Origin of the sequence: Dasania sp. GY-MA-18 (assembly GCF_024734385.1) — a bacterium.
Taxonomy (GTDB): domain Bacteria; phylum Pseudomonadota; class Gammaproteobacteria; order Pseudomonadales; family Dasaniaceae; genus Dasania; species Dasania phycosphaerae.
In genome coordinates, this window is record NZ_JANHAP010000010.1 from 115344 (window position 1) to 173014 (window position 57671).

Annotated in this window: 51 protein-coding genes and 1 other RNA gene (2 of these 52 cut by a window edge); 22 read left to right on the forward strand and 30 right to left on the reverse strand. The window is 50.2% G+C overall.

All coding sequences use genetic code 11. The features are described 5' to 3' along the window. From ftsZ to mraZ, 15 genes are all read right to left on the reverse strand, one after another. On the reverse strand, positions 1 to 888 hold the 5' portion of the coding sequence (gene ftsZ / locus NO559_RS12950) for a cell division protein FtsZ (protein WP_258332269.1). The gene continues 273 nt to the left of window position 1, outside the view; the window shows 888 of its 1161 coding nt (coding positions 1-888); it begins with the start codon at positions 886 to 888; the stop codon falls past the left edge of the window. Positions 889 to 964: 76 nt separating this feature from the next. Beyond that, positions 965 to 2206: a cell division protein FtsA gene (gene ftsA / locus NO559_RS12955; protein WP_258332270.1), complete on the reverse strand. Its 1242-nt coding sequence runs from the start codon at positions 2204 to 2206 to the stop codon at positions 965 to 967. A 48-nt stretch (positions 2207 to 2254) separates the two neighbouring features. Then, entirely contained in the window at positions 2255 to 3022 is a 768-nt protein-coding gene (locus NO559_RS12960) for a cell division protein FtsQ/DivIB (protein ID WP_258332271.1), read from the reverse strand. Continuing rightward, the gene (locus tag NO559_RS12965) at positions 3022 to 3939 is read right to left on the reverse strand and encodes a D-alanine--D-alanine ligase (RefSeq protein ID WP_258332272.1); all 918 of its coding nucleotides are present in this window, start codon (positions 3937 to 3939) and stop codon (positions 3022 to 3024) included. The genes NO559_RS12960 and NO559_RS12965 overlap by 1 nt, the downstream gene beginning before the upstream one ends. Beyond that, complete coding sequence (gene murC, locus NO559_RS12970; protein ID WP_258332274.1) at positions 3929 to 5371, reverse strand: UDP-N-acetylmuramate--L-alanine ligase; 1443 nt, start codon at positions 5369 to 5371, stop codon at positions 3929 to 3931. The genes NO559_RS12965 and murC overlap by 11 nt, the downstream gene beginning before the upstream one ends. Further along, entirely contained in the window at positions 5361 to 6446 is a 1086-nt protein-coding gene (gene murG / locus NO559_RS12975) for an undecaprenyldiphospho-muramoylpentapeptide beta-N-acetylglucosaminyltransferase (RefSeq protein ID WP_258332275.1), read from the reverse strand. Before murG ends, murC begins: the two co-directional genes overlap by 11 nt. Beyond that, positions 6443 to 7684, reverse strand: coding sequence for a putative lipid II flippase FtsW (gene ftsW, locus NO559_RS12980; protein WP_258332276.1), 1242 nt, complete (start codon positions 7682 to 7684; stop codon positions 6443 to 6445). Before ftsW ends, murG begins: the two co-directional genes overlap by 4 nt. Continuing rightward, positions 7684 to 9045, reverse strand: coding sequence for a UDP-N-acetylmuramoyl-L-alanine--D-glutamate ligase (gene murD, locus NO559_RS12985; protein WP_258332277.1), 1362 nt, complete (start codon positions 9043 to 9045; stop codon positions 7684 to 7686). Before murD ends, ftsW begins: the two co-directional genes overlap by 1 nt. Before the next feature lie 15 nt (positions 9046 to 9060). Further along, on the reverse strand, positions 9061 to 10143 hold the full coding sequence (mraY, locus tag NO559_RS12990; protein WP_258332278.1) for a phospho-N-acetylmuramoyl-pentapeptide-transferase: 1083 nt from the start codon (positions 10141 to 10143) through the stop codon (positions 9061 to 9063). Beyond that, positions 10143 to 11507: a UDP-N-acetylmuramoyl-tripeptide--D-alanyl-D-alanine ligase gene (gene murF, locus NO559_RS12995; RefSeq protein WP_258332279.1), complete on the reverse strand. Its 1365-nt coding sequence runs from the start codon at positions 11505 to 11507 to the stop codon at positions 10143 to 10145. The genes mraY and murF overlap by 1 nt, the downstream gene beginning before the upstream one ends. Next, a complete protein-coding gene (locus NO559_RS13000) occupies positions 11504 to 12988 on the reverse strand; it encodes a UDP-N-acetylmuramoyl-L-alanyl-D-glutamate--2,6-diaminopimelate ligase (RefSeq protein ID WP_258332280.1) in 1485 nt (494 codons plus the stop codon). The genes murF and NO559_RS13000 overlap by 4 nt, the downstream gene beginning before the upstream one ends. Before the next feature lie 14 nt (positions 12989 to 13002). Then, a complete protein-coding gene (locus NO559_RS13005; protein WP_258332338.1) occupies positions 13003 to 14712 on the reverse strand; it encodes a penicillin-binding protein 2 in 1710 nt (569 codons plus the stop codon). A gap of 74 nt (positions 14713 to 14786) precedes the next feature. Beyond that, on the reverse strand, positions 14787 to 15092 hold the full coding sequence (gene ftsL / locus NO559_RS13010; RefSeq protein WP_258332281.1) for a cell division protein FtsL: 306 nt from the start codon (positions 15090 to 15092) through the stop codon (positions 14787 to 14789). 57 nt (positions 15093 to 15149) lie between these two features. After that, a complete protein-coding gene (rsmH, locus tag NO559_RS13015; RefSeq protein ID WP_258332282.1) occupies positions 15150 to 16079 on the reverse strand; it encodes a 16S rRNA (cytosine(1402)-N(4))-methyltransferase RsmH in 930 nt (309 codons plus the stop codon). Between the two features lie 8 nt (positions 16080 to 16087). Continuing rightward, a complete protein-coding gene (gene mraZ / locus NO559_RS13020; RefSeq protein ID WP_258332283.1) occupies positions 16088 to 16534 on the reverse strand; it encodes a division/cell wall cluster transcriptional repressor MraZ in 447 nt (148 codons plus the stop codon). Positions 16535 to 17033: 499 nt separating this feature from the next. On the opposite strand from mraZ, the gene NO559_RS13025 reads away from it, so the two are divergent. Beyond that, complete coding sequence (locus NO559_RS13025; RefSeq protein ID WP_375542741.1) at positions 17034 to 18335, forward strand: MFS transporter; 1302 nt, start codon at positions 17034 to 17036, stop codon at positions 18333 to 18335. Positions 18336 to 18358: 23 nt separating this feature from the next. Here NO559_RS13025 and NO559_RS13030 read toward each other — a convergent pair whose 3' ends face one another. The 3 genes from NO559_RS13030 to rsmI form a co-directional block, all read right to left on the reverse strand. Further along, the gene (locus NO559_RS13030; RefSeq protein ID WP_258332285.1) at positions 18359 to 18841 is read right to left on the reverse strand and encodes a YajQ family cyclic di-GMP-binding protein; all 483 of its coding nucleotides are present in this window, start codon (positions 18839 to 18841) and stop codon (positions 18359 to 18361) included. Between the two features lie 120 nt (positions 18842 to 18961). Beyond that, an RNA gene (gene rnpB / locus NO559_RS13035) (RNase P RNA component class A) lies at positions 18962 to 19333 on the reverse strand. A gap of 37 nt (positions 19334 to 19370) precedes the next feature. Further along, entirely contained in the window at positions 19371 to 20213 is an 843-nt protein-coding gene (gene rsmI / locus NO559_RS13040; protein WP_258332339.1) for a 16S rRNA (cytidine(1402)-2'-O)-methyltransferase, read from the reverse strand. A 47-nt stretch (positions 20214 to 20260) separates the two neighbouring features. Here rsmI and NO559_RS13045 point away from each other — a divergent pair, with 47 nt between their 5' ends. The 4 genes from NO559_RS13045 to NO559_RS13060 are packed head-to-tail and all read left to right on the forward strand — an operon-like array spanning position 20261 to position 23826. Next, positions 20261 to 22207 (forward strand): penicillin-binding protein activator, encoded by a 1947-nt coding sequence (locus NO559_RS13045; protein WP_258332286.1) that lies wholly within the window; start codon positions 20261 to 20263, stop codon positions 22205 to 22207. 21 nt (positions 22208 to 22228) lie between these two features. Beyond that, positions 22229 to 22636, forward strand: coding sequence for a YraN family protein (locus NO559_RS13050; protein WP_258332287.1), 408 nt, complete (start codon positions 22229 to 22231; stop codon positions 22634 to 22636). 16 nt (positions 22637 to 22652) lie between these two features. Beyond that, positions 22653 to 23243 carry an SIS domain-containing protein gene (locus NO559_RS13055; protein ID WP_258332288.1) on the forward strand — a complete coding sequence of 197 codons (591 nt, stop codon included), beginning with the start codon at positions 22653 to 22655 and terminating at the stop codon, positions 23241 to 23243. Between the two features lie 7 nt (positions 23244 to 23250). Further along, positions 23251 to 23826, forward strand: a complete 576-nt coding sequence (locus tag NO559_RS13060; protein WP_258332289.1) for a BON domain-containing protein — start codon at positions 23251 to 23253, stop codon at positions 23824 to 23826. Between the two features lie 239 nt (positions 23827 to 24065). Here the strand turns inward: NO559_RS13060 and NO559_RS13065 are convergent, their stop codons facing one another. The 7 genes from NO559_RS13065 to zapE form a co-directional block, all read right to left on the reverse strand. Then, on the reverse strand, positions 24066 to 24509 hold the full coding sequence (locus NO559_RS13065; protein ID WP_258332290.1) for a ClpXP protease specificity-enhancing factor: 444 nt from the start codon (positions 24507 to 24509) through the stop codon (positions 24066 to 24068). Positions 24510 to 24821: 312 nt separating this feature from the next. Continuing rightward, a complete protein-coding gene (locus NO559_RS13070) occupies positions 24822 to 25469 on the reverse strand; it encodes a glutathione S-transferase N-terminal domain-containing protein (protein WP_258332293.1) in 648 nt (215 codons plus the stop codon). Between the two features lie 66 nt (positions 25470 to 25535). Next, positions 25536 to 27776 (reverse strand): ubiquinol-cytochrome c reductase, encoded by a 2241-nt coding sequence (locus NO559_RS13075; protein WP_258332294.1) that lies wholly within the window; start codon positions 27774 to 27776, stop codon positions 25536 to 25538. After that, a complete protein-coding gene (gene petA / locus NO559_RS13080) occupies positions 27776 to 28375 on the reverse strand; it encodes a ubiquinol-cytochrome c reductase iron-sulfur subunit (RefSeq protein ID WP_258332295.1) in 600 nt (199 codons plus the stop codon). The genes NO559_RS13075 and petA overlap by 1 nt, the downstream gene beginning before the upstream one ends. Before the next feature lie 259 nt (positions 28376 to 28634). Beyond that, a complete protein-coding gene (gene rpsI, locus NO559_RS13085; RefSeq protein ID WP_258332296.1) occupies positions 28635 to 29027 on the reverse strand; it encodes a 30S ribosomal protein S9 in 393 nt (130 codons plus the stop codon). A 13-nt stretch (positions 29028 to 29040) separates the two neighbouring features. Beyond that, on the reverse strand, positions 29041 to 29469 hold the full coding sequence (gene rplM / locus NO559_RS13090; RefSeq protein ID WP_258332297.1) for a 50S ribosomal protein L13: 429 nt from the start codon (positions 29467 to 29469) through the stop codon (positions 29041 to 29043). Positions 29470 to 29587: 118 nt separating this feature from the next. Then, entirely contained in the window at positions 29588 to 30712 is a 1125-nt protein-coding gene (gene zapE, locus NO559_RS13095; protein ID WP_258332298.1) for a cell division protein ZapE, read from the reverse strand. Positions 30713 to 30885: 173 nt separating this feature from the next. Between zapE and NO559_RS13100 the strand changes: the two genes are divergently transcribed. Beyond that, complete coding sequence (locus NO559_RS13100; protein ID WP_258332299.1) at positions 30886 to 31359, forward strand: YhcB family protein; 474 nt, start codon at positions 30886 to 30888, stop codon at positions 31357 to 31359. Positions 31360 to 31409: 50 nt separating this feature from the next. Here the strand turns inward: NO559_RS13100 and rnr are convergent, their stop codons facing one another. Beyond that, on the reverse strand, positions 31410 to 33998 hold the full coding sequence (gene rnr, locus NO559_RS13105; protein ID WP_258332300.1) for a ribonuclease R: 2589 nt from the start codon (positions 33996 to 33998) through the stop codon (positions 31410 to 31412). 324 nt (positions 33999 to 34322) lie between these two features. Here rnr and NO559_RS13110 point away from each other — a divergent pair, with 324 nt between their 5' ends. After that, positions 34323 to 36101 carry a diguanylate cyclase gene (locus tag NO559_RS13110; protein WP_258332302.1) on the forward strand — a complete coding sequence of 593 codons (1779 nt, stop codon included), beginning with the start codon at positions 34323 to 34325 and terminating at the stop codon, positions 36099 to 36101. A 1-nt stretch (position 36102) separates the two neighbouring features. On the opposite strand, the gene NO559_RS13115 is transcribed toward NO559_RS13110, so the two are convergent. Further along, the gene (locus NO559_RS13115) at positions 36103 to 36381 is read right to left on the reverse strand and encodes an acylphosphatase (RefSeq protein ID WP_258332303.1); all 279 of its coding nucleotides are present in this window, start codon (positions 36379 to 36381) and stop codon (positions 36103 to 36105) included. A gap of 21 nt (positions 36382 to 36402) precedes the next feature. Beyond that, positions 36403 to 37566 (reverse strand): DUF819 family protein, encoded by a 1164-nt coding sequence (locus NO559_RS13120; protein ID WP_258332304.1) that lies wholly within the window; start codon positions 37564 to 37566, stop codon positions 36403 to 36405. A gap of 445 nt (positions 37567 to 38011) precedes the next feature. Between NO559_RS13120 and NO559_RS13125 the strand changes: the two genes are divergently transcribed. From NO559_RS13125 to NO559_RS13190, 14 genes are all read left to right on the forward strand, one after another. Beyond that, positions 38012 to 38416, forward strand: coding sequence for an NADH-quinone oxidoreductase subunit A (locus tag NO559_RS13125; protein ID WP_258332305.1), 405 nt, complete (start codon positions 38012 to 38014; stop codon positions 38414 to 38416). After that, positions 38416 to 39084 (forward strand): NADH-quinone oxidoreductase subunit B family protein, encoded by a 669-nt coding sequence (locus NO559_RS13130; RefSeq protein ID WP_258332306.1) that lies wholly within the window; start codon positions 38416 to 38418, stop codon positions 39082 to 39084. The genes NO559_RS13125 and NO559_RS13130 overlap by 1 nt, the downstream gene beginning before the upstream one ends. A gap of 85 nt (positions 39085 to 39169) precedes the next feature. Next, a complete protein-coding gene (gene nuoC / locus NO559_RS13135; protein WP_258332307.1) occupies positions 39170 to 40918 on the forward strand; it encodes an NADH-quinone oxidoreductase subunit C/D in 1749 nt (582 codons plus the stop codon). 9 nt (positions 40919 to 40927) lie between these two features. Then, positions 40928 to 41425 (forward strand): NADH-quinone oxidoreductase subunit NuoE, encoded by a 498-nt coding sequence (gene nuoE, locus NO559_RS13140; protein WP_258332308.1) that lies wholly within the window; start codon positions 40928 to 40930, stop codon positions 41423 to 41425. Further along, positions 41422 to 42795 (forward strand): NADH-quinone oxidoreductase subunit NuoF, encoded by a 1374-nt coding sequence (gene nuoF, locus NO559_RS13145; protein ID WP_258332309.1) that lies wholly within the window; start codon positions 41422 to 41424, stop codon positions 42793 to 42795. Before nuoE ends, nuoF begins: the two co-directional genes overlap by 4 nt. Continuing rightward, on the forward strand, positions 42795 to 45584 hold the full coding sequence (gene nuoG / locus NO559_RS13150; RefSeq protein ID WP_258332310.1) for an NADH-quinone oxidoreductase subunit NuoG: 2790 nt from the start codon (positions 42795 to 42797) through the stop codon (positions 45582 to 45584). Before nuoF ends, nuoG begins: the two co-directional genes overlap by 1 nt. Next, a complete protein-coding gene (nuoH, locus tag NO559_RS13155; RefSeq protein ID WP_258332311.1) occupies positions 45577 to 46530 on the forward strand; it encodes an NADH-quinone oxidoreductase subunit NuoH in 954 nt (317 codons plus the stop codon). Before nuoG ends, nuoH begins: the two co-directional genes overlap by 8 nt. A 3-nt stretch (positions 46531 to 46533) precedes the next feature. Beyond that, complete coding sequence (gene nuoI / locus NO559_RS13160; RefSeq protein ID WP_258332312.1) at positions 46534 to 47061, forward strand: NADH-quinone oxidoreductase subunit NuoI; 528 nt, start codon at positions 46534 to 46536, stop codon at positions 47059 to 47061. Beyond that, positions 47061 to 47618, forward strand: coding sequence for an NADH-quinone oxidoreductase subunit J (nuoJ, locus tag NO559_RS13165; RefSeq protein WP_258332340.1), 558 nt, complete (start codon positions 47061 to 47063; stop codon positions 47616 to 47618). The genes nuoI and nuoJ overlap by 1 nt, the downstream gene beginning before the upstream one ends. Continuing rightward, a complete protein-coding gene (nuoK, locus tag NO559_RS13170) occupies positions 47615 to 47929 on the forward strand; it encodes an NADH-quinone oxidoreductase subunit NuoK (protein WP_258332313.1) in 315 nt (104 codons plus the stop codon). Before nuoJ ends, nuoK begins: the two co-directional genes overlap by 4 nt. 2 nt (positions 47930 to 47931) lie before the next feature. Continuing rightward, a complete protein-coding gene (gene nuoL / locus NO559_RS13175; RefSeq protein WP_258332314.1) occupies positions 47932 to 49776 on the forward strand; it encodes an NADH-quinone oxidoreductase subunit L in 1845 nt (614 codons plus the stop codon). After that, positions 49773 to 51308: an NADH-quinone oxidoreductase subunit M gene (gene nuoM, locus NO559_RS13180; protein ID WP_258332315.1), complete on the forward strand. Its 1536-nt coding sequence runs from the start codon at positions 49773 to 49775 to the stop codon at positions 51306 to 51308. Before nuoL ends, nuoM begins: the two co-directional genes overlap by 4 nt. After that, positions 51305 to 52750, forward strand: coding sequence for an NADH-quinone oxidoreductase subunit N (locus NO559_RS13185; protein ID WP_258332316.1), 1446 nt, complete (start codon positions 51305 to 51307; stop codon positions 52748 to 52750). The genes nuoM and NO559_RS13185 overlap by 4 nt, the downstream gene beginning before the upstream one ends. Before the next feature lie 45 nt (positions 52751 to 52795). After that, positions 52796 to 53197: a CBS domain-containing protein gene (locus NO559_RS13190; RefSeq protein WP_258332317.1), complete on the forward strand. Its 402-nt coding sequence runs from the start codon at positions 52796 to 52798 to the stop codon at positions 53195 to 53197. Positions 53198 to 53316: 119 nt separating this feature from the next. Here the strand turns inward: NO559_RS13190 and NO559_RS13195 are convergent, their stop codons facing one another. Beyond that, entirely contained in the window at positions 53317 to 53997 is a 681-nt protein-coding gene (locus NO559_RS13195) for a ParA family protein (RefSeq protein WP_258332318.1), read from the reverse strand. A 139-nt stretch (positions 53998 to 54136) separates the two neighbouring features. Here NO559_RS13195 and NO559_RS13200 point away from each other — a divergent pair, with 139 nt between their 5' ends. Beyond that, entirely contained in the window at positions 54137 to 56098 is a 1962-nt protein-coding gene (locus NO559_RS13200; protein ID WP_258332319.1) for a DNA topoisomerase III, read from the forward strand. 51 nt (positions 56099 to 56149) lie between these two features. Here the strand turns inward: NO559_RS13200 and NO559_RS13205 are convergent, their stop codons facing one another. Continuing rightward, positions 56150 to 57671, reverse strand: partial view of an ABC transporter ATP-binding protein gene (locus tag NO559_RS13205; RefSeq protein WP_309149077.1) — the 3' portion only. It continues 80 nt past the right edge of the window; the window shows 1522 of its 1602 coding nt (coding positions 81-1602); its start codon lies beyond the right edge, outside the window — the gene reads right to left on this strand; it ends in the stop codon at positions 56150 to 56152.

Genomic DNA, 57671 nt, shown 5'->3' on the forward strand with positions numbered 1-57671 from the left:
ACCGGTAACTATAGTCGCATTATCAGAGGCTAGCTCTTCGATAATGTCACCTACCTCAGCAAATTCGCCCAAGGACATATCGGGGCCAGCGGTAATATTAACCAAGATACCGCGCGCACCTTCCAGATTAATATCATCCAACAAGGGGCTGCGTATGGCCATTTCGGCGGCTTCGCGAGCACGGTTTTCACCGCGAGCGGAGCCAGCACCCATCATCGCCATGCCCATTTCTGACATTACCGTGCGCACGTCAGCAAAGTCGACGTTGATTTGACCGGGGTTAATAATCAAATCGGCAATACCTTGCACCGCACCCAATAAAACATTATTAACGGTTTTAAAGGCTTCAATTAACGGCGTATTTTTACCCAACACTTCTAACAGCTTTTCGTTGGGGATAGTAATTAACGAATCCACATGCTGCTGTAATTCCAGCATACCTTCGTCGGCAATTTTCATACGCTTTTTGCCTTCAAAGCGGAAAGGTCTAGTTACTACCGCTACCGTCAAAATACCCATTTCTTTAGCAACTTCGGCCACTACTGGCGCAGCACCTGTACCGGTACCACCGCCCATGCCGGCAGTAATAAATACCATATCGGCACCGTGTATGGCTTCAGCTATGCGCTCTCTATCTTCTAAGGCCGCATGCCTGCCCACTTCTGGATTGGCACCTGCACCCAAGCCTTTAGTGATGTTGCCACCCAACTGTAATACGGTTGAAGAAGCTAAATCCGTCAAAGCCTGAGCATCGGTATTGGCGCAAATAAAATCTACGCCATCGACACCAGAATCGATCATGTGACGCACAGCATTACCGCCGCCACCGCCTACACCAACTACTTTAATGACTGCGCTTTGGGGCACATTATCAACGAGTTCAAACATTTTCCTTCTCCCTTTTTTGTTTTTACTGATTCCAACCCACGTTGGTATGAGTAACTGCTTTAAACTAATTAAAAAATTAAAAATTGTTTTTAAACCATTCTTTAATACGGCCAACTTTACCCGTATTGTTTACTGTATTGGCCGAGCGACCTTTAATGGCACCTGGCTCTTGTTGTTTTAAACCGTACTGCAACAAACCCACGCCAGTAGAGTAAATAGGGTTGCGCACAATATCGGTAAGACCGCTAATATGTTGCGGCACACCTATACGCACCGGCGTATTAAAAATCTCTTCAGCCAGTTCAACCACGCCTTCCATTTTGGAAGTACCACCGGTTAATACTATGCCGGCAGCAATTAAGTCTTCATACCCGCTGCGGCGCAACTCTGCCTGCACTAAGGTAAATAATTCGTCATAACGCGGCTCTACCACTTCGGCCAACGCTTGGCGTGATAATTCACGGGGCGGCCTATCACCCACACTGGGCACCTTGATAGATTCATCAGCACCGGCCAATTGTGTTAACGCACAGGCGTATTTAATTTTAATATCGTCGGCGTGCTGGGTAGGTGTGCGCAGCGCCATAGCAATATCATTAGTCACCTGATCACCGGCTATAGGAATTACACCGGTGTGACGTATAGAGCCTTCCGTAAATATAGCGATATCGGTGGTGCCGCCACCTATGTCCACTAAGCAAACACCCAAATCTTTTTCATCATCGGTTAATACCGCATAGCTGGAAGCTAGCTGCTCTAAAATAATATCTTCAACTTCCAGGCCGCAGCGGCGTATGCACTTTTCTATGTTTTGCGCGGCGTTGACTGCACAAGTTACTAAATGCACCTTGGCTTCCAGACGCACGCCCGACATACCCAAGGGCTCTTTAATACCCTCCTGGGTATCGATTACATATTCCTGCGGTAATATGTGCAGCACTTTTTGGTCGGCGGGGATAGCCACCGCCTGCGCCGCATCTATTACGCGCTCTAAGTCCAAGGGGTACACTTCACGGTCGCGTATGGCGACTATGCCGTGGGAGTTTAAGCTGCGTATATGGCTGCCAGCTATGCCCGCATAAACCGAGTGTATTTGGCAGCCCGCCATTAACTCCGCTTCTTCTATAGCGCGCTGTATAGACTGCACGGTGGATTCTATGTTCACCACCACACCCTTTTTCAAACCTCTAGAGGGGTGCGAGCCTATGCCGACGATTTCTAATTCGCCTTCGCTAGTCACCGCGCCTACTATGGCCACCACTTTTGAGGTACCTATATCTAGGCCGACTATCATTTTGCTATTTGATGAGCTGCTCATCAGTGCACACTCCCCTTTATCATTTTTTTAGCCATACTCATAGCTCTCTTATGTTTGCTGACGCCAGCTAACCGCCAAGCCATTGCTATAGCGCATATCTATACTTTTAATGGCCGCCAAATTACCGGCTAAGGTTTTTTGGTAGACATACACAAAGCGCTGCATTTTTTCCATTAATTGATCGCGCCCTATACTCAAACTGACACCCTCTTTTAAAATCGCCAGCCAACTACCCCTAGCGCTTAGCTGAAAACTACTCAGCTCTAAACCTTGGCTGCGCAGCAACTCGCCAACCGCGCGATAATTTGCCATTACTGTTTTGCTGCTTTCATCGGGGCCCGCCAACAAAGGCAAGCCCGGCACTTTAACCATGGGCTTAGGTTTAAATAACTCACCGCGGTGATTTAAAAAACCTCGCTGCCCCCATTGCGCAATAGCCTGCTGCTCCACAATGGTAATGGCCACTTCATTGGGCCATTGCCGCCGCACTCTCACCTCATACACCCAAGGTAATTGCTGCAACTGCTTGCGTATAGCGGCCATATCTATGCGCACAAAACCCTGCTGTAAAAAAGGACTAACCTCAGCAATCACCGCCTCTTTATTGACGTATCGCAACTCGCCAGCAACCGCCACTTTGTCTATGGGCTGGTTGAGAACATGCACGCCACCCTGGTATAAACCGCCCAGCGACAACAACAGTAACACCACAAAAACCAGCGGCTGCAAACGCCGCCAGGGGAAACTAGCCCTGGAAGGTTTGGGGGCACCTTTAATAACGGCGCCGCGCTGTTTTTTAGGTTTTAATATTTGCATTAGGCCTCTAAGCTCAAAGCTAAAATATTTTCTACCAAATCATCAAAACTCATACCCACGGCCTTGGCTGCCATAGGCACCAAGCTGTGGCTGGTCATACCCGGCACGGTATTGACCTCTAATAAATAAAATTCACCCTGCTCATCCTGCATAAAATCGACTCGCCCCCAGCCGCTGCAACCTATGCTGGCAAAGGCTTGTTCTGCCAACTGCTTTAACTGCTGTTCTTGCTCGGGCGCTAAACCACAGGGGCAAATATATTTTGTATCGTTAGATATATATTTAGCTTCGTAATCGTAAAAACTATTTTCAGTTTCTAAGCGTATGGGCGGCAATGCGGCACCCGCTAACACCGCTACGGTAAACTCGGCACCATTAATCCAGCGCTCGGCTATCACTACGTCGTCGTATTGCTCGGCAAAGTGATAGGCTTTTTCCAACTGCTCAGCGCTGTCGACTTTGGCCATGCCTAAGCTAGAGCCTTCATGGGCAGGCTTGACCATAGCCTCACCCCACTGCGCCATTAAACCGGCCCAGTCGCTATCGGCCTGTAAGTGGGCAAACTCCGGCGTAGGCAAACCCACACCAGCCCACAATTGCTTGCAGCGCATTTTATCCATGGCCAAAGCCGAAGCCATTACGCCGCTGCCGGTATAGCTTATCCCTAACATTTCTAATAAGCCTTGCACGGTGCCGTCTTCGCCCTTAATACCATGCAGCGCAATAAACACATGTTGATAATCGGCGATTAACGCTTGCACCCAGCCCGGCTCGGCAGTGTCTATAGCTACCGCCTCTATGCCTTTATTGTGTAAAGCTTTCAATACCGCATTACCGCTTTGCAGGGAAATATCCCGCTCGGCAGAGGTGCCGCCCAATAACACGGCAACGGGGCTAGTTAAACGCTCAGCTAACATCTATAGGCCCCTTTAATTGCGTAGCTGCCAACGCAGCACTTAATACCCCTACATTGCCAGCACCCTGGGTAAGCAGTACGTCGCCATCTTTTAATAAGCGCTGTAACTCGTCGGTAATCTCAGAGATATTGGCCACAAATACGGGGTCCACTTTACCGCGATTGCGTATGGTGCCCGACAAACTGCGACCATCGGCACCAGCCACCGGCGTTTCTCCGGCAGAATAAACTTCCAGTAACACCAGACAGTCAACCTCTGACAACACACGCACAAAGTCTTCATATAAATCTTTGGTGCGGCTATAGCGGTGAGGCTGGTATACCATGACCAAACGCCTATCTGGCCAGGCCTGCCTAGCGGCAGAGATTGTCGCCGCCACTTCGGTGGGGTGATGGCCATAATCATCTACCAAAGTGACGCTGCCCTTGGCAATGGGGTAGTCACCGTAAACTTGAAAACGCCTACCCACACCTTGAAATTTTTCTACCCCGCGGCAAATCGCGGCATCATCTATACCTTCGTCACAAGCTACAGCTACCGCAGCGGTGGCATTTAAAACATTGTGATCACCGGGCATATTGATGGTTAGTGACAAAGCACCCTTGCCATTTTTTCTTAACACATCAAATTCGGTGGCCATATTGTGCTTGCGCACATTAGTAATTTGATAATCCGCATCGTCACTAAAACCGTAGGTTAAAATCGCGCGGCTAATTTGCGGCACTAAACCGCGTACCACATCGTCATCTATACACAATACCGCCATGCCATAAAAAGGCAGGTTATGTAAAAACTCTACGAAGGTTTTTTTCAGCTTTTCAAAGTCACCGCCGTAGGTCGCCATATGATCGGCTTCTATATTGGTAATCACCGAGATCATGGGCTGCAAGTGTAAAAACGAAGCGTCGCTTTCGTCAGCCTCGGCTACTAAGTAGCGGCTTTCACCCAGCTGCGCATTCGTACCGGCACTGTTAACCAAACCACCAATCACAAAAGTGGGATCTAGTTTGGCCTCGGCAAAAATAGAAGTAATTAAGCTAGTGGTAGTGGTTTTACCATGGGTGCCCGCCACCGCTATACCGTGCCTATAGCGCATTAACTCCGCCAGCATTTCAGCCCGCGGTACTACCGGGGTACGCGCAGCTCTGGCGGCGATCACCTCGGGGTTTTGCTCATTCACGGCACTGGAACACACCACCACATCAGCGCCAGCTACATTGCTTTCCTGATGGCCGATAAAAATATCAGCGCTCATAGCTTGCAACCTAGCGGTGTTTTTTGAGATACGTATATCAGAGCCAGAAATGCTATAACCCATATTTAATAACACTTCGGCTATGCCGCACATACCGGCGCCGCCTATGCCAACAAAGTGTATGCGTTTAATACGACGCATTTCGGGTACCACAAAGGCAGCTTCATTACCCAGCATCTGCAAACTCCATACAGGTGGCGGCCACATCAGCGGCGGCATTATTTTTAGCTAGCGCACGTGCAGCCTTAGCCATATTCAGTAACTGCTCTTTGTTAAGCATCCAGTGATTAATTTTTTCACTTAGCAATTCCGCGTTTAATTCGCTTTGCGGCAATAACAGGCCCGCGCCATTGTTTGCCAGCCAGCGAGCATTTTCAGTTTGGTGATCATCTATGGCATGGGGCAAGGGAATTAATAAACTACCCACTCCCGCCGCCGTTAACTCGGCAACGGTTAAAGCCCCGGCTCTACAAATCACCACATCGGCCCAGCTATAAGCTGCGGCCATATCTTCTATAAAAGGCTCGGCCTTAACGCTGAGCTTGGCCTGGTTATACGCCTGTTTTACCGACTCTATATGAGCACTGCCGGTTTGATGCCATAGCTCTACCCCGGACTTATCGTCCAGCTGCAGTAAAGCCTGCGGCAGGGCATCGTTAAGCGCCTTAGCACCCAGACTGCCGCCCAATACCAATACATGTAGCGGCTGGTTTTTTCTAGCCTGCCAACGCAACTCTGGCGCAACAATTTGAGCGATGTCTTCACGCACAGGATTACCTATACAACGATTTTTACTGCCGCCCAAATTAATGGGATAAGCTGTTAACACCACCTTGGCAAAACGTGCCAGCAAACGGTTGGTGGTACCGGCCACGGCATTTTGTTCATGTATTACCAAGGGCCTACCCGTTAACCAAGCAGCTAAGCCACCTGGACCTGCCACAAAGCCGCCCATGCCTAATACACACACAGGGTCTAAGCGGCGCAGCACTTTTAATGCCTGTATCAAGGCCTGCAATAATTGCCAGGGTGCTTTTAATAAGCTCACTAAGCCTTTACCGCGCAAACCCGATACCGTTAATAAATTTAATTTAATATCAGCCTCAGGCACCAAGCGCGACTCTATACCCTTAGCCGTACCGAGCCACTCCACATGTACACCCTGGGCACGCAGGCATTCGACTGCAGCCAATGCCGGAAACACGTGGCCGCCGGTACCACCGGCCATAATTAACACCGCTGGCGCAGTCATGATTTAGCCCCGCCATTGCTTTTTTTACTGACCGTAGCTGCACCCTGGTGCAACTCGCTATAGATACGAAACGCCATGGCCATTAATGCGCAGCACACAATTAAACTGCTGCCGCCATAGCTCAAAAAGGGCAGCGTTAAGCCCTTGGTGGGCAACATGCCGGTGTTAACCCCTATATTGATAAACACTTGGCCACTTATCATTAACGCTATGCCGTAGGCCACATAGGCATGAAACGGCTTAAGCATTTGCTCGGCCAAGCGGCCCAGTTTTAAAATTTGCATAATCAAGCATGCAAACAAGGCCAATAATATTAACGAACCCACTGCGCCAAACTCTTCTGCATAAATGGCAAACACAAAGTCGGTATGCGACTCAGGCAAGAAAAATAATTTTTGTATGCTATTGCCCAAACCCACGCCAAACCACTCGCCGCGACCAAAAGCAATTAATGACTGTGTTAACTGATAGCCACTGCCAAATTTAAACTCATCTGCCCAAGGGTCAGAGAAGGCCAGCCAGCGTTGCAGGCGATAAGGTGAGGTCGCTATCAGTAATACCAAGGCCATCACTGAACTTAAAATCACCAATAAAAACTGCCCCAGTTTCACCCCGGCTAAAAACAACATACCAAAGGCTGTGCCTACGGTTACTACGGTGGCACCAAAATCTGGTTCCAACATCAATAACAAGGTAATTAAAAACAACACCACCATGGGTTTAACAAAACCCGCCCAGCTGGCACGCAACTCTTGCTGTCTGCGCACTAGATAGCCAGCTAAATATAAAATCACACAAACCTTAGCTAGCTCGGAAGCCTGCAGGGTTAACACCCCCAGGCTTAACCAGCGACGGCTGCCGTTCACTTCGCGACCTACACCGGGTATTAATACCATCATCAATAAAATAAAGGCGGCAAATAACAATAGCGGGCTGCAACGCTCCCAAACATTCATAGGCACTTTATACACCAACAGCGCCCCCACCAAGGCCACCGCTAAATGAAAGCCGTAGCGCGTAATATGAAAAAACGGGTTGCCGTATTGATAAGCGGCAAACTCTATAGAGGCTGAGCTCATCGCTACAAAGCCAATTAAAATAAGCGCCACTATGCAGCCTGCCATTAATGGCGCTGACACTTGCAGCTCACCGGGAGCCGCTACCGCCAAGGCACCCCGGCTAGCTTCTTGTTTGGCCGCCGTTTTTTGTGGGCGTGTATTTTTAGCGAGCGTGATCATCAGTGCACACTCTTATTTTTTAAAGCATTCACCGCTGCGCAAAAATCGTCACCGCGCTGCTGGTAATTGCTATACATATCAAAACTGGCACAGGCCGGTGCCAATAACACCGCATCGCCTTCTTTAGCTAAAGCCTTAGCGGCAGCCACCGCCTCAACCATGCTGCCGGCCTTGCTTACTTTTACTACCGGTGACAATAAATCTGCCAACACCTGGGCCTCAGTGCCAATTAACACTGCCGCGCTACAGGCACGCTGCACCGGTACTAATAAATCATCAAAGCTAGCGCCTTTGCCTTCGCCACCGGCGATTAAGACGATTTTTTCTACGCTGGCTGCTAAGCCTTCTATGGCTGCCAGCGCTGCCCCCACATTGGTAGCCTTGGAATCGTTGTAATATTTAACCCCCGCTATGCTGGCAACAAACTGGCAGCGATGTGGCAGGCCAGCAAAATTGCGCAGGGCCTTGAGCATGGCTGCAAAGGGCAAGCCCGCAGCATGGCCTAGCGCTAAGGCGGCCAAGGCGTTTTCTATATTGTGGCGGCCTACAATTTTCAGCTCTGATACAGGCATTAGCTTTTCAAACTGAAAGGCTAAAAATTCTTGCTCGCCCTCTTTAATTAAGCCAAAGCCTTTAAAGTCGGGCTGCCCTAAACCAAAATGCCACTGCTTTACTTCATCTGGCACTAAGGGCTTAGATAAAGTGTCAGAGCAATTCACTACCACCTGCTTACAGCCAAAAAAGATGCGGTGCTTGGCGCGGTGATAGGCGGCTATATCGCTGTATCTATCCATGTGATCGGGGCTGATATTAAGCACCGTGGCCACTTCCGCATTGAGCGGCTGCGCGCGCTCTAATTGAAAACTGGATAATTCCAACACATATAAATCGGGTTCAGGCTCGGCCAATAAGGCCAGCGCGGGCACACCTATATTGCCGCCCACAGCAACGCGTTTACCTGCTGCTGCGGCCATCTCACCCACTAGTGCTGTCACCGTGCTTTTACCGTTAGAGCCGGTAATGGCGATAATAGGGGCTTTAGCTTCGCGTCTGAATAAATCTATATCGCCACAGTAAGCCGTGCCCGCCGCTATGGCGCGCTGTATCGCTGGCTGCTCTAGCGATACGCCGGGGCTAATAATTAATTCATTGGCATTGGCTAGTGCTTCATCAGTAATCGCGCCCAAGCTCACCGCCACATCAGGTAATTCTTGCTGTAATTCTTTTAAACCCGGTGGTTGTTCGCGGCTATCAACGACAGAGAAAGGAATATTTTTACTGGCCAAATAACGCGCACAGGATAGCCCCGTCAGGCCTAGGCCTACGACTACACAGTGATTGTCTTTAGCGATAATTTGCACCAGTAATATTTCCTATTAACGCAGTTTTAAAGTTGCCAAACCAAATAGCACCAGCATGACGGTAATAATCCAAAAACGAACTATCACTCGTGGCTCTGGCCAACCTTTTAATTCAAAGTGGTGATGTATGGGCGCCATTTTAAAAATGCGACGGCCGGTAAGCTTATAAGAGGCCACCTGCAAAATAACGGAGACTGTCTCCATCACAAACACGCCACCCATAATAAAAAATACAATTTCATGGCGGGTAATAACCGCCACGGTGCCTAGGGCAGCCCCCAGCGCTAAGGCACCTACGTCACCCATAAAAATTTGCGCGGGGTAGGTGTTAAACCATAAAAAGCCCAAACCGGCACCGGCCATAGCGCCGCAAAACACCACTAACTCACCGGAGCCCGGCACATAAGGGATAAATAAATATTGCGAAAACTCGGAGTGCCCCACCAAATAGGCAATCACCCCCAACGCCGAACCCACCATTACCGTGGGCATAATGGCAAGGCCATCTAAACCATCAGTGAGGTTCACCGCATTGCTGGAGCCGACGATGACAAAGTAAGTCAGCACAATAAAAAACGGCCCCAGATTCCAGGCGTAATTTTTTAGGAAGGGGAAAAACAGCTGTGTCTCTGCCGGTGTCACGGCGATATCGTATAAAAAGATCGCCGCCCCCAAGCCCGCCACCGACTGCCAAAAATATTTCCAGCGTGCGGGTAAGCCTTTGGAGTTTTTCTCTATCACTTTGCGGTAGTCGTCCACCCAGCCCACAGCACCAAAAATGGAGGTCACCAGTAACACCGTCCACACATAGGGGTTGGTTAAATCGGACCACAACAAGGTACTGGCAATAATCGCCACCAAAATTAATGCTCCACCCATGGTCGGCGTACCAGCCTTGCTGAGGTGAGACTCGGGGCCATCGTCGCGCACAGACTGGCCTATTTGGTGGTAGTTAAGCTTGCGTATCATCCACGGACCTAACAGCAGAGAAATAAGCAGCGCTGTCATTACCCCTAAAATACCGCGCACAGTAAGGTATTGAAAAACCTGAAAAGCGGTAAAATGTTGCGACAGTAATTCTGACAACCAAAGCAGCATTAGTCTGTCTCCCCTTGAGTAAAAGTTGTTGTTATTATTTCGACAACACGCTCCATGTGAGAACTACGCGAGCCTTTCACCAACACGGTTCCCTGCTGGCAATAAGGCAAACCTGCTTGTTGCAACGCTTCTATACTGGCAAAAGCGACAGCGCCCTCGCCAAAACCTGCCGCCACATCATTGGCCCAAGGCCCTACTGCAACAACATGATCAATATTTTTACTACGGCAATAGCTGCCCATTTGCCGGTGCAGGGCTTGCTCATGCTCACCCAGCTCGGCCATAGCGCCCAACACTAAACAGCGCGGCTGCTCACTTTGCGCCAGCACATCTATGGCGGCTTGCACGGCATCGGGGTTGGCGTTGTAGCTATCGTCTATTAACGTTAAGCCATCGTTAACGGCGATGACATTTAAACGTCCGGCCACCGCGTGCATATTTTGCAGGCCAGTTTTTATCTCTGCCAAACTGGCTCCGGCTGCCAAGGCGGCGGCCGCCGCAGCCAAGGCATTGGCGACATTATGTTTACCTAATAAGGGCAAGCGTATAGCGCAGTGCTGGCCGCAGGCATGTAAATTAAATTCCGTATACTGCGCAGCGGTTTTTATTGCGCTGGCAAAAACATCGGCCTGGCTATTGTGCAGACTAAAACTGATACGCTGTGCTTTCGCTGCCTGCTGCTGCCATAACTCGGCATACTCGCTATCGATATTAATTACTGCTGTGTCTTGCTCGGCAAGGCCTAGGTAAATTTCACCTTTGGTTTGCGCCACCACATCCGTGCTACCAAAACCAGCCAAGTGCGCCTGCAATGCGTTAGTGACTATGGCTATGGTGGGTTGAGCAAATTGACATAAATAAGCGATATCTGCTTTTTTAGCGGCGCCCATTTCTATCACCGCGCAATCGTGCTGGGGCTGTAATTGCAGCAAGGTTAAAGGCACACCGATTTCATTGTTTAAGTTGCCCTGGGTCGCCAATACCGCACCGCGCTGAGCCATAATGCTGGCTAACATTTCTTTGGTGGTGGTTTTACCGGCACTGCCGGTTAGCGCGATTACCGGCTTATTAAAAGCCTGTCTTTGCATGGCGGCGATTTGCCCCAAGGCTAAGCGCGTATCGGCAACCACTAGCTGCGGAATATCGACAGGCTGGCGCTGGCTAACTATGGCCGCTACAGCCTGCTGCTGCGCCGCGCTGGCGACAAATTGGTTGGCGTCAAAATGCTCGCCGCTTAAGGCCACAAAACAATCCCCGGCTTTTAGGGCACGACTATCGGTGCAAATAGTATGTACTTCCGCATCAGCGGTTAGCTCGCCCGCTAAGACGGTATTGAGCTGACTAAGTTTCATGGCCTGCATCATAAAGCCGCCCTCTTAGCCAAAGCCAAGCGTGCTTGCACGGCATCGTTAAAAGGCAGCCGCTGCATACCAATTTGCTGATAGTCCTCGTGGCCTTTGCCTGCGATTAATAACACATCATCGTCGCTGGCCGATAACACCGCCTGCGCTATCGCCTGCGCCCTATCGGCGACAATTGTTAAAGCATCAGTGTTGGCAGCGCCAGCGACTATCTGCTGAATAATTACATCAGCATTTTCGGTGCGCGGGTTATCACTGGTAATCCAGACTTGATCCGCCAGCCGCGCGGCCACTTCACCCATTAAGGGGCGTTTGCCCTGATCTCTATCGCCGCCGCAGCCAAATACACAGACTAATTTTTGCTGGGCGTGTAAACGCAATGCGGTTAAGGCCTGTTCTAAAGCATCGGGGGTATGAGCGTAATCAATAACCACGGCCGGTTTTTGCCCGCCGCTGTTAATTAATTCCATACGGCCCGCAACCGGCTGCAAGTTACTCGCCGCCGCAACTAGGCTTTTAAAATCAAAACCCTGCGCGGCCAAGCTGGCGATAGCGGCCAATATATTACTTAAATTAAAATGCCCTAGCAGCGAGCTATTTAAGCTCGCGCTACCCCAGGGCGATTGCAGCTGCGCGCTAATGCCCGCTGCATGAAACTGTATATCCGTGGCATAAACATCTGCCTGGCTGCTGCTAACGCTATAAGTGACTAGCTGCACGGCAGGTGCCAAGCTGGCGATCAACTGCTCCGCAAAAGCATCGTCGCGATTAATCACTGCGGTTTTTAAACCCGGCTGTTTAAACAGTTTTGCCTTGGCAGCACCGTAGCTGGCCATATCGCCGTGATAATCCAAATGATCACGGGTTAAATTGGTAAATACCGCCACATCAAATGTAATGGCTGCGACACGGCCTTGTTCTAAGCCGTGGGAAGAAACCTCCATGGCGACCATATCCACCTTAGTGCGCCAATCGGCCAAGGTTTTTTGTAAACTAATCGCATCCGGGGTGGTGTTTAAACCCGCTGTTAAATGCCCGTCTATGCCCGAACCCAAGGTGCCTATCACGCCGCAATGTTTGTGCATGTGCTGCAACAATTGCATCACAAATTGGCTGCAGCTGGTTTTACCATTGGTACCGGTTACACCAATAATATTGTGTTGCTGCGAAGGCTGACCATAAAAATTGCCCGCTATCGCACTAATGCGCTGGTTTAAATTAGCCACCGCGACTACCGGTACCGCACAAGCACTTAGCTCGCTACTGACATCTACCAACACCGCTACCGCACCTTGCTGTATCGCCTGCGCAATAAAGTCTTCGCCATTCACAGTCGCGCCTACGCAGGCAATAAAAACATCGCCGGTGCGTACCGCGCGGCTATCGAGCTGCAAGCCGCTAATTTCAAGATTAGCAACAGCCTTATCCAGCGCAGGCGCAATATCAGCCAATAGCTGTTGTAAGGTCATCGCTTGTGGGGGCATAGGTTTGGCCATCATTAAGCTGACTTGCGCCCCCCTGCAATAAGCTCGGGCTGGGCGACTACCGCCTCTTTTAATTCCGAGAGTTTATCGGGAGTTACATCTAATAAACGCAATGCATCTGACATTACTTTTGAAAACAGTGGTGCCGCAGCCTCACCGCCGTGATACATATCTATACTGGGCTCATCTATCATCACCACTGCCACTAAGCGTGGATTATTGGCTGGCGCCATACCGGCAAAAATGGCGCGATATCTATCGTCGGCATAGCCATTGTTTCCCACTTTATGCACGGTGCCGGTTTTGCCCGCCACAGTGTAAGTCGCGATTTGCGCACCGGTGCCTGTACCGCCTTTTTCGGTAACGGTTTTTAGCATCTCTACCACTTGTTTGGCCTGGCGAGTATTTACCACCCGTGTAGCTTCTTGAGGGCTATCTTTGCGCAGCAAGCTTATAGGCTGCATCAAACCACCATTGGCTAAAACGGCGTAAGCCTGTGCAAGTTGCACAGGCGTTACCGACAAACCATAACCAAAAGCAAAATTGACAATTTCTATGGGCCGCCAATTAGCCCGACTGGGCATTTGCCCGGAGCTTTCGCCGGGGAAGCCCGAACCCACATCGCGCCCTAAACCAAAGCGGCCAAATAATTCCCAAATGGATTGTTCATCTAAATCCAGTGCAATTTTGCTAATACCTACCTGGCTGGACTTAGTTAAGATTTTAGTAACATCCATCACCCCGTAATTGACTGGGTCCAACAAAGGTTTTTTGCCTACCCGTATATAACCGGGATTGGTATCCACTAGGGTTTTGGGTGTGTACTTACCACTTTCTAAGGCCGCTAACACCGTTAAGGGTTTGACTGTTGAACCGGGCTCAAACACATCAGTCATGGCGCGGTTGCGCATATGAGCAGGGTTTAAACGGCTGCGGTTATTAGGATTATAGGAAGGCTGATTGACCATGGCTAAAACTTCACCGGTCTCACTATCCACTACCACTACCGAGCCCGCTTTTGCTTTGGCGTTTTGCAACATGGCTTTTAATTCGCGGTAGGCCATGTACTGCAGGCGCATATCTATGCTTAAGGTAAGCTCCTTACCCGATACCGCCTCTTGAGGCTGATCAATATCGCGTATTACGCTGCCGTGTAAATCTTTCAACACCCGCTTGCGGCCGTCGCTACCGCGCAACCACTGATCATAGGCCAACTCTAAACCCTCTTGGCCTTGATCATCTATATTGGTAAAGCCTACTAAGTGCGCTGCCACTTCGGCGGCAGGGTAGTAACGCTTATATTCTTGCTGCCGGTTGACACCTTTTATTTTTAACGCCATCACTGCTTTGGCTTGCTCGGGTGATATATGCCTGCGCAAATAAATAAAACCGCGCTCGCGGTTGTCGTTTATTTTTTGTTTGATCACTGATACCGGCAAGTCCAGCAACTGCGCCAAAGGCTTGAGATCCTGATCCAGACCCTGCATATGCTTAGGGTTAATCCAGATAGAGGCCACCGGCGTACTAACCGCTAACGGCTCACCATTGCGATCGGTAATCACACCGCGATAGGCGGGAATTTTTTCCGTGCGTATGGTTCTGGCATCACCTTGATTTTGTAAAAATTGCGTATCCAGTAATTGCAAAGAAACCACTCGCCAAATTAAAAGCGCAGCCAAGCTCGCCAGTAGAAATACTACTAGCGAAAAACGCCATACTGGCATTGCTTGTTGTGGCTTAGTTTTCAATTACTAACCTTTTTAAGTGATTTTCGATACCAATTTTTGTTATCTAGCTTTTATCTAACAATTCTAATAGCCGTTGGATCGGGTACTTTCATCGCTAACTTTTTTTTTGCAACTTCTTCTATACGCACTGGCGAGGCCCAAGTGCTTTGCTCTAATAGCAAGCGCCCCCACTGCTCTTCCAACTCTATTTCATGCCTATACTCACGCTGCAAAGCACTAAATAGCTGCCGGCTTTTATAGGTGCTGTATATCACCGCTAATGCCGAGGCCACCACCAGTGCTATTAACAGCGCACAGGCAATGCTTTTTTCAATATTGCTGGTCAACCCGTTAAGGGAATATCCCTGCTGGCTCATTGGCACCCTTTACTTAACATTATTGTCAGTCTTAGCTCGCCAAAACTTCTGTTGTTATTAAGCAATTTTTTCAGCCACACGCATAATGGCACTGCGTGAGCGTACATTGCCCTGCACCTCATCACTGCCTGCGCGCACGGCCTTGCCGATTTGCTTCATGCGTTTATTTAATTGTGAATCCATAATGGGCACACCAGCAGGTAGTACGTCGCCGCGCACCTGCTGCTTAATAAAACGCTTTACCATGCGATCTTCTAACGAGTGAAAACTAATCACTACCAAACGACCACCCACAGCCAAAAGATCCAAGGCCTGATTTAATAGCTCTTCTAAATCACCCAGCTCGTTATTAATAAAAATACGTATGCCCTGAAAGGCTTTGGTCGCCGGGTTTTTACCGCGCTCCCATGCCGGGTGCGCAGCCGCCACCACTTTTTGCAAATGCAAAGTGGTGCTTATAGGATTTTGTTCACGCTCTTTGACTATGGCTTCGGCTATGCGCAGGGCGTAGCGTTCTTCACCATAGTCTTTAAGCACTTGCCTAATTTCGGCTACAGAGGCTTCCGCCAGCCACTCAGCGGCGCTTTGGCCAGCATCGGGATTCATGCGCATATCTAAATAACCATCGCGCATAAAACTAAAGCCGCGCTCGGCTTGATCCAGCTGCGGTGACGACACCCCTAAGTCCAATAAAATACCGTCTAACTTATCTATGCCCTGAGCGGCAATAAAATGATCCAGCTCAGCAAAAGAGCCCTGCACTATGCGAAAACGTGAGTCTTGCTGCTCTAACTCCTTGCCTGTAGCTATGGCCTGCGGGTCTTTATCGGTGGCAATTAAACGGCCCCCCGCTGACAGGCGCTTTAAAATTTCACCGCTGTGGCCGCCGCGGCCAAAAGTGCCGTCGGCATAGCTGCCCTGCAGGCGTTGGTCGCCATCACCTAATAAGGCATCGACAGCCTCATGTAATAAAACGGTTTCGTGCATACGCTCGCCTAAAATGAAAATTCGCTGAGTGAAGCGGGCATCTCTTCATCGTCATCCTCTTCATTGAGGTAAGACTGCCAGTTTTCTTCGCTCCATAACTCCAAGTAATCAACTTGGCCTACCAATACGATTTTTTTCTCTAAACCTGCATATTCACGCAGCGTGGGCGGTATCAACACACGACCATTACCCTCATCAACCTCTAAGGCGGTGGCGTAACCTAATACCACGCGCTTAATGCGCGCCGCTTTTTTGTTGGTGCTGGATAGGTTTTTAATTTCGGGCAGCTTTTGCTGCCAGCGTGGCTCTGGGTATACCAATAGGCATTTTTCAGTGGTATTTGCCGTTACAACAATGCTACCGCCGCAGTCAGACTGCAGCGTTTCCCGCACTTTCGTGGGGATAGCGAGACGCCCTTTGGCGTCCATGTTGATAGCAAAATTGCCTTGGTACACTTTTTTCCACTCAATTAGACTTTTTATGAGGATAAAAAAGCACCAAAAACCACTTAATGACACTTTTCTCCACTTTTGCACACTATAGGGAGGCAAGCGCAATATTGTCAAGAAACAAAACCAGCTAAAAGCCACGAATTTCGGGGTTTGTGAAGGGATCGTGCTGCCATTTGCAGCGAACAGGGCAAGCCAAAAACAGACAAATCCAGCCAAATCAAAACGATACAGAGCAAACTTAATGTATTACTTTAAGTTTGTAACAGGAGTTTACAGGGGATTTATTTGCTGAGCTTAAGCTTACGAGTAAACAGGCCTTGCGCCTTGCAACCCAGCAGGCAAAAACATAGCACAGGCCACCCCCCAATGACAAACCGCCAACAAAATAAAACCCAGCACTGGATGTATGAAAGCGACTGTGACAGCATTCAGCAGCGGCACTACAACAGCCGCGACCACCAGCGCTCCATAATAAAACGCCTTGATAAAGGATATGCCCCACTTGCAGGTCAACTCAGCCCCACAGTTTTCTTGGCGACAAGCTTTTTCGGTGTACTGCCAGCGCCCAGTAATCGCCCTGTTTTTTTTAGGCTTTGCCGCAGGCCTCCCTTTCCTGCTGGTATTCTCAACCCTCAGCGCCTGGCTAAACGATTACGGTATAGGAAAAACCACCATAGGCTTTTTTGGTTGGGTGGGCATCACTTATTCGATCAAGGTGCTGTGGTCGCCCATAGTCGATCAACTCAGCATCCCCTACCTCAGCACTAAATTAGGCCAGCGCCGCAGCTGGATGCTAGCCGGCCAACTAGGCATAGCGCTGGGCTTACTGATACTGGCCCTGCTTAACCCACAGCAACATATAGTACTAATCGCCCTAGCGGCCTTATTGGTAGCCTTTTCCTCATCCACCCAAGACATTGCCATCGACGCCTTTAGAATCGAATCAGCAAGGCAGGAATTTCAAGGTGCCATGTCGGCCAGCTACATTTTCGGTTATCGCCTAGCACTGTTAGCCGCTGGTGCTGGCAGCCTGTATTTAGCTGAGTTTTTTTCCTGGTCCGCCAGCTACCTGTGCATGGCGGCTTTAATGTTGGTGGGCATTATCACCAGCCTAGTCGTGCAAGAACCTAACGGCAGTAATAACCAGCACAGCCCGCGCAGCGAACACGACAGCCTGTTGCAATGGTTTAAACACGCCGTCATCGCCCCCTTTAGCGACTTCTTTCAACGCCAAGGCAGTTTTGCTTTATTGATACTTGGCTTTATTGCCGTGTTTCGCCTAAGTGACATTACCATGGGCATTATGGCCAACCCGTTTTATTTAGATTTGGGCTTTAGCAAAACCGACATAGCCGAGATAGGAAAAGTGTTTGGCTTTTTTATGACTATAGCCGGCTCATTTTTTGGCGGCCTGCTGGTGATACGCTATGGCGTACACAAACCCTTAATTACAGGCGCAATAATGGTGGCCAGTACCAATTTATTATTTGTCGCCCTAGCCAACATAGGCCCCGATATATATTGGTTAATGGCCACTATTAGCGCCGATAATTTAAGCGCAGGCTTGGCTAACGCGGCATTTATTGCCTATTTATCAGGCCTAACTAATAGAGCCTACACCGCCACTCAGTACGCATTGTTCAGTTCGCTAATGACATTACCGGGCAAATCGTTGAGTGGTTTTTCGGGAGTGATTGTTGATGCCAGCAGCTACCAAGTCTTTTTTACTTATGCTGCCGTGATGGGGATACCAGCTATTTTACTAGCGGTTTGGGTAATGAGGCATGATAAAAGGGTAGCGTAATAGCTACCCTTTTATCATTAAAATTAATCGCGAAAATTATTAAACTGCAAAGGCTGACCCAGTTCTTGCTCACGCAATAGCGCCATGGCCTGCTGTAAATCATCGCGCTTTTTACCAGTAACGCGCACTTTGTCGCCCTGTATCTGGCTTTGCACTTTCATTTTGCTGTCTTTAATAATTTTGACAATTTTTTTGCAGACGTCGCTCTCCAAGCCATTTTGCAAGGTCACTAATTTTTTAACCTGCTTGCCTGCAGTTTCGACTTTACCCAAATTCATAGCCTGTGGATCGATTTTGCATTTCACCAAGGCGGTGCGCAGCATATCTTCCATCTGCCGAATTTGATAATCGGATTCGGCAAAAATAGTTACGGTAAAGTCTTTGCGCTCAAAACTGGCGTCTATACCTTTAAAGTCAAAACGAGTACCGATAATACGATTAGCTTGATCAATCGCATTGGTAAATTCATGAACATCTACTTCAGAGACAATATCAAAAGTGGGCATAAATAAGTTCTCATTGCATTCGAAGCGGCAAGTTTTAAGCTACAAGCCTCAAGAAAACAAGCTGCACTACTTGCAGCTTGCCGCTTGAAACTTATAGCTCTGCCCCCTTAGGGGCGGAAAAAGTCGAGTCAGCAATAAGCCGGGTTCTGTATACGACAATCATTCATCTACGCCTTACGTCACCGCAAGGCTTTAGCAACCTACCCGCCCTCAGTGCGGGTCACACCTATAGAGGGCCTATTTGGTCTTGCTCCGAACGGGGTTTACCATGCCACGAACGGTTACCCGTCGCGCGGTGCGCTCTTACCGCACCCTTTCAGCCTTACCTGTGCATTCCTAAGAATGCCATCGGCGGTCTACTCTCTGCTGCACTTTCCGTAGGCTCGCGCCCCCCAGGCGTTACCTGGCGTTCTACCCTATGGAGCCCGGACTTTCCTCCCTCCCAAATACGCCAAAAGGCATAAAAGAGACGGCGACTGCCTAGCCAACTCGGGCGTGACTCTACCATCACCGCCCCACAAAGCAAGAGCTAATCGGCCTTTTGCGCTAAACCGTATTGGTATAAAGGCTTCTTTTTAAGGCCAGTGATTTTAGCGGCCAGGGCTGAGGCCTGCTTTACCGATAACTCTTCTAACAACACATCCATAATGCGGCTAGCCTCCGCGTCCAGCTCAGTGCTGGCTACTACTGCGCCGCGTAATAGCAACACACACTCGCCGCGCTGCTGGTTGCTGTCGGCCGCCACCCAAGCCACCATTTCGGCCAAGGGCGCGCGCTTAATAGTTTCATAGGTTTTGGTGAGCTCGCGGGCCATTACCACCTCACGCTCGTCGCCCATCACCGCCTGCATATCTTGCAGGCTGGCAAGCAAGCGGTGGGGAGCCTCGTAAAAAATCAGCGTGCGGGGCTCTTCCTGCAAAGCTTGCAGATGCTTGATGCGGCCCTGCTGCTTGGCCGGTAAAAAGCCTTCAAAAATAAACCGGTCTGAGGGCAGGCCTGCAGCACTCAGCGCTGCGATTGCGGCGCTGGCACCAGGCACCGGCACCACTTTCACACCGGCACTAATGGCGGCATCGACTATGCGATAGCCGGGGTCGGAAATTAGCGGGGTACCCGCATCGGAGATCAAGGCTATGGACTGGCCAGCCTGTATTTTGCCTATCAAATAATCCACGGTGTCGCTGCCACTGTGGTCGTGATAGGCTCGCAAGGGGGTTTCTATGCCAAAATGCTGCATCAACCTCACACTATGGCGAGTATCTTCGGCTGCAATCAAGTCTACTGATTGTAGTACCTCCACCGCTCGGGGTACCATATCCCCTAAATTACCTATAGGTGTTGCAACAATATAAAGCGCAGCTGTATGGTCCAACAATAATACTCCCAGCGAATCGATGTGGGCGCTAGACTATCAACGCAATGACATTCAGAACAGCCTTTTTTTCCACTGCCAAGCCAGCCTTATGCGCACTAGCCTTAGCAATGAGCTTGATCGCCTGCTCCCCACAACCCAGTGGCGAGCAAGACGCTGTTAACCTACAGGCACATAACAAGGCACAGCAAATACAAAGCTTGCTGCAACAACTACAAAAAAGTGCAGGCAATAAGCGGCTAAACCTGCAGCTCACCTTGGTAGAGCTGTTACTAGAAGAGCAGCAGCGCGACCTAGCCAGCCAAACCCTAGAAGAGCTGCAAACCCAGCAATTAAACAATCAGCAATACATACGTTATAGCGAGCTACTGTGCCAACTCTACCTGCAACGCGGCCTCTATGAACAAGCGCTCACCGCCTTGGACAGAGAGCGCCTAGTCACTCTCAGCGATCAATTTAGCATAGAGCAACAACTCAGCTTTACCCATTTGCGTGCCAAGGTCCTGGCCCTACTAGGCAGCCATCTGGCCAGCGCGCAACAGCGTATTTATATAGACCCACTACTAGACAGCAGTACCCAAATCAGCAACCGCAAAAGCATTTGGCGCTCGCTGATGTATGTACCCACCGATGAACTGATACGCTATGAAAGCACTGCCTTTGGTGAAGAGTACAAGGGCTGGCTATCACTGGCGCTGATAGTAAAAACCGCACAGGGTGATTTAGACGAGCAAGTCAGGCGCCTAGATCAATGGCAACAGCACTGGCCCAACCACCCCGCCAACCAACCACTGCCCGAAGACTTAGCCTTAATACGCGAACTAGCTGCCAACCAGGCCAAACAAATCGCCCTGTTACTGCCGCTATCCGGCTCACTGGCAGCCTATGGCCAAGCTATACGCGATGGTTTTATGGCCGCCCACTACCAAGCTATGCAGCAGCGCAGTAGCGCTCCTGTTATTAAAATTTACGATAGTGCCAGCAGTAATAATTTTGCCGAGCTATACCAACAAACCGTCAATGCTGGCGCCGAGGTAGTCATAGGCCCACTAGACAAGGCGCATGTGCGGCAACTCTTTGATGAAGCCATTAACACCCCCACACTGGCGCTTAACCGCATTGACGATTACGGCCAGCCGCCAGAGCAACTGTTTCAATTTGGCCTGGCCCCCGAAGACGAAGCCTTGCAAATTGCCGAGCTGGCCTTTTTAGAAAACCGCCGCAACGCCCTGATTATTAGCCCGCGCAGCAGCTGGGGCGAAAAAGTCAGCGCCGCCTTTGAACAACACTGGCAACAACTGGGCGCCCAAACTCTAGGCAATAGCCAGTTCAGCGGCCAGCAAGATTTATCCGGCTCGATCAAAGACGCACTCTACCTGCAGCACAGCGAAAGCCGCGCCCGTCGCATACAACAGCTAGTGGGCCAACACATAGAGTTTGAGCCCAGGCGTCGCCAAGATATAGATATGATTTTTTTACTGGCCCACCCCGAACAGGCCCGCTCCATCAAACCGCTGCTCAACTACCACTATGCAGGTGACCTGCCTATTTATGCCACCTCACGTATTTACAGCGGCTACCAGGACAGGAAAAAAGACAGCGATATTAACGGCATTAAATTCACCGATATCCCTTGGGTACTCAATCCCGACACGCCGCTAAAACATATCATTAACAGCGAGCTGGAAAACAGCAAGCTATACCAGCGTATGTATGCCTTAGGGGTAGACAGTTACCAACTCTACCCCCGCCTGAAACAATTGCAGCACATACCCGATAGCCGCGTTTACGGCCAAACCGGCACCCTAAAATTAAACGCAAGCAATCAAATAGAACGTACGGTATTATTGGCCAAATTTACTGGCGGGCGCGCTAAAATTATTGCCGCCGCCGATCAATCATTAAACCAAGCCGCAACCGCGCCCAGCAACAAATCCGAACAGCGGCGCGGCGCCATAGATACACGAAGTATCGGCGATTACACGGCGCAGTAAACACAAAACTAGGAGCCACGGATGGCATTACAAAAGGTTGTTAATCGTTTAAAACGCTCGTATCTAGCCCGCAAAAGCCAGTACAGTGGCCAGCAAGTAGAGCAATTAGCTGCTAAATATTTAACCCGACAGCAATTGCGCGTTTTAGAGTTTAACTACCGCTGCCGCCGCGGTGAAATAGACTTAATTATGCTAGAGGGTGAAACTATCGTCTTTGTAGAGGTACGCTACCGCCGCAGCAGCAGCCACGGCACACCGCTAGAAACCGTTGATTTTCGCAAACAGCAAAAGCTATTAACAACCGCTGAGCACTATCTACAGCAACATTTTCAAAACGCGCCCTGCCGTTTTGATGTAATTTCTGCCCAGCGCGCCCCTGCCAGTGCAGAGCTACATTTTGAGTGGGTTAAAAACGCGTTTAGTTATTAAAGTAAAAAGTGAATAAATGATGGATTTGTACGAATACGTTACAGAACTTTTCCACAGCCACATAGATACCAGCATGCGCAGCATGGAAGAGCTACCCATGGTGCTGGCCGAATGTGGCGAGCTGATGGCGCAATGTTTACTAAGCGACAAAAAAATACTCTGCTGCGGCGAGGGCCAAAGCGGCGCCATAGCGCAAATATTTGCCAGCCACTTACTCAATCGTTTTAACCACGAGCGCCCAGGCCTGGCAGCCATCGCCCTTAATGACAGCACCACCGTTACCGCTATTACCGGCGAAGGCAACTTTGCCGAAGTCTTTGCCAAACAAATACGTGCACTGGGGCAATCGGGCGATATTTTATTGGTGCTCTCTAGCGGCAGCAATGTCACCTCTAGCTCACAAGCTATACAGGCCGCACACGATAGAGACATGCTAGTTATCACTATTAATAGCAACGAGCACGACAGCACTGCGCTGCTACTGCCTGAAGATATAGAGCTATGCATACCCTCTAATAACCGTGCCCGGGTAGGTGAAACACAGCTATTGATCGTCAATTGCCTGTGTGAAATTATTGAGCAACAACTTTTTGGCAGCGAGGAATAAACCCAGCATGTTTCGCACTATCAGCCTCTTTATACTCATTCTTTTAACACTAAACCTACAAGGCTGTAGCAAAATCATCTCTATGACCACCGACGGGCCATTGGATCAAGATGAGGGTGAACGCACCACTGGCAGCGTTATTGAAGACGAAATTATAGAAACAAAAATTCTAGTCAATTTAGATAAAACCGACCCTCAGCTAGCGCAATCCAATATCAGCGTAACCTGCTACAACGGCGTTGTATTACTGACCGGCCAAGTGCGCGATGAATCCTTGCGGCAAATGGCTGCCAATGTTGCCAACGACATCCGCAAGGTGCGCAAAGTACACAACGAAATCAGCGTGTCCGGCGCCATCTCTATGGTAGCTCGTTCTAACGACACCTGGATTACCACCAAACTGAAAAGCAAAATGTTAATACAGCCCAAGATTCAAGGCGGCCGTATTAAAGTGGTTACCGAAAACGGCACCGTTTATTTGATGGGCTTATTGACCCGCGAAGAAGGTGCCCGCGTCGCCGATTTAGCAAGGCAAACCGGCGGCGTGCAAAAAGTGGTGATCTTGTTTGAGTATATTTCATAACAGTCGATAGTCGATAGTCGATAGTCGATAGTCGATAGTCGATAGTCGATAGTCGATAGTCGATAGTCGATAGTCGATAGTCGATAGTCGATAAATTCTTCTCGCAAGCCACCTACTGTCAACTAATTCCTGTTTTCCTAGAGAGACTATAAGCTAGCCACTCTCAACCAACAAAAAAGGCCAGTCCCCCCCTAAGGGACCTGGCCTTTCACTAGCGACTGTAGACTAGAAACTAGAAACTATTTAACAACCTTCAAACTCGGCCTTTCCGCCTTCTCGGCCTTAGCAGCTGGCTTGGAGCTTTGTACCGTTTTAAAGCGTTTGTCTTTGGGCGGCTCTGGCTCGGGGTCCAAGTCTTCCATTTCAAAGATCATCCCTTGGCCATTTTCTCTGGCGTAAATACCTAATACCGCCGACATGGGTGCATAGATATCCATAGGCACACCGCCAAAGCGGCCGTTAAACATCATCGCCTCATTACTTAGCTCTAAGTCGCGCACCGCATTAGGTGAGACATTTAAAACAATTTGGCCATTTTTAATATGCTCGGTGGGTACCATGACATTATCGGCCAAGGCATTAACTAAGATATAGGGCGTGCAGTCGTTTTCGAGTATCCATTCGTATAAGGCCCTAACCATATAAGGGCGGCTACTGCTCATTGTGGTGGGCTGTTTACTCATAATGAATTTCTAGTGTGTATTGATGAATTAATGACGCCAGAGCTGACTACGCCTCCGCCCTTACCCCGCGCAAAGTTTTGGGCAGAGCCTGCCCCGCGTAGCGTTTTGGGCATACGACCGCCATGGAGGGCGGAAGTGCAGATTTTGCAGGAGCAAAAATCTGCCCGCACTTCCTGTGTATCGCCGCTCTTGCGCAAAGCTGGCCCCGCGAGCATCGCGAGCGCTCTGGGTCTCCATGCGCCCGCGGCATACAGCACTTCCTGTGCATAAAAAAAGGGATGAGCTAGCATCCCTTTTCAGCAACAGTCGCGCTTAAGAGCTAGCCTTGCCGCTGCGCATTTCATGCTCAGCCTCTGACAGACTCTCTTGAAAAGACTCACGCTCAAACAAGGTATCCATATAGTTTAACAAGGGCTTAGTTTGCTTAGTATTGGGGATTTCTATACCCAGCACCGGTAAACGCCACAGTATGGGCGCCATACAGCAATCAACCAAGGTAAACTCATCGCTCATGAAAAACGGCTTTTCAGCGAATATAGGTGCGATAGCAATTAAGCTCTCACGCAACTCTTTGCGCGCTTTTTCTACTGCTTTTTGGTTAGTACCCTGAGTGATGGTATCAACCAGCACACACCAGTCACGCTCTATACGATAAATATATTGGCGGCTAGAACCGCGCGCCACCGGGTATACAGGCAGTAAAGGCGGATGCGGAAAACGCTCATCCAAATACTCCATCATGACCTTGTTTTCATAAAGCACTAGGTCTCTATCCAACATGGTCGGCAGGCTGTTGTAAGGATTTAAATCCGCTAGCTCGGCAGGCATATGCTCACCGCCCGCATCGACGATATCTACTGTCACACCTTTCTCGGCCAATACTATACGTACGCGGTGGCTGTAATGGCATTCGCCATCTGAGTAAAAGGTCATTGACGAACGTTTGGCAACAACACCCATTTTAATTCCTTAAGTTCTATCGACTATCAAAGCAGCAGCTACTAGAGCTGCTGCGCTTCACTACAATTAGTGAATATCTTTCCAGTATTCGCGGTTCAACATATAAGTAAATATGAAGAATAAAGCGATAAAGACCAACACGAATATACCTATGCGCTTACGGTCTTCAACCATGGGCTCTGCGGTATAGGCTAAAAAGTTAACCAAGTCGTACATGGCAGTATCAAACTCTTCCGGCGTCATGCTGCCTTCAGAAACCAGCTTCAAACGTCCACAAGGGTTAAGCGCCTCACCGGTATGCTCATCAAATAATACTTCTTCACCTGTTAAAGGGTCACGCTTCACACCACCATTGGCAGCCAATGCTGGGCCAGGCGCACACTCTTGCATACCCTGTAGCTCTAACAATACATGTGGCATACCTACGTCTTTAAATACTTTATTGTTTACCCCCCAAGGACGGCTAGGGTCAGCATAAAAGTTACGCAAGTAGGTATACAACCATTCGGGGCTACGCGTACGAGCCACCATGGTTAAGTCCGGGGGAGCCGCACCAAACCACTTTTTTGCCAGCGCCTCCGGTGCTGAGTTAAACATTAACTCACCGATTTTAGCCTGGTTATCAAACTTTAGGTTTTCTTCAAAAATATCTACCGGTACACCTATGTCCTCGGCAGTACGCTGATAGCGTGCATACTTTAGCGAGTGACAGCTCATGCAGTTATTCATGTAGTGCTTAGCACCACTTTGCAAAGAGGCCTTATTAGTGGGATCCACCTCAATCTCATCACAAGCCATGGTGCCGCATTTAAAAGCTGACTCCGCACCCGCTGCCTTTAATGGCAATACTGTTAGCAAGGCCACCACAATGATGCCACCTATAGTACCCCAAGCACCCATACCACCGTTCATGGTAACGCGCTCTGGCACTGGCAACATTTTATCTCTAGCTAACAAGGCAGGCAGGATAAAGAAGAAAGCTGCATTTAATGCTGCGTAAAAACGCACCGCGTAAATATGCGATTCAGGCTTGCCTGCCGCGTAACCAGCGAAGGTTAAGAACAGCATTATTGCACCGATTGCCCAGAATGCCGCTGTGCGGATAATTGCAGGCCATGCATCTTTATTGGTCCATATAGGCATAGTAATAAAGAAGGCAAAGTAGAATACCGTAGTTACCTGTGCCAACAGAGTTCTGCCGTCATTAGGTGCCTTAACACCTAATACACCCAAGATTAAGAAGGTAGCAACAAAAGTCACCAGCATCAGCTTATTAACCAAACCGCGGTAACGCACCGACTTAACCGGGCTGCGATCTACCCAAGGCAGAATAAACAGAATAGCAACCGAAGCACCAAAGGCGATAAAACCTAGCAACTTATCGGGCACCGCACGTAGTACTGAGTAGAACGGGGTGAAGTACCATACTGGCGCTATATGCTCAGGGGTTTTTAAACCGTTGGCAATCTCAAAGTTTGCATGCTCTAGGAAATAACCGCCCATTTCTGGAGCGAAGAAAATCACCACCGCAAAGGCAAAACAAAATACCGCTATCGCTGGCAAGTCGTGCACAGTGTAGTAAGGGTGGAAAGGGATACCGTCTTTAGGTATGCCGTTCTCATCTTTATTCTTTTTGATCTCTACACCATCGGGGTTATTAGAACCCACTTCGTGTAAGGCCAATAAGTGCAATACCACCAAACCCAATAACACGATGGGCAGCGCCACTACGTGTAAAGCAAAGAAGCGGTTTAGGGTAATACCTGAGATCAAGAAGTCACCACGTATCCACTGTACGATGTCTTCACCCACTACAGGGATAGCACCAAATAAGGAGATAATTACCTGAGCACCCCAGTACGACATCTGACCCCAGGGCAATACATAACCCACAAAAGCCTCAGCCATTAATACCAGGAAGATAAACATACCAAAAACCCACACTAGCTCGCGTGGCTTTTTATATGAACCATAAATCAGGGCGCGGAACATATGCAGATAAACCACCACAAAGAACGCCGACGCGCCGGTGGAATGCATATAGCGGATAATCCAGCCAAAATCGACATCACGCATGATGTACTCGACCGAGTTAAAAGCGTTTTCAGCACTGGGGGTATAGCTCATAGTGAGCCAAATGCCGGTTAACAATTGGTTGACCAACACTAATAGTGACAAAACACCAAAGTAATACCAAAAGTTGAAGTTTTTAGGGGCGTAGTAGCTGCCCATGTGGGTATCCCACGCACGCATAATCGGCAAGCGTGCATCTACCCAATCTCTTAAACCCACTAACAGATTGATCATTACGCGGCCTCCTGGTCTACGCCAATAACAATGACGCTGTCGCTTTCATAGGAATAGGGTGGAACAGCTAGGTTGGCCGAAGCGGGCACGCCTTGGTAAACACGGCCAGCTAAATCGAACTTAGAGCCGTGACAGGGGCAGAAGAAACCGCCTATCCAGCTATCGCCACCTAAGTCGGCCGCGCCTACTTCAGGACGATATTTAGGCGCACAACCCAAGTGGGTACACAGGCCTACCAACACTAAAAACTCGTCTTTAATAGAACGAGTGATGGTGCCCACATACTCTGGCTGCTGTGCAGCATTGGTTGAATCTGGGTCTTTTAGGTTACCGGCATTGCCAGGTAAAGCCGCCAAAGTCTCGGGGGTACGACGCACCACATAGACAGGCTTACCACGCCACTCAACCACTTTCATTTCACCGGGCTCTAAACGGCTAAGATCAAATTTAACCGGAGCACCAGCAGCTTTAGCTTTGGCACTGGGGTTCCATGAACCCACAAAAGGTACAGCAACACCTACCGCTCCAGCCGCACCCACTACCGTAGTAGCCGCGGTTAAAAAGCGTCGCCGCGTAGTGTTAACGCCGTCATTACTCATGACGTAATCCCCCTAAAACTAGCGTGTAAAGACCTATTAGCTAGGCAATGAATAAATAATTATTAGTACGGCGCATACTAAAGATATTGACGCGCCATGACAAGAATTAACCCTATAACATAGCAGGGTTTAAGGTATTTTTTTCAAATCAAATCAAAAATTTACGGCCCGTAGCGAGCAGCCATAAAAAAACGCCCAGATTGCAATAATCACGGGCGTTTTCGCTGGAGGGCCGCAACCCTCCGATAGACAGCAACAATTAACGTTTCGAGAATTGTGGCTTCTTACGCGCTTTGCGTAGACCAACCTTCTTACGCTCAACTTCACGAGCATCACGGGTTACATAACCAGCTGCACGCAACTGACCGCGCAAACCTTCGTCATACTCCATAAGAGCACGCGTAATACCGTGACGTATAGCACCGGCTTGACCGAAGCTACCACCACCAGCAACAGTGATGTTTAAGTCGAATTTATCGGTCATTTCAACCAATTCTAGTGGTTGACGTACAATCATACGCGCAACTTCACGACCAAAGTATTCATCTAAAGAGCGCTTGTTAATGGTGATTTCACCGGCACCTGACTTTAGGAATACGCGAGCGCTAGAAGTTTTACGACGACCAGTACCATAGTATTGAGTAGCTGACATAATATGCGTTCCGTTATATGTTCAATGCTTGCGGCTGCTGTGAAGCATGGGGATGCTCAGCGCCTGCATACACTTTAAGTTTTCTGAACATATCACGACCTAATGGGTTACGTGGCAACATGCCTTTAACCGCATTTTGGATAACACGCTCAGGAGCTTTATCGATCAATTTCTCGAAGCTAATTGACTTCAAGTTACCCACATAACCAGTATGGTGGTAATACATTTTATCGCTTGCTTTATTGCCAGTAACTTGTACTTTTTCGGCATTAACAACAACGATGTAATCGCCGGTATCTACGTGCGGGGTGTATTCCGCTTTATGCTTACCACGTAGGCGGTGAGCGATTTCAGTGGCTAAACGACCTAAAGTCTTGCCATCTGCATCTACTACAAACCAATCACGTGTTACGGCTTCAGGTTTTGCGCTGAAAGTCTTCATCTATATATGCCTCTGGGGCCCGTTCCTACAAAGAGCGCGAATACTACAGAAACCGCTGAGGGTTTTCAAGCCTAATTCACGCTTTTTTACTGTTAAATCACCTGCCCTGCGCAAGCCCCTAAGGGCGGTGCTCTAAGGCCAGATAATCATGGGATTGCATCTCTAATAAACGGCTCTGGGTACGCTCAAACTCAAAGTCTAAACGCCCGCCCGCATAGAGCTGCGCTAGCGGCACCTGGGCTGCAATAACCAGCTTAACGTGCCTGTCGTAAAACTCATCTATCAAATTAATAAAGCGTCGGGCCTGGTCATCCTTACCACCACCTAACTGCGGCACGCCGCTAATTAGCACCGCATGAAACTCGCGGGCCAATTCTATATAGTCATTCTGGCTGCGCGGGCCATCGCACAGCGCGTCAAAATCAAACCAAGCCACATCATCCGACACTTTTCGCACCTGGATTTTGCGACCATTAATCTCTAAGTCGTAATCGCTGCGCACATGCCTAACATCAGGGTTAAGCTGATCAAAGGAACGCTGCAGGCTAATATCAGCCCCGGCATCCAGTGGATAATGGTATAGCTCGGCCTGCTCCAAGGTGCGCAAGCGGTAATCCACCCCACTATCAATATTCACCACCTGCGTATGCTTATTCAGCATGGCTATGGCCGGTAAAAAGCGGCTGCGCTGCAAGCCATCTTTATACAAACCATCAGGGATGATATTAGAGGTAGCCACCAAACACACACCATAATCGAATAGCAGCTCGAACAAACCACCCAAAATCATAGCATCAGTAATATCCGAGACGAAAAACTCGTCAAAGCAAATAACCCTGGCTTCATCGGCTATGCCCCTAGCCACCTGCTGCAGCGGGTTTTTCGCCCCCTGCAAGGCCTTTAAATCGGCGTGCACACGGCGCATAAAGCGGTGAAAGTGCACCCGCATTTTGCGTTCAAAGGGCAAGGCATCATAAAAGGCATCCATCAAATAGGTTTTGCCGCGGCCTACCCCGCCCCAAAAATACAAGCCCTTTACTGTCTCAACTGCTGCCTGCTTACCCAAGCTGGCCAGCAGCTTGGCTTTTAACCCCTTAGGCTTAGCTGCCGTTTCGACCTCTAATAGTCGTTCGTACAACTGCTGCAACAATTCCACCGCCTGCTCTTGCGCGGCATCATAGGAGAAGTCATCCCTAGTCAGGTCTGCCTGGTAACGTTCTCTTGGAGACTGGAGCTTTGCCATAGTAAAAAAGCTGTGTTGCTAACCATCGTATTTTTGAGGCGGCCACTCTACAGCTATCACCGCGCAGTGGCAACCACCCAACTTAGGGCATAACTTTGTTACCGCACTTAGCGATTCACGGTTATACTTGAAACGTAGCTTATAACTGTTGAATTTAAACCTAGGAGAGCAAAGTGTATTCACTAAGCGCCGTACTCACGTTTACCCTCGCAGGCCTTATTGCCGGCACCTTTATTGGCATTTTTTTCACGCAGCGCAAAAGCGGCCACAGCCAGCACCAGGCCGAGTTAGAAAAACAAATCCTAGAGATGCAACAACAGCAGCAAAGCTACCAAACCGATGTGAGCAAACACTTTAATCACACCGCTGAACTGCTAAACCAGCTCACCGAGAACTACAAAGAGGTGCACAGCCATTTGGCCGAAGGCGCTCAACGACTAGCTGGGGAACAACTACACACCACCATCAAAACCCTCACAGCCGATGGCGATATCAGTGAGGAGCAGGAGCCAGAAGCCCCTACCCCACTAACTCCACCCCTAGACTATGCCGCCACAGGCGGCACCTTAAGTGAAGACTGGGGCATGAAAAAATCCTTAACCGCCGAAGAGCGCAATGATCTGGGCTACCCCAAAACCCCAGCCTAGCCCTAGCGCACCAGGGCTATCTGAGGCCACGCCATAGCCACAGCGGCTAGCTAGCCTTTTTTACGCAGCCGCTTTCTCACCTTAGCCATCACCCCTTTCACCATACTCTTAGCCGTTCGCTTTTCAGCTTTAGCCGGCGCTGGCGTTTCTGACCGATTCTTTTTAGCTTTGTTAGGGGCTTTTTTAACAGCCTTTTTAGATGCTGACTTTTTAGACGCTGGTGAAGCCGCCTTAAGGCCCTGCTGAGCACTGCTTTTAGACTTGCTTCTACCCTTCTTCTTAGCGGGCTTGCGCGCCTCAGGCTCAACCTTAGCGCCTTTTTTAGCCGCTGACTTAGGCTTAGCAGACTTGGCCGCCTGCTTAGTAAGCTGCGCCCGCTTGCGCTTATTGGAGCCCACCGCAATATCGACTAACTCTAAGTCCACCTTCTTATCATCAAGGCTTACTCGCAGCACTTTAACTGTCAGCTCGTCCCCCAATTGAAAAGTCGTGCGGGTACGCTCACCAATTAAGCGCTGTTTAGCTTGATCAAAGCGATAGTAGTCGCTGGCCAGCGCACTAACATGCACCAAACCCTCTACATACACATCTTTGAGCTCTACAAATAGGCCAAAGTTGGTCACCGCCGTTACCACGCCGGTAAAACTTTCACCCACTCTATCCATCAGGTATTCACACTTCAGCCAAGCCACTACATCGCGGCTGGCCTCATCGGCACGGCGCTCGGCCATAGAGGTCTGCTCACCCAGCGCCAGCAAGGCAGCCATATCGTAGGGGTAGATCTTTTTGCGATCCAAGGCCTGCACCCCCGCCACGCTGCGCACGGTTTTATCATCAGGTTTGGAGCGCACTATATAACGTATCGCCCGGTGCACTAATAAGTCAGGGTAGCGTCGTATAGGCGAGGTAAAATGAGCATAACCGGGGTAATTCAAACCAAAGTGACCTTCGTTTTGCGGCTGATAAACAGCCTGACGCAAGGAGCGCAACAACATGGTCTGGATCACCTGCTCATCGGGGCGACCAGCAATTTGCGCCATCACCGTTTGATAATCAGCTGGGCTGGGATCATCACCGCCAGGCAGGTCTAAACCCAGCTCGCCCAAAAACTCGCGCAGGGAGTTTAAGCGCTCTTCAGTAGGTCCCTCATGCACCCGGAACAAGGCGGCAATATCATGTTTTTCTAAAAACTTAGCGGCGGCAACATTGGCGCTAAGCATGCACTCTTCGATGAGCTTATGAGCATCGTTGCGCACCACCGGTACTATGTCGGCAATTTTTCTATCGGGGCCAAAAACAATGCGTGTTTCTACCGTTTCAAAGTCTATTGCGCCACGCACTTGTCGCTGCTTGCGCAGGGCATGATACAAGCCATGCAGTTGCTGCACATGGGGCAACACCGCGGCATAACGCTGGCACAACTCTTCATGCTTACCATGCTCTGGGTCTAACATAGCGCCAACTTTGGTGTAGGTTAAGCGCGCATGCGAATGCATCACCCCTTCAAAAAAGCTATAGCCAGTGAGCTTGCCCTGCTCGCTAATCGTCATTTCGCAAACCATACACAGGCGATCAACCTCTGGCTTTAGCGAGCACAGGCCATTTGATAGCGCCTCGGGCAGCATGGGCACCACCCGCTCGGGGAAATATACCGAGGTGCCACGCAAGGTAGCCTCTTTATCTAAGGCGCTATTCACCTGCACATAGTGAGATACGTCCGCTATCGCCACCCACAAACGCCAACCGCCAGATTTTTTTGCCTCGCAGTAAACTGCGTCATCAAAATCTCTGGCGTCTTCGCCATCTATGGTCACAAAGGGCAAATGGCGCAAATCTATACGGCCCTGCTTATCTTGCTCGGCGGGCTCATCAGCCAACTGAGCAGCTTCAGCCAGCACCGCCGCAGGCCATACATGGGGGATATCATGGGAGCGTATTGCTACATCTATCTCCATGCCGGCCGCCATGTGGTCGCCCATAACCTCTATCACCTTGCCGGTGGGGCGGGCACGCCACTGCGGCTGGGTCACTATCTCCACCACCACATACTGGCCGGGCTCAGGTTTTAAATCGCTAACATGATCGGCACTAATAAAAATATCGTGCTGTATGCGGGTATTATCTGGGATTACAAAGGCGCTACCATTTTCAAAGGCATAGCGCCCCACTAACTGCTTGGTGTGATGCTCTAACACCTCGACAATGGTGCCTTCACGGCGGCCGCGCTGATCTACACCATTCGCTCGGCACAGCACTATATCGCCATCAAAGACTTGGCTCATTTGGCGACTATTGAGGTAAAAGTCATCGCTGCCATCATCAGGTATAACAAAGCCAAAGCCATCTCTATGCGCCTGTATACGGCCTTTTACTAGGTCCATTTTCGACACTAGGCAGTACGCGCCTTTACGGTTACGCATTAATTGGCCGTCGCGCTCCATGGCTTTTAGGCGTCTGCGCAACGCCTCGGCGGCATCATAATCACTTAAATCTAATAGCCGGCTTAGTTGATTGCGGTTGAGCGGCGCATCGGCCTGCTCTAGCAGCTCAATAATATACTCGCGGCTGGGAATGGGGTTGTCGTATTTCTGAGCCTCGCGCTCAGCATGGGGATCGTTCTTTGGTGGGCGTTTCGCCATATTTTATTCACTTTCTTCTCAACTATGCCCGAATCGGCATATGTATCAACATCATTATACGCAAGGTTTTAGCAAAGCACCTATTTATTAGCAAGGACTCAAACCAACATCACCTTATTTGCAGTCATTAATAACGGTAAAAACCATGCTATGCTTCTTGCAACCTCTATAACAATGACAACTATAGCTATAACCGCAGCCTTAATGATCTCATTTTTACTTCGCGCTCCTAGACTAGCAAACACAAAACAGCTGTTACTGGCCGCTGCACTTTTTGCTTTTTCAAGTTTTGCCCATGCCGATCTGGCCACTGAGCTCTACAATATGAAAGCGCAGGCCTATATTAATTCCGAAACCGCCATCAGCAAGCTTAACGCCCTGAAAAACAAAGCCATAAAAGAAGGCAGCGAAGCCGAACAGTGGTACTGGCTGCGCCTAGCGGAAGCGCAGGGCATAATCGTACTGCTAGACGATATGCAAAATTCACTAACTGCAGCCAAGCCCGCCATACAAAAAACTAACAATAGCGAGGCCAGAACTCAACTCTTACTGCTGCAAGGCGTGTTGGCGCAAAACAATGGCGCCTTAACTGACGCCAAAAAATTTCTCAACGCCGCCATAGTGCAGGCGCAACGCAGTGCTCTCAAACATCTAGAGTTACACGCCAGAGTTGAGCTAGCCTACACCTACACCTTAGAAGACAATTTCCAACAAGCATTAAAAACCAATCATCTCGCCCACCTTGAGGCGCGCAACAACAATGATATTTTTATTACCGCGCTAGCCGAAGATATCTACGGCGCGATCTATGGCTATATGGGGCAATATGAAGAATCCATAGACTACTATCAACAAGCTTTGGCAGGCTATCAAAAATTGGGCTACCACCAATACACCTCCTCGGCAATTTTTGGCATCGCTACCAGCCATCGCTACTGGGGCAAATATGAACAAGCCTTAAAATATTTTCGACAACACCAACAGCTACTGGCCCACACCAAAAACGAAGGCAGTAAGTTCTACGACTACTACGGCATAGCCACTACCCTAGCCGCCATGGACGACTGCCAACAAGCCCTGCCAGCCATTGACAAAGCATTAACTACCCAAGGCCCTATAGATTACAAGGCTGAACTTTATAAAATACAGGCCAAATGTTTTATTAAACAAGAGCAGCTGGGCAAAGCCGAGCAGGCTCTCACTGCTGCCGAAACTATTTTTGAACAATTACCGGATTTAAAAGACACTAACTGGCAAATTGAAACCCTATTAATTGCCGCCAATCTCGCCAAAGAAAACAATAACTACCCCAAGGCCTTTGAGTTACTCACCACCTACAATGAGAAAAAATCCCGTATAGATTCCGCCACTTACTCCGATAAAATCATTGCTTACAAATCCACCCTGGAAAGCCAGCAAAAAGACTTGGAAATAAAGTTACTAACCGAAAACGCCAAGATACAGCAACTCACTGCCGACAACCAAATACGCACCAACAAATTACAAAAATTACTGTTGCTAGGTTTAAGCATCACGGTGGTGATTATTCTTATTTTTGCCTACACCCTGCACAAAAACCTAAAAAGAATCTCAGAGTTATCCATACGCGATGAACTCACCGGACTATATAACCGGCGTTATATTTTTGATTATTTAAATAATATTCTTTGCGGTAACAAAGAGGAAAAACAGTTTTCCATTATCATAGCCGACATAGACAATTTTAAGCAGATCAACGATAACTATGGCCACCCCGCTGGCGACAGCGTCATTAAAGCCATCGCCAAACTCAGCGTCGACACCCTGCGCATGACTGACATAGTGGGCCGCATAGGCGGCGAAGAATTTTTATTTATACTGCCGCGCATTCCACCGCAACAATGCGAAGATATTGTTAAGCGCCTACTGCACACCGTGCGTGAAAAACAGTTTACCCTGCCCAATGGCGAAACCATCAAGGTCACCATCAGCATGGGCATCTGCCATAACAACGCCGATATTAGCGACGCTAAAACCATATTCCACAAAGCCGATGAAGCCCTGTATATTTCGAAAAAAAGTGGTAAAGATCAAATCAATAGCGTAGAAAACGTCGCAGGATAAATTACCGTATTTGAAAACCAGATAGCTCTTTATACGCCAGAGTTTCTACATCCACCCTATCAACCCGCGCATGTTCTGGGCCTTGATGTAAGGCTTTGCACACTGCCAGTAAATCATCTGCAGCCCCCGACAACATAAACTCAACTCGGCCATCGCTGAGATTTTTTGCCCAACCGCACACATTCGCCGCCAATGCCTGCTGCTGGGTAAAAGCTCTAAACCACACCCCTTGCACCTTACCGCTAACAAATCCATGCAAAGTTGATAATTGTTCAGCCATGGAACACCTCATTAATAAACATTACAAAAACAGCCCCCAAAACTTAAATATAAATGTGCCCACAAAGGTACCCAAAGCATAGCCAAATACTCCCACTAAAATACCGGGAGTAATTAAATTATTCCAACCCTTGGCAGCGGCCAGCGCCGGCGCTGTAGTAGCCCCTAAAATAGCGGCATTAGAGGCGGTAATCAGCTCAGGCATGCTTAAACCCAACCAGCGCCCCAGGGTAAACGTCACCACAAAGTGCATGCTCAATAAAATTAGCACCAGCGCAATTAACAAAGGTGCCACCTGTACCATGGCCACCACATCCGCCCCCGCAGCAATCGCCGCAAAAAACACAAAGGACAAGCCCACCCCCAGCTCAAAACTGCCAGCCATACGCTCAACCAAGGCAGGCGCTAAAGTCGCCAGCACTAATGACAGCACGGTAATCACTATGTAGCGCCAACCACTGCCCCCTATGTAGGCCAGCACAGCGTCACCCACCGCAACTATGACCATAGCCGCGGCAAGCGCCAGCACTAGCGACATAGCGGTGATGGGCTGCTTATCTTCAAGCTCATCGACCTTAAAACTATGATCATGAGGCTGATACTTTTGCGCCAACCAACGCCAACCCGGCAACAGCGCCAACAAACCTAAGTACACCGCACTAAATAAATTATCTGCCGCAGTAGCTGCCGAAAAAAACGAGGCATCCTGGCTTAAACCGGTGACCTCACCCAAGGCAGCATAATTTACCGAGCCGCCTATGTAGGTAGAGGCAAACAAGCCCGCCACTGCTGCTTCGCGCTGTTCCATAGCCAGTGGCGCCAGCGCCCCCAAGCTAGTTAAATCCAAACTTAAAGCCGCCAGCGTCACCCCAGCTACGGTACCGACGCTGGCCAATAAAAACGCCATAGTGGTGCGGGTGGTTTCAAACATTAAGCGCTTTAAATCTGCTTTAAATAAAAATAGCGGGATTAAAATCGGCACAAAATAGCTAAATACAAAATCATAGGCTGGCGAACTATGGGGGATAATATTCAAGTTGGCCGCGGCAATAGCCGTGACTATGGCAATCACTGCCCCTGTTAGCTGCGCCCCCACGCGGGTTTTCTCTGCAACAAAGCCCAGCCCGGCGATAACAAATAAAGCCGCCATCACCGCCATGGCGTTTTCCGCACTAATTAAACTCATACTGTCCTCACTGTTGCTAGCCGTTACAGAGCCAAGAGCCTAAGCCAGCTGCCTATAAAATCAAAATAAATCCAAAATTTTCCCATATAACACGCCAGAACGGTCGTTTTTCATACAAATTAAATTATTATTTTTAGAACCTTGCGTTTACTTTTTAACCTCGCTAAAGTTTATTCAGTTGTAAGTGGTAGCGGTACCAGGTCGATTTCTTACCCATGTGGTTAGTTGTTCGGGCAAGTGACCTCCATGTTTAACCCTTAGGGATAGCTGGAGTTCGTATGCAAGACTGTACAGCACAAGCACCATATTACCGACAGTTTGCCCAAGGCAAACTGCCATGCCCCCAGTCATGCCCAATATCTCCCTTCTCAGCATACAATATTTCTACCGAGCTACTCGCTGCCGGTAACCCTACCCAGCCTAGCTTGCTTGGGAGGGCCGCCGCTTGAACGAAGCCACCCCCTCACTCTGGCCGCTACTGGTTTATTTTTTTGCGGTGTTGTTGTTAGTTGCCACCATGCTGGGGCTGTCGTTTATTTTGGGGCAAAGGCGCGGTAATAAAGCCACCAATATGCCCTTTGAGTCAGGGGTGCTCTCGGTGGGCAGCCCACAAATTCATATGTCGGCCGAGTTTTATCTCATTGCCATCTTCTTTGTGATTTTCGATTTAGAAACCGTGTTTATTTTTGCTTGGGCCGTGGCATTTTTTGAGCTCAGCTGGGCTGGTTTTATCGCCATTAGCGTCTTTATTTTTGTGTTAGCTGTGGCCCTTATCTACGAGTTGCGCTCCGGCGCCTTGGACTGGGGCTTAAAAACCCGCACCGGCCTCCGCCAAAAAGGACAACGCTAATGGAGTGGAACCTCAGCAAACCCGACAATATTATTGCCAGCTCACCCGGCGGCGCTTTTGAAGGTAGCCATGCCAGCGTCAATGAGAGCATAGAAGAGCAGGTCAAGCGCAATGTCGCCTTTGCCAAATTAGAAGACCTCATTGCCTGGGGCCGCGCCCACTCGCTGTGGCCTTTTAATTTTGGGCTGTCTTGCTGCTATGTGGAAATGGCCACCTCCTTTACCAGCCGTCACGACATCGCCCGCTTTGGCTCCGAGGTGATACGCGCCACCCCCAGGCAGGCCGATCTCATGGTGATTTCCGGCACCGTTTTTAGAAAAATGGCGCCGGTAGTACAACACCTATACGACCAATTATTAGAGCCGCGCTGGATTATTTCCATGGGTTCCTGCGCCAACTCTGGGGGCATGTACGATATTTACAGCGTGGTACAAGGGGTGGATAAGTTCATCCCCGTAGATGTGTACGTACCCGGCTGCCCGCCGCGTCCCGAAGCCTTAATGCAGGGCCTCACCATGTTACAAGAGTCCATAGGCAAAGAGCGCCGCCCCTTAAGCTGGGTTGCTGGTGACCAACGGGTAGTTAAACCCAATATGCCTTCACAGAGAGATTTATTACAGCAAGATAGAAACCGCGCCACCACCCTGCGCAGCCCGGACGAATCCTAAAACCCAAAGATTAACAAGCTAGTAGAGAGTAAGACGTACCCGTAAACAGCAACGATAACAACACACAATAATTATCGGGAGCATTATGCTTAACGCTGAAGTACTGAACAACAACGACACCGTTGGCGAGCTCTACGCGCGCTTTGGCGCCAGCTCGTTTGCCGTACAGGCCTGCCCCGATAACACCCCCACCCTATGGGTAGAGCGCAGCCAGCTTATCGCCGTGCTGCAACACCTAAAAAACCAATTCCCCATGCTGCTGGACTTATTCGGTGTGGATGAACGCCTGCGCGAGCACAAGCCAGCCAGCGCCAAAGACTACACGGTGGTTTATCACCTGATGCGCTTTAAGCCCGTAGCCGAGATACGCATCAAAGCCTCCGTTTGCGCCGATGATATTAGCCTGCCCAGCGCCTGCGGCATTTGGCCCAACGCCAATTGGTACGAGCGCGAAGCCTGGGATATGTACGGCATAGAGTTTAGCGGCCACCCCAACCTGCGCCGCATATTACTGCCCCCCACCTGGCAGGGCCATGCGCTGAGAAAAGATCACCCCGCCCGCGCCACCGAAATGGCCCCCTTCAGCCTAGACGACGAAAAACAGCAGCAAGAGCAAGAGGCCCTGCTGTTTAAACCCGAAGACTGGGGCATGCAAAGAGCCACCGACGACACCGAGTTTATGTTTTTAAACCTAGGCCCCAATCACCCCTCGGTACACGGCGTATTTCGCATAGCCCTGCAATTAGATGGCGAGGTGGTCGTCGACTCGGTGCCCGACATAGGCTACCACCACCGCGGTGCCGAAAAAATGGCCGAGCGCCAAACCTGGCACTCGTTTATCCCCTATACCGATCGCATTGATTACCTCGGCGGGGTGATGAACAACCTCGCCTATGTCATGTCCGTGGAGCAACTAGCTGGCATTACCGTGCCCGACCGCGCCAAGGTGATACGCATTATGATGGCGGAGCTGTTTCGCATCTCCAGCCACTTGGTGTTTTACGGTACCTTTGCCCAAGATGTGGGCCAGATGTCGCCGGTGTTTTATATGTTTGCCGACCGCGAACGCCTGCTCGGCATAGTCGAAGCCGTCACCGGCGGCCGCATGCACCCGGCCTGGTTTCGCATAGGTGGCGTCGCCCAAGATCTACCCAAAGGCTGGGACAAGATGGTGCGCGAGTTTATCGATGCCATGCCCGCACGGCTCGATCACTACCAAAAAATGGCCATGGACAATAGCATCCTAAAACAGCGCACCGTAGGTGTAGGGGCTTACAACAGTCAAGAGGCCATGGACTGGGGCATTACCGGCCCCAGCCTGCGCGCCACCGGTTTTGACTTTGACCTGCGCCGCGACCGTCCCTACGGCGGCTACGATCAATTCGATTTTGAAGTCCCCACCGCCCACAACGGCGACTGCTATGACCGCGCGGTAGTACGCATAGAAGAAATACGGCAAAGCCTGCATATCATCCGCCAATGCCTGGATAACATGCCCGCAGGCCCCTACAAAAGTGAGCACAAACTCACTACGCCGCCACCCAAAGAGCGCACCCTGCAAGATATAGAAACCCTAATCCACCACTTTTTAAATGTCAGCTGGGGGCCGGTGATGCCCGCCGGTGAAGCTTCTTTTCCTATAGAGGCCACCAAGGGCATAAACAATTACCACATCATCAGCGATGGCGGCACCCAATCCTATCGCACCCGCATACGCACGCCCTCGTTCCCGGCATTGCAACAAATTCCGCTAATCAGTAACGGCCTGATGATAGCCGACCTGATAGCCATAATCGCCAGCATAGATTTTGTGATGGCCGACGTGGATAGGTAGGTATAGCGCATGATGAGTAGCCAAATTATCCCCAGCCTCAGCGCCGCCGAATTGGCCGACATAGATGCCGAAATTTCCCATGCCCCCTATAAAGCCGCAGTGGCCATAGATGCCTTAAAAATTGTGCAGTCCTATAGAGGCTGGGTATCCGATGAAAGCCTAAAAGCCATAGCCCAACACCTGGAGATGTCGCCCGCCGAACTAGACGGCATAGCCACTTTTTATAATTTGATTTTTCGCCAGCCCGTGGGTGAGCAGGTGATACTGCTATGCAATAGCGTCACCTGCTGGATTAAAGGTTACGAGCAAATACGTGAGCAAATCAGCCAACACTTAGGCGTAGGCTTGGGCGAAACCACCACCGACAAGGCCTACACCTTTTTGCCCGTCACCTGCTTAGGCGCCTGCGACAAAGCCCCGGTGATGATGGTGGGCGATGAGCTGCACGAACACATAGACCGCAACGATTTAACCCAAATTTTTAGAAGTCGGGAGCAGGCGCAATGAGCACACAACTCAACGACCCTTTAACTCGCCCCCTCACTAAAAACATACGCGAGGACCGCCGCCCTACCGACATGGCCGCTTACGAAGCCAATGACGGCTACCAAAGCCTGCACAGCACCTTAGGCAAACGCAGCCCCGCCGACTGCCTGCAAATTATTAAAGACTCTAACTTGCGAGGCCGTGGCGGCGCGGGCTTTCCCACCGGCATGAAGTGGAGCTTTGTGCCCATGGAAGATGCCACACCCGGGCATAAATACCTAGTATGCAATGCCGACGAAATGGAGCCCGGCACTTTTAAAGACCGCTGGTTATTAGAGTGCGACCCACACCAGCTAATCGAAGGCATGATTATCTCCGCCTACACCTTACAGGCCGACATAGGCTATATCTTTATACGCTCCGAATATTTACTAGCAGCACAACTACTGCGCGAGGCCATAGCCGACTGCCATGCCAAAGGTTACTTAGGCGACAACATTTTAGGCAGCGGTTTTAATTTCGAATTACATGTACACGCCAGCGCCGGTCGCTATATCTGCGGCGAAGAAACTGCCCTGATTAATTCCCTGGAAGGCAAACGCGCCAACCCCAGAGCCAAGCCACCCTTTCCGCAAGTGAGCGGCCTGTGGGGGCGACCCACCATAGTTAATAACGTAGAAACTCTGTGCAATATACATCACATCGTGCAGCACGGTGCCCAGTGGTTTCAAAACCTGGGCATAGGCAGTGATGCGGGCACCAAACTCTACGGTATTAGCGGCCGCGTCAACAAGCCCGGCTGCTGGGAGCTGCCCATAGGCACCCCCATACGTGATATTTTCGCGCTGGCAGGCGGCATGGAACAGGGCTATGAACTGCGCGGTTTTTTACCCGGCGGCGGCTCCACCGATTTTCTCACCCCCGAGCACCTAGATCTGGCCATGGACTACGACACCATAGGCAAGGCCGGCAGCCGCATGGGCACCGGCACCATGATAGTACTGGACGACAAAACCTGCGCCGTGGGCTTTGTAAAAAACTTAGTGGAGTTTTTCGCGCAAGAGTCCTGCGGCTTTTGCACCCCCTGCCGCGACGGCCTGCCCTGGTCAGCACAGGTGCTAGACGACATACAACAGGGCCGCGGCACCTCCGAGGATATGAATACCCTCGCTAGGCAAATCGGCTTTATCGGCGCCATAGGCAACACCCACTGCGCTCTGGCCCCCGGCGCCATGGAGCCACTGGCCAGCGGCATTCAATATTTTCGCGAAGATTTTGAGCGCCACCTCAACAACGGCCACTGTCCGCTGTGCCATGAGCACAACCCTAAGGGTAAGCATGACAGCCAGCACAAGGGCCAACAGGGCGTAAGCCAGGGAGTTGCCAGCTAATGCCTGTTATCACCATAGACAATCAAGAGTACAGCGTTAAAGAAGGCGACAACTTACTGCAAGCCTGCCTCGGCCTGGGTTTGGATTTACCCTATTTTTGCTGGCACCCCGATATGGGTTCCATAGGCGCCTGCCGCCAGTGCGCGGTAGTGCAGTATCAAAATACCGAGGACTATCGAGCAGGTTCTCGCGGCCGCATCGTCATGGGTTGCATGACACAAGTCACTGATGGCGCCATTTTTTCACTTAATGGCGACAAGGCCTCAGAGTTTAGAAAAACTATCGTGGAATCCCTAATGCTCAACCACCCCCACGATTGCCCGGTCTGCGCCGAGGGTGGCGAATGCCATTTGCAAGATATGACGGTAATGACCGGCCACCGCGACAGGCACTACCGCGGTAAAAAGAACACCCACCGCAATCAATATTTAGGGCCGCTAATCCACCACGAAATGAATCGCTGCATCACCTGCTACCGCTGCACCCGCTACTACAACAACTATGCGGGCGGCAAAGATTTAGCCGCCATGGCCGCCCACGATCACGTCTACTTTGGCCGCCATCAAGAGGGCGTGCTAGAGAGTGAGTTTGCCGGCAACTTGGTCGAGGTCTGCCCCACCGGCGTGTTTACCGACAAGAGCCTGGTCAACGACTACAGCCGCAAATGGGACCTACAATCTGCCCCCTCGGTATGCACCCACTGCGCCGTGGGCTGCAACACCCTGCCCGGCGAACGCTACGGTAAACTCAAGCGTGTACACAATCGCTACAACGACGAAGTGAATGGTTACTTTCTCTGTGACCGCGGTCGCTTCGGGGCCAAGTTTGTAAACAGCGATAAGCGCATAAACAACCCGGGGCTGCGTGACGAGCATGGCCGCTACAATATCATCGACCCCCACCAAGCTCTGCATCAGCTAGTTGAAGCCTGCCAAGGCGACAATAACATCGCCGCCATAGGCTCGCCCCGCGCCTCGGTAGAGGCCAACTTTCTACTCAAAACCTTGGCAGGCGAGCAGCACTACAGCCCCGGCTTTAATGCGCAGGAGCAAAGCTTGGCGCAGCTGGCGCTAAGCCTGCAACAGCACAGCGCCGCCACCATCCCCAGCATTAAAGATATAGAGTGCGCCGACGCCATTTTTATTTTGGGTGAAGACCTCACCCACAGCGCTCCGCGCATAGCCCTAGCCCTGCGCCAAAGTGTGCGCAACAAAGCCTACGCCCTAGCTGCCGAACTAAAACTACAGCCCTGGCAAGATGCCGCCGTACGCAACCTCGCCCAAGATCAGCGCAGCCCGCTGTTTGTTGCCGCGGTCACCGACACCCGCCTGGACGACATCGCCGAACAATGTCATCACTTAGCGCCGGATGACATTGCCCGCCTGGGCTACGCGGTGGCCGAGCAGATCAGTGGCAAGGCTAACGCCAGCGATGAACCCGCCAACACCATCGCCCAGGCCCTGCTCAGTGCCCAACGCCCTTTAATTATTGCTGGCAGCAGCTGTGGCAACGCCGCCATCATGCAAGCCGCCGCCGCCATCGCTGACGCCCTGGCGCTGCGTAAAAACGAAAACGCAGGCAACAGCATGCTATGCCTCACCCTGCCCGAGGCCAACAGCCTGGGGCAGGCTATGCTCAGTCCCAACGAGGCCCCCAGCATAGAGGCACTGGCCGAGCGCGCCTATAAAATTGACACCCTGATCGTCTTAGAAAACGACCTCTTTCGCCGCGCCCCTGCCGCCGTGGTCGACAAATTATTGCAAAGCGTTACCACATTGATCGTACTAGACAGTTTAGAAACGCCCACCTTAGCAACCAGCCAGTTGGCGCTGCCCGCTGCCAGTGTTGCCGAAAGTGAAGGCACTATAGTCAGCTTAGAGGGTCGCGCCCAGCGCTACTTCCCAGTATCGGAATGCCAAGGCGAGCGCCGCGCCAGCTGGGCCTGGCTGCTGGCTTGTTTAAAAGAGCTCGGCCACCCCGAGGCAGCCAATATTCACCGCTTTGACGACATTACGCTAGCCTGTTCGGCGGCACAGCCAATGCTAAAAGGCATCACCTTGGCCGCCCCCGATCACTTCTACCGCAATGCGGGGGTCAAAATACCGCGCCAGCCACAGCGCTACAGTGGTCGCACCGCGATGCGCGCCAATGTTTCGGTACATGAGCCCAAACAAACAGAGGATGATGAAACCGCGCTGGCCTATACCATGGAGGGCTTAAACCGCCATCAACCCGGCTCGCTACTGCCATTTGTCTGGTCGCCGGGCTGGAACTCCAATCAATCACTACATAAATTTCAAACCGAAACCGGCGGCCCCCTAAAAGGCGGCACTGCAGGTAAACGCCTGCTGGACAACCGTCAGAACAACAATAACCAGCAAAAAAATAGCCAGCAAGCAGTGGCAACAACTGCCCCTGCCGCTTTTCAAGCCAGTGCTGGGCAATGGCTGCTGGTACCCCGCCAGCGTATTTTTGGCAGCGATGAACTAAGCAGCTACAGCGATAATCTGGCAGAGCTATTAAGCGACGCCAGCATAGAAATCAACAGCGCCGATGCCAGCCTATTGCAGGTGAAAAACGGCGATGGCCTAAGCTTGGGCGAGAACTTAGCCTGCCTCAGAGTCGTTATTAATAACACCATCCCGCAAGGTTGCGCCGCCTATAGCGTAGGTATAGCGGGCACGTTTAACCTCACCCTAGGCCAGCGCGTCAGCCTGCAAAAAGCCAGCGACTGGCAAAGACCTAAACAAGCCGATGTAATCGCCTCCGACGGAGGTGCCCATGTCTGATCTCAACACCATTATTTTTGGCTTGGTATTAATCGGCGGCGCGGTAGGTGGCGCTGCGGTACTCACCTGGTTTGAGCGGCGCCTGCTGGGCATATGGCAGGACAGGCTAGGCCCCAACCGCTTAGGCCCCTTTGGCATCCTGCAAGTGTTGGCCGATATGCTTAAGCTGCTCAGCAAAGATGATTGGGTGCCGCCCTTTGCCGATAAAGTGGTGTTTGTGTTTGCCCCCACGGCCATCGTCGTGGCCATGCTGCTGGGCTTTGCGGTGGTGCCCTTTAGCCCCGACTTGATGATTATCGATATCAATATAGGGCTGTTGTTTTTTCTCGGTATGACCTCACTGGCGGTATACAGCGTGTTACTGGGTGGCTTGGCCTCCAATAATAAATACGCCTTATTAGGCGGGCTAAGAAGCGCCGCGCAAATGGTTAGCTATGAGGTATTTATGGGGCTGTCGCTAATGGGTGTAGTGATGCTCAGCGGCAGCTTTAGTTTGCGCGATATAGTCGAAGCGCAAAGCGATATGTGGTTTTTTATCCCGCAGTTTTTGGGCCTGTATGTATTTTTAATTGCCGGTATAGCCGAAAGCCACAGGCTGCCCTTTGACCTGCCCGAGGCAGAACACGAACTCACCGCTGGCTTTCACACCGAGTACGGCGGCATGAAGTTCGCCATGTTTATGCTGGGAGAATACCTAGGCCTAATGTTAATTAGCTGCATGATAGTCACGCTATTTTTTGGCGGCTGGCTGGGGCCTTGGTTGCCGCCGGTGGTTTGGTTTTTCCTAAAAGTGTTTATTGTGATTTGTTTTTTTATTTTGCTGCGCTGCGCTATCCCCCGCCCCCGCTACGATCAACTGATGTCACTGGGCTGGAAGTATATGCTGCCACTGGCACTGCTCAACCTATTAGTCACTGGCGCTATTGCGCTAAGTATGGAGGGCTAGACCATGTTGAAATCTTTGCGCAGCCAACTCACCACCATTTGGACGATTTTACAGCACAGCTTTAGCCGCTGCGAAACTGTGCAATACCCCGAACAAAAACCCTATTTAGCGCCGCGCTACCGAGGCCGTATCGTACTCACCACCGACCCCGATGGCGACGAGCGCTGCGTGGCCTGCAACCTCTGCGCGGTGGCCTGCCCCGTCGATTGCATAGCCCTGCAACAGGGCACCCGTGAAGATGGCCGCTGGTATCCGGAATTTTTCCGCATTAATTTTTCGCGCTGCATTATGTGCGGCATGTGTGAAGAAGCCTGCCCCACTAATGCCATACAACTCACCCCCGACTTTGAAATGTGTGAGTACGACAGGCAAAACATGGTGTACGAAAAAGAGCATTTGCAAATAGATGGCCCCGGTAAGTATCACGATTACAATTTTTATCGCGTCTCTGGCCTGGCCATAAAAGGCAAAGATAAAGGCGAGGCACAAAATGAGGCCCAGCCCATAGATGTAAAGAGTTTACTGCCATGATGGAAAGCTTATTTTATTTGGCCTCGTTTATCGCCCTAGTCGCGACAGTACTAGCGCTAAGCCGCGCCAATGCCACCCACGCCTTAATTTATTTAATTGTGTCTTTATTGGCAGTAGCGGTGATCTTCTTTTTATTGGGCGCCCCCTTCGCCGCAGCTTTAGAAGTTTTAATTTATGCAGGTGCCATTATGGTGCTGTTTATTTTTGTCATCATGATGCTCAACTTGGGCGATAGCGGTGTGGCTAAGGAGCGCCAATGGCTAAGCCCACGCTATTGGATAGTACCGGGGTTATTAGCAGCCATATTGTTTGGTGAAATGTTAGTCGCACTGCAACATCACAGCGCAGCGCTTAGCGGCAAAATGATTAGCCCTAAAGCTGTGGCGCTAGAATTATTTGGCCCCTATGTATTGGCAGTAGAGATAGCCTCCATGTTGTTACTGGCCGGTTTAGTAGGCGCCTATCACTTGGGTCGCCGCTTTTTAGCCCGCACCGAAATGGAAGAGGAGCTACAAGAGGAACTAAAAGAGCAAGAACAACAGAGGGCGCAGCCATGAACGGCTTACAAATTCCCTTAGAGCATGTACTTATTATTGCCTCCTTTATGTTTAGCTTTGGCCTGCTGGGTTTAATGTTGCGCCGCAATATCATTTTTATGCTGATGTCACTGGAGGTCATGCTCAATGCCGCCGCGCTAGCCTTTGTGGCCGCCGGTGCCAAATGGGCGCAGGCCGACGGCCAGATTATTTTCTTACTCATACTCAGTGTTGCCGCCGCCGAAGTGGCAGTGGGGCTGGGCCTGGTGTTACAAATTCAGCGCCGTTTTAAAACGCTGGATATGGATACTGCTAAACGGATGCGAGGTTAACTATGGCCGGCAGCAATTACCTGTGGCTAATCCCCTTCTTCCCTTTACTCAGCGCCACCCTATTGATGGTGACCGCGGGCCAGCTACCTAAAAAAATCATTGGTTTTTTAGGTGCCGGCTCCATTGCCTTGTCGGCCTTGTGTGTAGCACTGCAAGCACAGCATTTTTTAGCCAGCGGTGAAATTATGCAGGTCACCCTGTGGACTTGGATGAGTGTGGCAAATTTCGCCCCAGGCATCGCTTTTTATATAGATGGCTTAAGCATAGTGATGATGTCGGTGATTACCGGGGTAGGCTTTTTAATACACCTGTACTCACTAGAGTTTATGGATGATGACAGCTCCTACTCGCGCTACTTTGCCTATATGAATTTATTTGTCGCCGCCATGCTGCTATTGGTGATGGCCGACAATTTATTACTGCTGTACTTGGGCTGGGAAGGGGTGGGGGTATGCTCGTACTTACTGGTAGGCTTTTGGTATAGAGACCCAGCCAATGGCAAGGCCGCCCGTAAAGCCTTTGTGGTAACGCGGGTGGGTGATGCCGCCATGGCGCTGGGATTATTTTTATTATTTACCGAACTGGGCAGCCTGGACATACAAACCCTGTTACTCGCCGCCGATAGCAAATGGCAAAGCGGCGACCTTATTCCCACCATAGCCACCGCCTTATTATTGGGCGGCGCGGTGGGCAAGTCAGCACAGCTGCCCTTACACACCTGGCTGCCCGATGCCATGGCTGGCCCCACCCCGGTTAGCGCGCTAATCCACGCCGCCACCATGGTCACCGCCGGGGTGTATTTAATCGCTCGCCATTACAGTTTATTTTTATTGGCCCCCATCACTTTGGAGGCGGTAGCTTGGATAGGTCTGGCCACCTTATTAATTGCCGCCTTTACCGCCTTGGCACAGCAGGATATTAAACGCATCTTGGCCTACTCCACCATCAGCCAAATTGGCTATATGTTTTTAGCCTTGGGCGTAGGTGCCTTTAGCGCGGGTATTTTTCATCTAATGACCCACGCTTTTTTTAAGGCGCTGTTATTTTTAGCGGCAGGCGCAGTGATACATTGCCTGCACCATGAACATAATATTTTTAAAATGGGCGGCCTGCGTACCCGCCTACCCATAGTGTTTTGGAGTTTTCTTATCGGCAGTGCTGCCTTGGCGGCGCTGCCCTTTACCTCGGGTTTTTACAGTAAAGACCCCATTTTATTATCGGCTTGGGCCATGCCCAACATAGGGAGTTATTTATGGGCGGGCGGTTTATTAGGCGCCTTGCTTACCGCCATCTATAGTTTTCGCTTAGTGTTTGTGGTTTTTTTTGGTGAGGCCAAAACTCTACCCAATAAACAGCCGGGCTGGAAAATGAGCCTGCCTTTAGCGCTGCTATGTTTGCTTTCCATAATCGGCGGTTGGTTTGTATTGCCGCTGGACCATGTATTCCCCGCTTACAGTCACGGTGAGATTAATCACAGTGTAGAAATCATCTCTATAGCCACGCCACTCATAGGCCTGGCTATTGCTTACGGTTTATTTTTGGGCAAGCAGCTTTCTATTAGCGGATTCACGCAATCAACGTTAGGCAAGGCACTGCAAAGCTTTTGCTTTAGTGGCTGGCGCTTTGATGCGCTATACCAATTATTGTGGGTATGCCCCTATCAAGTGCTGGCGCAGCTATGGCGCAATGAACCCATCGATTACCTCTACCGCGGCATTGTTAGCTTAATGCAGTGGAGCAATGAGCAACTAAGCAAACTACAAAGTGGTGAGTTGCGTTGGTATGCCACTTCTATGGTGTTTGGCTTAGTGATATTGGTGCTAATTATGTTGAGGAGCTTGTCATGAGTTTAGCCCTGCTATTGGGGATATTGCTCGCGGGGGGCTTGGTCGCCTGGTTGTCCGAACGCTGGCATAAAGACCTGCCGCGCTGGCTATCGCTAGTCACCATTGGCCTGGCGCTATTGCAACTGGTCAGCAGTCTTAATGTACTGGCCCCCGATAGTTTTACTCTAGTGCCCGATGGCCGCGATGCCAGCAGCTGGTTAATCCATTATCAATTAGCTTGGATACCGCGCTTTGGTATTAGTTTTGAATTGGCCATGGATGGGCTCAGCCTTTTACTGGTACTGCTCACCCTGTTATTGGGCTTGGTAGCAGTAGCCTCCTCGTGGACAGAAATTGATTTTAAGCCCGGCTTCTTTCAAGCCAATTTACTGTGGACCTTGGCTGGTGTCTGCGGGGTGTTTTTAGCCTTAGACCTGTTGCTGTTCTTTTTATTTTGGGAGGTGATGCTCATCCCCATGTATTTACTAATAGCCATTTGGGGCCATGAGAATAAAGCCTATGCGGCGATGAAATTTTTTATTTTTACTCAGGTATCTGGCCTGCTGATGCTGCTCTCCATTATCACCCTGGCTTGGCAGGGCTATGTGCACAATGGCTATTACAGTTTCAGCTATTTCGATTTACTAGCTCTACCACTAGATAGCACGCTGGCCTATTGTTTGATGCTGGGCTTTTTTATCGCCTTTGTGGTGAAGCTGCCCGCCTTTCCGGTACACACCTGGTTACCCGATGCCCACACCCAAGCCCCCACCGCAGGCAGTGTTTTGCTGGCTGGTATTTTATTAAAAACCGGTGCCTATGGCCTCATGCGTTTTAGCATTCCGCTGTTCCCCGAAGCCTCTATGCAATTTGCGCATATTGCCATGAGCCTAGGTGCCGCTGGGGTGATTTACGGCGCTGTTTTAGCCTTTGCCCAAAGTGATTTTAAACGCTTGGTGGCCTATAGCAGCGTTAGCCATATGGGCTTTGTGTTATTGGGTTTATACGCTTGGAATAGCTTGGCCATGCAGGGCGCAGTGATGCAAATGCTGGCCCACGGCGTTAGCACAGCCGCCTTGTTTATGATGGCCGGAGCGTTGCAGCAGCGACTGCATACCCGCAATATGTTTAAGATGGGCGGGCTGTGGTACTACATGCCCCGCATGGGTGCCTGCGCCTTATTTTTTGCAGTGGCCTCATTAGGCTTGCCCGGGCTGGGTAATTTTGTTGCCGAGTTTTTAATTTTAGTGGGCCTGTTTGCGGTTAGCCCGGTGATGACCGCCATCGCCACCTTAGGCCTAATTACTGCTGCGGTGTATTCGCTGTGGATGATGCAGCAAACCTTTCAAGGCAAAACCCAATTAGCCACTAAAACCACTGCCAGCTTGCAGGATTTTGGCGGCCGTGAAATGTTTACCATGGCCGCCATGATGCTAGCCCTGCTATGGCTGGGCTTATACCCACAACCAGTACTGGATTTAGCGCAGCCTGTTATCGACAGTCTACAGGCGCTGGTTACCATCAGCCCTCAAATAGCCGAGGCCAGCCTATGAGCACCGCCGACTTACTCGCCTTGCTGCCCCTATTGGTGTTAAGTGTGGGGGCGCTACTCTTGATGCTGCAAATTGCCTTTATACGCAATGTGCAATTTAGCAGCGCTTTGACTTTGCTTATCTTTGCCTTGGCCGCTCTTTCCTGCGGCCCCGCCACCGACTATGCTCCTAGGCTAGTCACCCCTTTACTCATCGCCGATAAATTAGCGCTGCTGTTTACTGCCCTGTTTTGCCTGGCGGGCTTTGTTACCACGGTGCTCTCTATGGATTATATGCAACGCCGTGGCGATCAACCTGAAGAGTATTACCTGCTGTTAATCCTCAGCAGTTTGGGTGCCTGCGTATTGGCTTACGCTGAACATTTAGGCTCATTGATACTGGGAATGGAATTACTGTCGGTAGCGCTATACGCCCTGATTGCCTACCCCGACAAAAGCATACTGCCCCTAGAAGCGGCCAGTAAATATTTGGTGTTATCGGGAGCGGCCTCAGCCACTTTGTTATTCGGTTTTGCCCTGCTTTATGCCATTACCGGCAGCTTGGGCTTTAGCGACCTAGGCACCCAGCTAGCGACTCAGCCCTCGGGTAATATCATGCTATTAGTAGCCATGGCTTTAATACTGGCCGGGCTGGGCTTTAAATTATCGCTGGTGCCTTTTCATATGTGGACACCGGATGTATATCAAGGCGCGCCCTCACCGGTAACAGGTTTTTTAGCTTCGGTTGCCAAGGCGGCGATATTTTTGTTGTTTTTGCGCTTATTTATAGACGCTAAATTATACCGCTACAACATGCTGCTAAATTGCCTAGCCTTGGTGGCCATACTCAGTATGTTAGTGGGCAATGTGTTAGCGCTGCAACAAGATAATATTAAACGCATGCTGTCTTACTCCTCCATTGCCCACATGGGCTATCTGCTAATCATTCTTGTGGTGTGCGGCAGCAGTAATAACCGCGCACTGGCCATAGAGGCCGCCAGCTATTATTTAATTGCTTACACCGCTACCACCTTGGCAGCCTTTGGCTTACTCAGTTTAATATCGGCGCAACAGCAGCAGCGTGAAAATGTATTGCTGGATGATGTCAGCGGCCTGTTTTGGCAGCAGCCCTTATTAGCAGGCTTAATGCTTATTGCCCTGCTATCGCTGGCAGGCATACCCTTAACAGCGGGCTTTGTCGCCAAGTTTTATATTTTTAGCGCCGCCATTAGCGGCTATCACTGGGGTTTAATTGCCGCGCTCATTTTGGGTAGCGCCATAGGTATTTATTATTATTTGCGGGTAATTTTTTATATGAGCAAGCGCAACAGCCCCAGCTACACACTAGCATCCACCGCCAGCGGCTGGCATATCAGCAGCCTAAGCACAGCCTTAATGATAATTATTTTATTACTAGGCACTGCCCCACAGCCCCTAATGGCTTATTTAAGGTCTATACTCTAGTTAACGAACCACCCAAAGCCCAATTAATAACAAGAGGTAGCCCCTATGCTGAAATCGATAGACCTGCGGGATTATATGAACCCCACCCCTATGACTATTAAACCCGACGCCAATTTATTGGATGCCATGGAATTAATTATTAAACACAAAGTATCAGGCCTATGTGTAGTGGATGATCACCACCACCTCGTCGGCGTGCTCTCAGAAATGGATTGTTTAAAAGGTGTGCTCAGTGCCACCTATAATGAAAGCGGGGTAGGTGCTGTTAGCAACTATATGTATAGCGAAAATATTGTCACCGCCAGCCCACAGGATGATATCGTCGACGTAGCGCAGGATATGCTATTAAAAAGCCATCGTCGTCGCCCAGTAATAGAAAACGGTAAACTCGTTGGCCAAGTGACTTGCAGGCGTTTACTGGCTGCCGTTAAAGATTTCCCGCATTAAATTTTAGCCAGCCACTAAGCATATCGATTTCAGCCAATTTTTAGCCTTGCTACCCCACAGCGGGTAGCAATTTAAACCTCAGCTCCCGCGCTACCCTCTTAGGGCTAAGCCCATCGCCATTACAAAGCCCCTAATTTTTGACTCTGTGCATTAGCAGTATCTTGCAGCCAGGCCAACAAGGGCTGCCAGCTTTCAATATCCTTAGCCACCGCCGAGGCAGGCATGTCAAAAATCCCCTTACCCTCTTCGTTGGCTTTTATATATTGCTGGGTATCACGCAGGGTGGCGATAAAAGGTATGCCTAGGGAGTTTAAAAACTTTTCCAAACGCTGGTACACCAAGGTATTTTTTCTAGCGCGGTTAGCTACCACGGCAATGCGGCCATCCTCACGCTTAAACTTACCCTGCAATAATAGCTCGGCAATAAAACGTGCTACTGCATGTATATCAATGGCGGAAGGCAATACCGGTATCAACATGGCATCACATTCCATTAACACCGCTCTAAACTGAATCACATCTAAACCCGAAGGCGTATCCACTATTACCCGTTGAGTATCGCGCTCTGGCCGTATAAACCAGCTGGCAGTCACATGTTTGGGCTGCTTATAGGCGGGGATAATTTGTATGGGCTGAGATTTTTCGGGGCGGCGACTTACCCAAAAAGAGCTGGAGCCTTGGCTGTCATAGTCGATTAACGCCGTCTTCAACTGCTGGGCACAATAATAACTGGCCAAATTAGTGGCCAGCGTGGTTTTACCGGCACCACCTTTGGCATTAACTACTGCAACTCGAAACATGCTTCCTGCTTTTATCATTAGAATATTAGCTAAGTGTAGTCTTAAAAAACTACGCTTGGAATAGCCAGCGCTCTATGAACAAAACTCTAAATAACACCCCACCTAGACAACTGTTTAAACATACAGTAATCTGCCAGCTATGATCCTTTATATAGCCGAAAAACCCAGCCTGGGCCGCGCCATAGCCGACGCCTTACCCCGGCCCCATAAAAAGGGCGAGGGCTGCATTTATGTAGGCAATGGTGATTGCGTGAGCTGGTGTGTGGGCCATTTGTTGGAGCAAAGCCAGCCACAGGCCTATGATCCGGCCTATAAACAGTGGCGCATGGAACACCTGCCCATCATACCCAGCCAATGGCAGCTGCAAGCCAAGGCCAGCGCCAAAAAGCAGTTAGCGGTACTAGGCAAGCTGATTAAACAAGCTCAGCAACTGGTACACGCTGGCGACCCCGACCGCGAAGGGCAGTTGTTGGTAGACCAAGTGTTACACCACTTTAAGGTCAGCGGCAGCAAACTCGCCAGCATACAGCGCTGCCTGATTAGCGATTTAAATACCCCTGCCGTTGCTAAAGCCTTACAGCAATTGCGGCCCAATAGTGAGTTTAAGCCGCTATCTACCTCGGCCTTGGCGCGCTCGCGCGCCGACTGGCTATATGGCATTAATATGACCCGCGCTTACACCTTACAAGGGCGCAAGGTGGGCTATGAGGGCGTGCTCTCGGTGGGGCGGGTGCAAACCCCACTGCTGGGCTTAGTCGTGCAGCGCGACCGCGATATAGAAAATTTTATCGCCAAGCCTTTTTACCAAGTCATCGCCCATATAGAAACACCCCAAGGAGATAGCTTTAAAGCTAAATGGCAACCCAGCCTAGCCTGCCAGCCCTATCAAGACGAAGAGGGGCGTGTGCTGTCAAAACAATTGGCCGAGCATGTAGTGGCCAGCATTAACGGCCAGCCCGCCCTAGTTTGCAGCAGCCGCAATAGCCGTAAGAAACAGGCCGCGCCACTGCCCTATAATTTATCGGCACTGCAAATCGATGCCGCTAAACGCTACGGCCTTAGCGCACAACAGGTGTTGGATAGCTGCCAGAGCCTATATGAACGTCACAAGCTGCTCACCTACCCACGCTCGGATAATCGCTACCTGCCCGCCCAGCACTTGCAACAGGGGCCGGCGGTGCTCGCCGCCATAGCCCATAATAGCGAGGCCCTACAAAGTGCTGTGAGCGAGGCCGACCCCAGCCTCAAAAGCAAAGCCTGGAACGACAGCAAGGTACAGGCCCATCACGCTATCATCCCCACCGAAAAGCGCGCTCAGCTTAGCGCACTTAATAGTACTGAACGTAAGCTGTATGAATTAGTTGCCAGGCAATACATTGCGCAGTTTTACCCACCCCATGAATACAGCGACAGCGAAATACAATTACAAATTGCCGGTGGCCATTTTATTGCCAAGGCCAAGCAAAGCTTGGTCGCGGGCTGGAAAGCTTTATTTGCCAGCGATAACAACAAACAGAAAAAATCAGAGGCGGCACTTAACAGCTCGCTGCCCGCAGTGAAAAAAGGCGAGCAATTACTGTGCAGCCATGGCCAGTGTTTGGAAAAACAAACCACCCCGCCCAAACCGTTTGACGATGCCAGCTTATTAGCGGCCATGACCGGTATAGCCCGCTATGTACAAGACCCAGAACTAAAAAAAGTGTTAAAAGACAGCGACGGCCTAGGCACCGAAGCCACCCGTGCAGGTATTATAGAATTATTATTTAAGCGAGAGTTTTTACTGCGCCAAGGCAAAAGCATACGCGCCAGCGCAGCGGGCAAAGCCCTAATTAACAGCCTGCCCACCACCGCGACCTTAGCCGATATGACAGCCCGCTGGGAAATGCAGCTTAATGCCATAAGCTTAAAAGAACAAAACTACCAAAGCTTTATGCAGCCGCTAGAACAAACACTTAATGCGCTAATTAGCCAAAGCCAAAGTGCCAGCCTTAGCAGCTTGCGAGGGGTTAAAAGTCCAGGTAAAAGCTTTAAGAAAAAAACCGCTAACCGTCACAATAACCATAAAAAAACACGCAACCTTGCTAACAAGCGAGCGGGTTAACCTAGGCTGCCGAATATGACAGCGAGCAGCTTCAACAAACGGATAAGCGGCTTATTCCAACAAGGGTATAGCCGACAATAAACCTTGTGTATAAGGGTGCTGTGGTTGCTGATATATAGCCTCGGTATCGCCCTGCTCCACCAAGTGACCGTGATGCATGACCAGCACTCTGTCGCAGAGGCTGCGTACTACCGATAAATCATGGGAGATAAACAGCATGGTTAAATTATGCTTTTCTACCAGCTCTAAAATCAGGCTTAGTATTTGTGCCTGTATGGTCACATCCAACGCCGACACTGGCTCGTCGGCGATAATTAATTCTGGTTTGGTGGCTATAGCACGGCCTATGGCGATACGCTGACGCTGGCCACCAGAAAACTCATGGGGGTATTTACGCAAACTGCTTCTGGCCAGACCTACATCATCTAATAGCATTAGCACTTGTTCATGCACCGTTTTTTTTGTGGCTAAGCCATGTAGCAATAAAGGTTCGGCTAAGGTATCAAAAACTGTCATGCGCGGGTTAAGCGAGGCATAGGGGTCTTGAAAAATCATTTGCATACGCCTGCGCATTGTTTTTAGCGATTTTGCCGGCATGCCCACTAACTCTTGATCATCAAAACGTATAGAGCCAGCCGTCACTGGTAATAACTGTAATAGCGAGCGCCCCACGGTAGACTTGCCGGAGCCAGACTCTCCCACTAGGCCGACAATCTCGCCACGGTTAATGGTAAAGCTCACATCATCAACCGCTTTATTGAGATTTTTTTTGCGTTTAAACCATGAACCCGAGCGGCTGGCAAAATAGGTTTTTAAGCCACTAACCTGTAATAGTGCGTTAGCACTTTTTGCTTCGCCGCCAACTTTAGCCCCCGAGGGTATAGAGGCCAACAGTTTTTGAGTATAAGCCTGTTGGCTATGTTTAAACACCTCATCGCGGCTGCCCTGCTCTACCTGATCGCCCTGGTACATCACCAACACCTTATCGGCTATATCCGACACCACGGCTAAGTCATGGCTGATAAATAACAGTGCAATATTATGGCGCTGCTGTAGCTCTTTTATTAAGGCTAATATTTGCGCCTGTATGGTGACATCTAAAGCGGTAGTGGGCTCATCGGCAATGAGTAGTTTAGGCTCGGTGATCAGCGCCATCGCAATCATCACCCGCTGACGCATACCACCCGAAAATTGATGTGGGTATTGCTCATAGGCCGCAGCAGGATTTTTAATACCCACCTCATCAAGCACGGCTATAGCCCGCTGGGCTGCTTCGGTGCGGCTGTAGGAACGGTGATAGACCAACGGCTCTATTAGCTGCTCACCCACGGTTAAAAAAGGGTTTAGGCTAGTCATGGGATCTTGAAAAATCATCGCTATATCGCTGCCGCGTATACGGCGCAAAGCAGCTTCATCCATGCTTAATAAATCATGGCCACTAAATAAAGCCGTGCCGCTTTCTATTTTGCCAGGTGGTTTAGGGATTAAATTTAGCAGGCTATAACAACTAACAGACTTACCCGAACCCGACTCGCCCACTATCGCCAGGGTTTCGCCTTTATCTATAGTAAAG

Bases quoted from the DNA above. Each gene is read 5' to 3' on its own strand.
- ftsA (WP_258332270.1), bottom strand. From the start codon at position 2,206: ATGAGCAGCTCATCAAATAGCAAAATGATAGTCGGCCTAGATATAGGT.
- NO559_RS12960 (WP_258332271.1), bottom strand. From the start codon at position 3,022: ATGCAAATATTAAAACCTAAAAAACAGCGCGGCGCCGTTATTAAAGGT.
- NO559_RS12965 (WP_258332272.1), bottom strand. From the start codon at position 3,939: ATGTTAGCTGAGCGTTTAACTAGCCCCGTTGCCGTGTTATTGGGCGGC.
- murC (WP_258332274.1), bottom strand. From the start codon at position 5,371: ATGCTGGGTAATGAAGCTGCCTTTGTGGTACCCGAAATGCGTCGTATT.
- murG (WP_258332275.1), bottom strand. From the start codon at position 6,446: ATGACTGCGCCAGCGGTGTTAATTATGGCCGGTGGTACCGGCGGCCAC.
- ftsW (WP_258332276.1), bottom strand. From the start codon at position 7,684: ATGATCACGCTCGCTAAAAATACACGCCCACAAAAAACGGCGGCCAAA.
- mraY (WP_258332278.1), bottom strand. From the start codon at position 10,143: ATGCTGCTTTGGTTGTCAGAATTACTGTCGCAACATTTTACCGCTTTT.
- murF (WP_258332279.1), bottom strand. From the start codon at position 11,507: ATGATGCAGGCCATGAAACTTAGTCAGCTCAATACCGTCTTAGCGGGC.
- NO559_RS13000 (WP_258332280.1), bottom strand. From the start codon at position 12,988: ATGCCCCCACAAGCGATGACCTTACAACAGCTATTGGCTGATATTGCG.
- NO559_RS13005 (WP_258332338.1), bottom strand. From the start codon at position 14,712: ATGCCAGTATGGCGTTTTTCGCTAGTAGTATTTCTACTGGCGAGCTTG.
- ftsL (WP_258332281.1), bottom strand. From the start codon at position 15,092: ATGAGCCAGCAGGGATATTCCCTTAACGGGTTGACCAGCAATATTGAA.
- rsmH (WP_258332282.1), bottom strand. From the start codon at position 16,079: ATGCACGAAACCGTTTTATTACATGAGGCTGTCGATGCCTTATTAGGT.
- NO559_RS13030 (WP_258332285.1), bottom strand. From the start codon at position 18,841: ATGCCCACTTTTGATATTGTCTCTGAAGTAGATGTTCATGAATTTACC.
- NO559_RS13045 (WP_258332286.1), top strand. From the start codon at position 20,261: ATGACATTCAGAACAGCCTTTTTTTCCACTGCCAAGCCAGCCTTATGC.
- NO559_RS13050 (WP_258332287.1), top strand. From the start codon at position 22,229: ATGGCATTACAAAAGGTTGTTAATCGTTTAAAACGCTCGTATCTAGCC.
- NO559_RS13055 (WP_258332288.1), top strand. From the start codon at position 22,653: ATGATGGATTTGTACGAATACGTTACAGAACTTTTCCACAGCCACATA.
- NO559_RS13060 (WP_258332289.1), top strand. From the start codon at position 23,251: ATGTTTCGCACTATCAGCCTCTTTATACTCATTCTTTTAACACTAAAC.
- NO559_RS13065 (WP_258332290.1), bottom strand. From the start codon at position 24,509: ATGAGTAAACAGCCCACCACAATGAGCAGTAGCCGCCCTTATATGGTT.
- NO559_RS13070 (WP_258332293.1), bottom strand. From the start codon at position 25,469: ATGGGTGTTGTTGCCAAACGTTCGTCAATGACCTTTTACTCAGATGGC.
- NO559_RS13075 (WP_258332294.1), bottom strand. From the start codon at position 27,776: ATGATCAATCTGTTAGTGGGTTTAAGAGATTGGGTAGATGCACGCTTG.
- petA (WP_258332295.1), bottom strand. From the start codon at position 28,375: ATGAGTAATGACGGCGTTAACACTACGCGGCGACGCTTTTTAACCGCG.
- rpsI (WP_258332296.1), bottom strand. From the start codon at position 29,027: ATGTCAGCTACTCAATACTATGGTACTGGTCGTCGTAAAACTTCTAGC.
- rplM (WP_258332297.1), bottom strand. From the start codon at position 29,469: ATGAAGACTTTCAGCGCAAAACCTGAAGCCGTAACACGTGATTGGTTT.
- zapE (WP_258332298.1), bottom strand. From the start codon at position 30,712: ATGGCAAAGCTCCAGTCTCCAAGAGAACGTTACCAGGCAGACCTGACT.
- rnr (WP_258332300.1), bottom strand. From the start codon at position 33,998: ATGGCGAAACGCCCACCAAAGAACGATCCCCATGCTGAGCGCGAGGCT.
- NO559_RS13110 (WP_258332302.1), top strand. From the start codon at position 34,323: ATGAAAGCGCAGGCCTATATTAATTCCGAAACCGCCATCAGCAAGCTT.
- NO559_RS13115 (WP_258332303.1), bottom strand. From the start codon at position 36,381: ATGGCTGAACAATTATCAACTTTGCATGGATTTGTTAGCGGTAAGGTG.
- NO559_RS13120 (WP_258332304.1), bottom strand. From the start codon at position 37,566: ATGAGTTTAATTAGTGCGGAAAACGCCATGGCGGTGATGGCGGCTTTA.
- NO559_RS13130 (WP_258332306.1), top strand. From the start codon at position 38,416: ATGGAGTGGAACCTCAGCAAACCCGACAATATTATTGCCAGCTCACCC.
- nuoC (WP_258332307.1), top strand. From the start codon at position 39,170: ATGCTTAACGCTGAAGTACTGAACAACAACGACACCGTTGGCGAGCTC.
- nuoE (WP_258332308.1), top strand. From the start codon at position 40,928: ATGATGAGTAGCCAAATTATCCCCAGCCTCAGCGCCGCCGAATTGGCC.
- nuoF (WP_258332309.1), top strand. From the start codon at position 41,422: ATGAGCACACAACTCAACGACCCTTTAACTCGCCCCCTCACTAAAAAC.
- nuoG (WP_258332310.1), top strand. From the start codon at position 42,795: ATGCCTGTTATCACCATAGACAATCAAGAGTACAGCGTTAAAGAAGGC.
- nuoH (WP_258332311.1), top strand. From the start codon at position 45,577: ATGTCTGATCTCAACACCATTATTTTTGGCTTGGTATTAATCGGCGGC.
- nuoI (WP_258332312.1), top strand. From the start codon at position 46,534: ATGTTGAAATCTTTGCGCAGCCAACTCACCACCATTTGGACGATTTTA.
- nuoJ (WP_258332340.1), top strand. From the start codon at position 47,061: ATGGAAAGCTTATTTTATTTGGCCTCGTTTATCGCCCTAGTCGCGACA.
- nuoK (WP_258332313.1), top strand. From the start codon at position 47,615: ATGAACGGCTTACAAATTCCCTTAGAGCATGTACTTATTATTGCCTCC.
- nuoL (WP_258332314.1), top strand. From the start codon at position 47,932: ATGGCCGGCAGCAATTACCTGTGGCTAATCCCCTTCTTCCCTTTACTC.
- nuoM (WP_258332315.1), top strand. From the start codon at position 49,773: ATGAGTTTAGCCCTGCTATTGGGGATATTGCTCGCGGGGGGCTTGGTC.
- NO559_RS13185 (WP_258332316.1), top strand. From the start codon at position 51,305: ATGAGCACCGCCGACTTACTCGCCTTGCTGCCCCTATTGGTGTTAAGT.
- NO559_RS13190 (WP_258332317.1), top strand. From the start codon at position 52,796: ATGCTGAAATCGATAGACCTGCGGGATTATATGAACCCCACCCCTATG.
- NO559_RS13195 (WP_258332318.1), bottom strand. From the start codon at position 53,997: ATGTTTCGAGTTGCAGTAGTTAATGCCAAAGGTGGTGCCGGTAAAACC.
- NO559_RS13200 (WP_258332319.1), top strand. From the start codon at position 54,137: ATGATCCTTTATATAGCCGAAAAACCCAGCCTGGGCCGCGCCATAGCC.